The sequence below is a fragment of the Microbulbifer mixtoriginis (SeqCode) genome (assembly GCF_052466765.1).
Genome location: NZ_CP174289.1, coordinates 2,060,344 through 2,118,014 on the forward strand (window position 1 = coordinate 2,060,344; position 57,671 = coordinate 2,118,014).

Annotated in this window: 53 protein-coding genes (2 of these 53 only partly in view); 24 read left to right on the plus strand and 29 right to left on the minus strand. The window is 52.8% G+C overall.

All coding sequences use genetic code 11. The features are described from left to right. The 5 genes from alaE to ppc all read left to right on the plus strand — a co-directional run. Positions 1–274, plus strand: the 3' portion of a protein-coding gene (gene alaE, locus ACJJIV_RS09170; protein WP_252084304.1) for an L-alanine exporter AlaE. 221 nt of this gene lie to the left of the window's left edge; 274 of the gene's 495 nt are visible here — the last part of the coding sequence; its start codon lies beyond the left edge, outside the window; the stop codon is at positions 272–274. 39 nt (positions 275–313) lie between these two features. Next, entirely contained in the window at positions 314–1,015 is a 702-nt protein-coding gene (locus tag ACJJIV_RS09175) for an aspartate/glutamate racemase family protein (RefSeq protein WP_444883594.1), read from the plus strand. A gap of 385 nt (positions 1,016–1,400) precedes the next feature. After that, complete coding sequence (locus tag ACJJIV_RS09180; RefSeq protein WP_444891487.1) at positions 1,401–2,774, plus strand: ATP-binding response regulator; 1,374 nt, start codon at positions 1,401–1,403, stop codon at positions 2,772–2,774. A 128-nt stretch (positions 2,775–2,902) separates the two neighbouring features. Continuing rightward, positions 2,903–3,265: a DUF4870 family protein gene (locus ACJJIV_RS09185; protein ID WP_252084301.1), complete on the plus strand. Its 363-nt coding sequence runs from the start codon at positions 2,903–2,905 to the stop codon at positions 3,263–3,265. Between the two features lie 395 nt (positions 3,266–3,660). After that, positions 3,661–6,324 carry a phosphoenolpyruvate carboxylase gene (ppc, locus tag ACJJIV_RS09190; protein ID WP_444891488.1) on the plus strand — a complete coding sequence of 888 codons (2,664 nt, stop codon included), beginning with the start codon at positions 3,661–3,663 and terminating at the stop codon, positions 6,322–6,324. A gap of 182 nt (positions 6,325–6,506) precedes the next feature. On the opposite strand, the gene ACJJIV_RS09195 is transcribed toward ppc, so the two are convergent. Beyond that, positions 6,507–6,653 carry a hypothetical protein gene (locus tag ACJJIV_RS09195; RefSeq protein WP_444891489.1) on the minus strand — a complete coding sequence of 49 codons (147 nt, stop codon included), beginning with the start codon at positions 6,651–6,653 and terminating at the stop codon, positions 6,507–6,509. Between the two features lie 66 nt (positions 6,654–6,719). Between ACJJIV_RS09195 and ACJJIV_RS09200 the strand changes: the two genes are divergently transcribed. Further along, complete coding sequence (locus ACJJIV_RS09200) at positions 6,720–7,928, plus strand: nitroreductase family protein (protein ID WP_444891490.1); 1,209 nt, start codon at positions 6,720–6,722, stop codon at positions 7,926–7,928. A gap of 152 nt (positions 7,929–8,080) precedes the next feature. Here the strand turns inward: ACJJIV_RS09200 and ACJJIV_RS09205 are convergent, their stop codons facing one another. Then, entirely contained in the window at positions 8,081–9,328 is a 1,248-nt protein-coding gene (locus ACJJIV_RS09205; protein WP_444891491.1) for a DUF945 family protein, read from the minus strand. Positions 9,329–10,070: 742 nt separating this feature from the next. On the opposite strand from ACJJIV_RS09205, the gene ACJJIV_RS09210 reads away from it, so the two are divergent. The 3 genes from ACJJIV_RS09210 to ACJJIV_RS09220 all read left to right on the plus strand — a co-directional run bounded on the left by ACJJIV_RS09210 (position 10,071) and on the right by ACJJIV_RS09220 (position 11,844). Next, on the plus strand, positions 10,071–10,490 hold the full coding sequence (locus ACJJIV_RS09210; protein WP_444891492.1) for a hypothetical protein: 420 nt from the start codon (positions 10,071–10,073) through the stop codon (positions 10,488–10,490). Positions 10,491–10,582: 92 nt separating this feature from the next. Then, positions 10,583–11,110 carry a GNAT family N-acetyltransferase gene (locus ACJJIV_RS09215; RefSeq protein ID WP_444891493.1) on the plus strand — a complete coding sequence of 176 codons (528 nt, stop codon included), beginning with the start codon at positions 10,583–10,585 and terminating at the stop codon, positions 11,108–11,110. A 137-nt stretch (positions 11,111–11,247) separates the two neighbouring features. Next, positions 11,248–11,844 carry a DUF1287 domain-containing protein gene (locus ACJJIV_RS09220; protein WP_444883586.1) on the plus strand — a complete coding sequence of 199 codons (597 nt, stop codon included), beginning with the start codon at positions 11,248–11,250 and terminating at the stop codon, positions 11,842–11,844. 27 nt (positions 11,845–11,871) lie between these two features. Here ACJJIV_RS09220 and ACJJIV_RS09225 read toward each other — a convergent pair whose 3' ends face one another. From ACJJIV_RS09225 to ACJJIV_RS09235, 3 genes are all read right to left on the minus strand, one after another. After that, the gene (locus tag ACJJIV_RS09225) at positions 11,872–12,726 is read right to left on the minus strand and encodes an AraC family transcriptional regulator (RefSeq protein WP_444891494.1); all 855 of its coding nucleotides are present in this window, start codon (positions 12,724–12,726) and stop codon (positions 11,872–11,874) included. 80 nt (positions 12,727–12,806) lie between these two features. Next, on the minus strand, positions 12,807–13,109 hold the full coding sequence (locus ACJJIV_RS09230) for a DUF1330 domain-containing protein (RefSeq protein ID WP_282934534.1): 303 nt from the start codon (positions 13,107–13,109) through the stop codon (positions 12,807–12,809). A 58-nt stretch (positions 13,110–13,167) separates the two neighbouring features. Next, positions 13,168–13,599, minus strand: coding sequence for a DUF4345 domain-containing protein (locus ACJJIV_RS09235; RefSeq protein WP_444891495.1), 432 nt, complete (start codon positions 13,597–13,599; stop codon positions 13,168–13,170). A 209-nt stretch (positions 13,600–13,808) separates the two neighbouring features. On the opposite strand from ACJJIV_RS09235, the gene ACJJIV_RS09240 reads away from it, so the two are divergent. From ACJJIV_RS09240 to ACJJIV_RS09250, 3 genes are all read left to right on the plus strand, one after another. Then, positions 13,809–14,726: an SDR family NAD(P)-dependent oxidoreductase gene (locus tag ACJJIV_RS09240; RefSeq protein ID WP_444891496.1), complete on the plus strand. Its 918-nt coding sequence runs from the start codon at positions 13,809–13,811 to the stop codon at positions 14,724–14,726. A gap of 115 nt (positions 14,727–14,841) precedes the next feature. Further along, positions 14,842–16,749 (plus strand): multicopper oxidase family protein, encoded by a 1,908-nt coding sequence (locus ACJJIV_RS09245; protein ID WP_444891497.1) that lies wholly within the window; start codon positions 14,842–14,844, stop codon positions 16,747–16,749. A 436-nt stretch (positions 16,750–17,185) separates the two neighbouring features. Then, a complete protein-coding gene (locus ACJJIV_RS09250; RefSeq protein ID WP_444891498.1) occupies positions 17,186–17,554 on the plus strand; it encodes a hypothetical protein in 369 nt (122 codons plus the stop codon). A 50-nt stretch (positions 17,555–17,604) separates the two neighbouring features. Here ACJJIV_RS09250 and ACJJIV_RS09255 read toward each other — a convergent pair whose 3' ends face one another. The 7 genes from ACJJIV_RS09255 to ACJJIV_RS09285 all read right to left on the minus strand — a co-directional run bounded on the left by ACJJIV_RS09255 (position 17,605) and on the right by ACJJIV_RS09285 (position 26,035). Continuing rightward, the gene (locus tag ACJJIV_RS09255) at positions 17,605–18,504 is read right to left on the minus strand and encodes a hydroxymethylglutaryl-CoA lyase (RefSeq protein ID WP_444891499.1); all 900 of its coding nucleotides are present in this window, start codon (positions 18,502–18,504) and stop codon (positions 17,605–17,607) included. Beyond that, on the minus strand, positions 18,504–20,504 hold the full coding sequence (locus ACJJIV_RS09260) for an acetyl/propionyl/methylcrotonyl-CoA carboxylase subunit alpha (RefSeq protein ID WP_444891500.1): 2,001 nt from the start codon (positions 20,502–20,504) through the stop codon (positions 18,504–18,506). Before ACJJIV_RS09260 ends, ACJJIV_RS09255 begins: the two co-directional genes overlap by 1 nt. 4 nt (positions 20,505–20,508) lie before the next feature. Then, positions 20,509–21,306: an enoyl-CoA hydratase/isomerase family protein gene (locus ACJJIV_RS09265; protein ID WP_282953633.1), complete on the minus strand. Its 798-nt coding sequence runs from the start codon at positions 21,304–21,306 to the stop codon at positions 20,509–20,511. 71 nt (positions 21,307–21,377) lie between these two features. Beyond that, positions 21,378–22,985, minus strand: a complete 1,608-nt coding sequence (locus tag ACJJIV_RS09270) for a carboxyl transferase domain-containing protein (RefSeq protein ID WP_444891501.1) — start codon at positions 22,983–22,985, stop codon at positions 21,378–21,380. A 118-nt stretch (positions 22,986–23,103) separates the two neighbouring features. Continuing rightward, positions 23,104–24,273, minus strand: a complete 1,170-nt coding sequence (locus ACJJIV_RS09275) for an isovaleryl-CoA dehydrogenase (RefSeq protein WP_444891502.1) — start codon at positions 24,271–24,273, stop codon at positions 23,104–23,106. A gap of 134 nt (positions 24,274–24,407) precedes the next feature. Continuing rightward, positions 24,408–24,824 carry a MerR family transcriptional regulator gene (locus ACJJIV_RS09280; RefSeq protein ID WP_444887854.1) on the minus strand — a complete coding sequence of 139 codons (417 nt, stop codon included), beginning with the start codon at positions 24,822–24,824 and terminating at the stop codon, positions 24,408–24,410. A gap of 128 nt (positions 24,825–24,952) precedes the next feature. Next, positions 24,953–26,035: a hypothetical protein gene (locus tag ACJJIV_RS09285; protein WP_444891503.1), complete on the minus strand. Its 1,083-nt coding sequence runs from the start codon at positions 26,033–26,035 to the stop codon at positions 24,953–24,955. Between the two features lie 239 nt (positions 26,036–26,274). On the opposite strand from ACJJIV_RS09285, the gene serB reads away from it, so the two are divergent. Beyond that, a complete protein-coding gene (serB, locus tag ACJJIV_RS09290) occupies positions 26,275–27,429 on the plus strand; it encodes a phosphoserine phosphatase SerB (RefSeq protein ID WP_444891504.1) in 1,155 nt (384 codons plus the stop codon). A gap of 509 nt (positions 27,430–27,938) precedes the next feature. Here the strand turns inward: serB and ACJJIV_RS09295 are convergent. Then, positions 27,939–29,882: a M1 family metallopeptidase gene (locus ACJJIV_RS09295; protein ID WP_444891505.1), complete on the minus strand. Its 1,944-nt coding sequence runs from the start codon at positions 29,880–29,882 to the stop codon at positions 27,939–27,941. Between the two features lie 17 nt (positions 29,883–29,899). Then, positions 29,900–30,049 (minus strand): hypothetical protein, encoded by a 150-nt coding sequence (locus ACJJIV_RS09300; protein WP_444887850.1) that lies wholly within the window; start codon positions 30,047–30,049, stop codon positions 29,900–29,902. 143 nt (positions 30,050–30,192) lie between these two features. Between ACJJIV_RS09300 and ACJJIV_RS09305 the strand changes: the two genes are divergently transcribed. Continuing rightward, positions 30,193–31,854: an alkaline phosphatase D family protein gene (locus ACJJIV_RS09305; RefSeq protein ID WP_444891506.1), complete on the plus strand. Its 1,662-nt coding sequence runs from the start codon at positions 30,193–30,195 to the stop codon at positions 31,852–31,854. Positions 31,855–31,920: 66 nt separating this feature from the next. On the opposite strand, the gene ACJJIV_RS09310 is transcribed toward ACJJIV_RS09305, so the two are convergent. Both ACJJIV_RS09310 and epmB read right to left on the minus strand, forming a co-directional pair. Then, positions 31,921–34,008, minus strand: a complete 2,088-nt coding sequence (locus ACJJIV_RS09310; protein ID WP_444891507.1) for an EAL domain-containing protein — start codon at positions 34,006–34,008, stop codon at positions 31,921–31,923. A gap of 311 nt (positions 34,009–34,319) precedes the next feature. After that, the gene (gene epmB, locus ACJJIV_RS09315; protein WP_444891709.1) at positions 34,320–35,342 is read right to left on the minus strand and encodes an EF-P beta-lysylation protein EpmB; all 1,023 of its coding nucleotides are present in this window, start codon (positions 35,340–35,342) and stop codon (positions 34,320–34,322) included. Between the two features lie 722 nt (positions 35,343–36,064). Between epmB and ACJJIV_RS09320 the strand changes: the two genes are divergently transcribed. From ACJJIV_RS09320 to epmA, 4 genes are all read left to right on the plus strand, one after another. Continuing rightward, positions 36,065–36,775 carry an iron-containing redox enzyme family protein gene (locus tag ACJJIV_RS09320; RefSeq protein WP_444891508.1) on the plus strand — a complete coding sequence of 237 codons (711 nt, stop codon included), beginning with the start codon at positions 36,065–36,067 and terminating at the stop codon, positions 36,773–36,775. 173 nt (positions 36,776–36,948) lie between these two features. Next, positions 36,949–37,743 carry an aldolase gene (locus ACJJIV_RS09325; protein WP_444891509.1) on the plus strand — a complete coding sequence of 265 codons (795 nt, stop codon included), beginning with the start codon at positions 36,949–36,951 and terminating at the stop codon, positions 37,741–37,743. 332 nt (positions 37,744–38,075) lie between these two features. Continuing rightward, positions 38,076–38,648 (plus strand): elongation factor P, encoded by a 573-nt coding sequence (efp, locus tag ACJJIV_RS09330; protein WP_252084272.1) that lies wholly within the window; start codon positions 38,076–38,078, stop codon positions 38,646–38,648. A 52-nt stretch (positions 38,649–38,700) separates the two neighbouring features. Beyond that, complete coding sequence (gene epmA / locus ACJJIV_RS09335) at positions 38,701–39,654, plus strand: EF-P lysine aminoacylase EpmA (protein ID WP_444891510.1); 954 nt, start codon at positions 38,701–38,703, stop codon at positions 39,652–39,654. A 41-nt stretch (positions 39,655–39,695) separates the two neighbouring features. On the opposite strand, the gene ACJJIV_RS09340 is transcribed toward epmA, so the two are convergent. The 11 genes from ACJJIV_RS09340 to ACJJIV_RS09390 form a co-directional block, all read right to left on the minus strand. Next, positions 39,696–40,490 (minus strand): GNAT family N-acetyltransferase, encoded by a 795-nt coding sequence (locus ACJJIV_RS09340; protein ID WP_444891511.1) that lies wholly within the window; start codon positions 40,488–40,490, stop codon positions 39,696–39,698. A gap of 73 nt (positions 40,491–40,563) precedes the next feature. Beyond that, complete coding sequence (cysE, locus tag ACJJIV_RS09345; RefSeq protein WP_252084269.1) at positions 40,564–41,391, minus strand: serine O-acetyltransferase; 828 nt, start codon at positions 41,389–41,391, stop codon at positions 40,564–40,566. A gap of 1 nt (position 41,392) precedes the next feature. Beyond that, positions 41,393–42,379, minus strand: a complete 987-nt coding sequence (locus ACJJIV_RS09350; protein WP_252084268.1) for an SrkA family protein kinase — start codon at positions 42,377–42,379, stop codon at positions 41,393–41,395. A 160-nt stretch (positions 42,380–42,539) separates the two neighbouring features. Then, a complete protein-coding gene (locus ACJJIV_RS09355) occupies positions 42,540–43,022 on the minus strand; it encodes an ankyrin repeat domain-containing protein (protein ID WP_444883560.1) in 483 nt (160 codons plus the stop codon). A 55-nt stretch (positions 43,023–43,077) separates the two neighbouring features. Next, positions 43,078–44,577: a catalase gene (locus ACJJIV_RS09360; RefSeq protein ID WP_444891512.1), complete on the minus strand. Its 1,500-nt coding sequence runs from the start codon at positions 44,575–44,577 to the stop codon at positions 43,078–43,080. 134 nt (positions 44,578–44,711) lie between these two features. After that, entirely contained in the window at positions 44,712–45,110 is a 399-nt protein-coding gene (locus tag ACJJIV_RS09365) for a DUF6632 domain-containing protein (protein WP_252084265.1), read from the minus strand. A gap of 39 nt (positions 45,111–45,149) precedes the next feature. Next, positions 45,150–45,527, minus strand: a complete 378-nt coding sequence (locus tag ACJJIV_RS09370) for a VOC family protein (protein ID WP_252084264.1) — start codon at positions 45,525–45,527, stop codon at positions 45,150–45,152. 193 nt (positions 45,528–45,720) lie between these two features. Next, on the minus strand, positions 45,721–46,137 hold the full coding sequence (locus ACJJIV_RS09375; protein WP_252084263.1) for a RipA family octameric membrane protein: 417 nt from the start codon (positions 46,135–46,137) through the stop codon (positions 45,721–45,723). 143 nt (positions 46,138–46,280) lie between these two features. Then, complete coding sequence (gene acs / locus ACJJIV_RS09380) at positions 46,281–48,218, minus strand: acetate--CoA ligase (RefSeq protein WP_444891513.1); 1,938 nt, start codon at positions 48,216–48,218, stop codon at positions 46,281–46,283. A gap of 260 nt (positions 48,219–48,478) precedes the next feature. Then, positions 48,479–48,844 carry a cupin domain-containing protein gene (locus tag ACJJIV_RS09385; protein ID WP_252084261.1) on the minus strand — a complete coding sequence of 122 codons (366 nt, stop codon included), beginning with the start codon at positions 48,842–48,844 and terminating at the stop codon, positions 48,479–48,481. 45 nt (positions 48,845–48,889) lie between these two features. After that, positions 48,890–49,384: a 2-thiouracil desulfurase family protein gene (locus ACJJIV_RS09390; protein WP_444891514.1), complete on the minus strand. Its 495-nt coding sequence runs from the start codon at positions 49,382–49,384 to the stop codon at positions 48,890–48,892. Positions 49,385–49,557: 173 nt separating this feature from the next. Between ACJJIV_RS09390 and ACJJIV_RS09395 the strand changes: the two genes are divergently transcribed. After that, on the plus strand, positions 49,558–50,475 hold the full coding sequence (locus ACJJIV_RS09395; protein WP_444891515.1) for a polysaccharide deacetylase family protein: 918 nt from the start codon (positions 49,558–49,560) through the stop codon (positions 50,473–50,475). Positions 50,476–50,519: 44 nt separating this feature from the next. Here ACJJIV_RS09395 and panD read toward each other — a convergent pair whose 3' ends face one another. Beyond that, positions 50,520–50,906, minus strand: a complete 387-nt coding sequence (gene panD, locus ACJJIV_RS09400) for an aspartate 1-decarboxylase (RefSeq protein ID WP_252084259.1) — start codon at positions 50,904–50,906, stop codon at positions 50,520–50,522. A gap of 13 nt (positions 50,907–50,919) precedes the next feature. Continuing rightward, the gene (gene panC, locus ACJJIV_RS09405) at positions 50,920–51,768 is read right to left on the minus strand and encodes a pantoate--beta-alanine ligase (RefSeq protein ID WP_444891516.1); all 849 of its coding nucleotides are present in this window, start codon (positions 51,766–51,768) and stop codon (positions 50,920–50,922) included. 306 nt (positions 51,769–52,074) lie between these two features. On the opposite strand from panC, the gene ACJJIV_RS09410 reads away from it, so the two are divergent. The 5 genes from ACJJIV_RS09410 to speB form a co-directional block, all read left to right on the plus strand. Then, positions 52,075–52,773 carry a DUF6515 family protein gene (locus tag ACJJIV_RS09410; protein ID WP_444891517.1) on the plus strand — a complete coding sequence of 233 codons (699 nt, stop codon included), beginning with the start codon at positions 52,075–52,077 and terminating at the stop codon, positions 52,771–52,773. 232 nt (positions 52,774–53,005) lie between these two features. Then, entirely contained in the window at positions 53,006–54,928 is a 1,923-nt protein-coding gene (gene speA / locus ACJJIV_RS09415; RefSeq protein ID WP_444891518.1) for a biosynthetic arginine decarboxylase, read from the plus strand. Positions 54,929–54,998: 70 nt separating this feature from the next. Further along, positions 54,999–56,192 (plus strand): saccharopine dehydrogenase family protein, encoded by a 1,194-nt coding sequence (locus ACJJIV_RS09420; RefSeq protein WP_444887836.1) that lies wholly within the window; start codon positions 54,999–55,001, stop codon positions 56,190–56,192. A 72-nt stretch (positions 56,193–56,264) separates the two neighbouring features. Next, complete coding sequence (gene nspC / locus ACJJIV_RS09425) at positions 56,265–57,458, plus strand: carboxynorspermidine decarboxylase (protein ID WP_444891519.1); 1,194 nt, start codon at positions 56,265–56,267, stop codon at positions 57,456–57,458. 61 nt (positions 57,459–57,519) lie between these two features. Further along, positions 57,520–57,671, plus strand: partial view of an agmatinase gene (gene speB / locus ACJJIV_RS09430; RefSeq protein ID WP_444891520.1) — the 5' end (the start) only. It continues 721 nt past the right edge of the window; the window shows 152 of its 873 coding nt (coding positions 1–152); it begins with the start codon at positions 57,520–57,522; its stop codon lies off the right edge, out of view.

Genomic DNA, 57,671 nt, shown 5'->3' on the forward strand with positions numbered 1-57,671 from the left:
CATGTACCGCAGCTGGATTGTGAACCGCTTTGGTGGCGGCGGTTTTGTAAATGCTTACCTGGTAGACACCTTTGTCTTCCTCAGCTTCCAGTTTCCCCTATATATGGCCAATATGCGCCTAGGCGGTGCCAGCTGGGACGAAATTGCCACAGCCAGTATCACTTTTATGCTGATCGCAGGCGCCTTGGGGCGGCCTTATGGAATTTATCTCGACTGGGTGCGCCGAGTGTGGATTAATACGCTGGTTCCCCTGCTGGGCAGACGCGCCATCTAAGGGGCACCAATACTCGATTGAGCATTACGAGAGAGGAGCATGACTGTGTTGACCGATAACGCCATTGAAAAAAGTTCTATGACCATTGGCGTGGTCGCCGGCACCCCCACAGACACCCGCTTTGGCCTGGATTTCCTCGCCGCGCGTCAGCTGCGTGGCGTCGGTATGTCTCTGTCAACATCGCCCCAGGCACAGACGCAACTGCAAGCGCTAGAGCGCGGCGCTCTCACCCAGCAGCTGATCGAAGCGATTGAACAGCTGCATCAGGCCGGCGCCGAAGCCGCCATGATCTACTGCAATTCCCTTTCCGGTGCGGTGGATATGGAAGCGGTCAAAGCCACCTCGCCAATTGAGGTGGTTTCTCCCCTTGAGGTATACGCCGAACTCACCCAGCGCTATCGCAACTTTGGCCTGCTCGCCGCCAACTGCCAAAGTTGCGCCAATATTGAGCGTGAAATTCTCGAGCGCAACACAACCGCCAAGGTGATCGGTATCGGCAACCTGCAGATCGTCGAAGATATTGAGGATGGCCTCGCCGCCGAGATGATCGTGCGTCAGCACGCTTTGGATGATCTGGTCGCGGCTCTGGTGAAAAGCGGCGTACAGATACTGATTCTGGGCTGCACACATTTCGATTATTTTTATCAGGAATTGCTCGCCCATTGCGATGGAATTCGCCTGTTTCTACCTTCTGAGCGCATGTTGCAGTTATTGCAGGAACGCCTACCTCAGGCCGCTTGAATCAACCCTGATATTTTTAATTTTTTGCGTATTTTATCGAGGAACGCTGCGCCACCGATCTCGGTAAAATACGCCAACCCAGTGCAAAACCTCCCGCTATATAAGCCTATGTAATAGCGTGCAATTCTTCAGCATCAAGCCCCCCCAAAAAAACCACCCTCTGTTTTTGGCGCAATAACTCTTGGCTAATGGCGATAGCGTTCATGCCTCTGACCGGATTATCCACCCGTTAGCCTGCCAGTCCTTTAAAAATATCTCTTGTACGCCGTGCCATATTGCAGTATCAAACGCTCTGATCTTTTCGGGAGTATCGATCAAAACCTACCGCGAAAATCACACTGCGGACTGCAGGATTTAGTCCGCCCTAACACAAGTGGTTATAAGGATGATAAAAGCCATTTCTTCTGGGGGATTGCCCTCTCGTCGTGTTTTTTTTCACGCTCTGCTAGCCGGAGCACTACTGTGCGGCTCAGTATTTATCTCCACCACCGCACAAGCCATTGAATTAAATGCTCTGCAGCAACAAATTCCTATTTACTGGTTGATCGCGGCGCTGATTTTAACTGTGCTAATTTGTGCTTTTACACTCAATAGACAACTGAGTCTGCGCAAATTGCGTAAAGAGAGTGCAGAGCGTGTCGATAATATCAGCGCCGAAAACAGTAATTTGTTTCAGCAGGTGCATAGCCGCAACAGTGAATTTCTCGCCCTAGAGAAGCAACTCGAAGAAACTCGTGAAAGCCTCGAATTACTGCGCCAGGAAAAATCCGATCTGCTCACAATAGTACGCCACCAGTTGCATCACCCCCTGGATACATTGATGGGCACCCTCAACCTGATTGGACGCAGTGAGGACAACAATATCAAAGCGCTGGTTGAAATCGGCAAGCGACAGTTAAACGCCGCTCTCAAATCTCTGGACGATTTACGTCAGATCGGCAAGGTAGAAACTGTAGAGCTGAAACTTCCCAAGGAAGTGCTCGGCAATACTGGCAGCGGCCTCGCCACCCTGTTGGTGGAAAATAATAAACACGAATCCCTGCAAGCGCCGCTGGAAGCCATGGGCCACCATGTACAAAGAGAGTGTAACGGTATCGACGGCAGCAGCGCCGCCCTCCAAAAAAACTTTGACTTAATCCTGACCGACACCCATCTACCACTGATGGATGGCGTGGAGGCAGTACGAGAAATTCGCCGCGAGCGGGGCAACGATTTACCCATTTTCGCCCTGCTGCAATCTGCCAAAACCGGCGATAAAGAGCGCTATCAGGCCCGAGGTTTTACCGGCGTACTTACCCACCCAATTGCCGATCGCCAGCTAATGCAACTGATGCAATGGGCTTCACGGCGCACGCAGGGGACGTCACCACAACAAAAAAACCGCCCCACCCAGCTGCTCAACACCAGTGCTCTTTTACGCCAGCAGGATACTCTCGATCACCTGACCTTCGCCGAGCTACTCAGTGACCGCAGCGCCACCCTACCCAAACGAATCACTGCGCTCACCAGCGCCCTCACCGGCCGCCACTGGTTGGATGCAGAAAAACAGGCGCAGGATGTCGCCCGGGCAGCGGCAGAGGTGGGGCTCGATAGCGTAGCCAGTCGTCTGCGCAGTCTCGCCGCCAACCTCTCCATCGACAGCGAACGCGAACACTGCCGTCAGCAGCGTACAGAATTACTGCAACTGATGCGGGAATCGGTGCGACAGCTGAAGGCATGGCGCGAGCGCAATGTGCACACCGAGTGGGCACTAAAATAACATGGGACGTCACGACACCCTGGGCTCTTCACCGACTGTCGTGTAAAAATACCATTCCAACGCAGTCAAGTTGAATTGCGCATTGGGGACCACACTATATTTTTCAGAGTCCACAAGAGAATAAAGTTATGTCAGAGCAGTACCCCACACGCTCCCAGGAGGCCCGCGAACAGAGTGGTCGAGATCTGGCCATCATGGTCTACCTGATCCAGGCCATCAGCCTATTTACCGCGGTTCCGTTTTTTGTTGGCGTACTGATTAACTATTTCAAGCGCAGCGATGTACGCGGCACCCTGGCGGAGTCCCATTTCCGCTGGCAGATCCGCACTTTCTGGTTCTGGTTGCTGTGGACTGTGGTTGGTTCTTTGACCTTTTGGGTTTTCGGTCTCGGCTATGTGATTCTCGCCGTAAACTGGATTTGGGTTATCTACCGGGTTATTCGCGGCTGGCTGCGCCTAGTCGATCGCCGCCCCGCCTATGACTACTATTAAAATCCGGCCCGCGTGAAAATCTCGCGCGGGCGCTTCTACCCTACGCAAATAGGGGATATTTAAAAATCCCCTATAAATTTTACGCCTTCCTAACCAATTTACTCTTCGCTTTTTCCAATTTAATTCCCCTCCTGATGACCTCCCGCCTAAAAAAATCTGGTCGAGAGCTCTCTCTAATAGCCGATAAAATACCTGGCATGATATTTATACCTGCTGGATTATAAATTTTCTAAAAACCAACCTTTATCGTAAGATTTTTCCTTTATTTATCATTATTTAAGTAAATTTATTACTGAAAAAATCTTTTATTTTGGCAGCACATCTTCCTTACGAAAAAATTATGCGAAGATAAAGCCCGGTACTTTCACCGGATATCGTTAGGGAGATAAAGGCTTGTGAGTCAGGATCAAAACACCCCGTTGCGGGAGGACGTCCGCCTACTCGGCGAGGAGCTCGGTTCCGTATTGCGCGAGCAAGCCGGTGATTCGCTATTTAATACTGTGGAAACTATCCGCCAGGCCGCAGTGGAAAGCCGCAGTAGCGGAGAGATGCAAGTGGATCGCTTACACCAGCTGCTGGACCCTCTCGACGACGACACATTGTTGGAAGTGGCGCGCGCCTTTAGCCAGTTTTTGAATCTCGCCAATATTGCCGAGCAGCGCCATCGCGAACGCCTGCACCGGCAGCACCAGCGTTTTTCTGGCGACCCTGATACAGACCGCGGCCTGCGCCAGGTATTGGCGGAACTAAAGAATACCAATCGCTCAACCGACGATATACACACCGCACTCAGGGATCTCTCCGTGGAGCTGGTCCTCACCGCCCATCCCACCGAGGTCACCCGTCGCACTCTGATCCGCAAGTACGACCACGTCGCCGATCTCCTCGCCGCACTGGACCGACCAGACCTTACCCAGGAAGAGAGCCGCGAGCTGAGACGTCATCTGCACGAGCAAATACTCTCTGCCTGGAGCACCGATGAAATTCGCCGTGAGAGGCCCACGCCGGTAGACGAAGCCAAGTGGGGCTTCGCCACCATTGAACAGTCCCTATGGCAGGCAGTACCCCAGACTATGCGCGCCATTGAGGAGGAACTAGCCCTAGCGGGATTACCGCCACTGCCGGATAACTGGGTGCCCATACGCTTCGCCTCCTGGATGGGTGGCGACCGCGACGGCAACCCCAATGTCACCGCAGCGGTAACCCGCAAGGTATTACTGCTGGCGCGCTGGATGGCCGCCGACCTTCTCTTGCGCGATGTGGAAAACCTCCTGGCCGATCTATCTATGCACAAGGCCAGCGAGGAATTACTGGCACAAACAGGCCCAAGCCATGAGCCCTACCGGCTCATACTCCGCCGGGTGCGTTACCGCTTGCGCAATACTCGCGCGCAACTGGAGGCCCGCATTAACGAGCAGCAGGAACCAGCGGGTGCAGTATTTCACAGCGGTCAACAACTGCTCACTGAGCTGAACCTGATCGACCGCTCTCTGCGCGCGGTGGGGCTCTCGGCCATCGCCGATGGCCAGCTCAAAGACACCCTGCGCCGGCTCAATTGCTTCGGTATCACCCTGTTGCGCCTGGATATTCGTCAGGAATCCACCCGCCATATGGATGCCATCGACGCTATCACACGCTACCTGGGGCTCGGGAATTACGCCACCTGGGATGAGCAGAGCAAACTGGACTTCCTCCTGGCGGAGCTGGATAACCGCCGGCCATTAATCGATGAGGATTTCTACCATACGGATTTCTGTGATGGGGATGTGCGAGAGGTATTAGAAACCTGTAAGGTGGTTGCTGAGCAGGGCCACGAGGGGTTTGGTGCCTATGTGATTTCCATGGCGAAAAAGCCCTCCGATGTGTTGGCGGTCATGTTGCTGCAGAAAATTGCCGGGGTAACTCAACCTATGCGCGTGGTGCCATTGTTTGAAACCTTGGACGACCTCAATAATGCTGCCGACACCATGAGTACCCTGCTCAATATTCCCCAGTACAAACAGCGCGTGCTGGAGGGCCAGGAAGTAATGATCGGCTACTCAGACTCGGCCAAGGATGCCGGCTTCCTCGGCGCGGCCTGGGCACAGTTCAGTACTCAGGAGGCGCTCACCCAAATCTTCCGCAATCACGGCATTCCCCTAACCCTGTTCCACGGCCGTGGCGGCTCTATTTCCCGCGGCGGCTCTCCAACGCGCATGGCACTGTTGTCGCAACCACCGGGCTCCGTGGCTGGGCGTATTCGCGTTACCGAGCAGGGAGAGATGATCCGCTTCAAATACGGCCGCCCCTCCGTTGCCGCCTACAATCTGGAGCAGTATGTGGCCGCCACACTGGAGGCTACCCTGATGCCACCGGCCCAGCCTCGTCCCGAGTGGCGCAATCAGATGGAACGCCTCACGGAAGTCTCGGTGCAGAGTTACCGCGAAGTGGTGCGTGACGATCCGGCTCTGGTGGCCTACCTGCGCACCGTCACCCCGGAGACGGAACTCCGCCGTCTGGCTCTCGGTAGTCGACCCGCGAAGCGCAAGCCCGGTGGCGGCGTAGAAACACTACGCGCCATTCCCTGGGTGTTCGCCTGGACCCAGATGCGCCTGATGCTACCCGCTTGGCTCGGCACCGGCACCGCACTCGAACAAGCCCTAAAACAGGCAGACGAAGCCGACACCCTGGGAGAAATGAGTCGTGAGTGGCCCTTCTTCCAGGGCGTGGTGGATATGCTGGAGATGGTTTTGGCGAAATCTGATACCCGTGTCGCTTCCTGGTATGAGGAACGCCTCACCGACAACGAGGAGCTGATAGAGCTGGGGGAAAGCCTGCGCGAACGCCTGGCTCATACAGTGAGTGCTTTGCAGCAACTCACCGGTCGCGAAAGCCTGTTGGACAATAACCCAGTGATGCGTTGGTCCATCCGCGTGCGCGATCCCTATACCGATCCACTGCACTTACTTCAGGCCGAATTAATGGCGCGTCTGCGCGAGCGGGAGAATGACGCCGTATTGGAGAGTGCCCTAATGGTCACGATCGCCGGTATCGCCGCAGGCATGCGCAATACCGGATAACCGTTGGCGGGCAGAGTCCCCTACTCTGCTCGCCTATACCCTCGCCCCCATACAATCGATAAGTGTCCATTTACTCTTCTGCTAGAACCCGTAGATCGGTATTCAGATCTCCCGAAATACAGAATAACTCCAACGGGGTATCAGCCAGCTGATGATCTATCGCCCATGTGAATAAACCAGTTTTACCGCCAAAACTGCCGGAACAGCATCGCCCTATTAACACCTGCGATACTGGCCATGTCCCTAGTTGTACAGCACCCATAACCATGAGCCATCCATTCGCTGACAACTACTTTAAACAGCTTGGCTTCATCAATGGTGCACCGCATAGAATCTCCTTTTCGATATAAACTGGCGCATAATGCAAGTGGTCATTTGCATTACAGGAGATGCCAATGAGCGACCCTGAAACCACGGCTAGAACCCGCAAGTCAAAAGTCATTTACGCCAGCTTTGGACCCAACGAGCGGGCCATGGTCGACAAAGTGCATCCCCTTTGGCTTCGCCGCCTGTTTATTCGCCTTTTGGGTATAAAGTTGCAACTTCAATTTACTGGTTGGCTGCAGTACCTAATGCCTGTCCCAATCACTCTGGGCCTCTTCCTGTTGGTGGGATTCATATATCTAGTAGGTTTAACTGGGCTGACCAATGTGTTGATCTGGCTACCCGTGATACTAGCGGCCATTATTCTTTTTGATATTGTGACTTGCCGCTTTTGTATCCGTTTGCCGGAACCGCTACCCAAAACCCGCAGCCGAGAAGATATTTTCGAGCTGATCCGTGACCGTAGATCGTGCCGTGCCTATCAAACCCGTCCCTTAATCCCCATCCATGAGCAAGCACTAAAAGCTCGTATTGCAATTCACCTACAGCAACCACGTCTCGGCAATGCACCGATACGCCTGGAGTGGGTCAAAGCACCCATCACTGTTTGGCCGGTGGTCAATGCCAGATATTTCCTCGTTGCAATAGCCCCAGCGGAATACAATCGAACGGCCATTCTTGATATCGGCAGAACCCTGCAAAAGATTGTTTTAGACGCTACGCGAATGGGTTTAGGGACTTGTTGGATTGGTCCCGGAGCAGATCACCGCAGTGTCAAAACCCACCTCCGCGAGCGCTTTGATAAGAAAAAGGATTCTATTATTTGTCTCTGCGCTGTGGGTTACGAAAGCTGGTACGCACCATTGTTTATCCGTTTTTTTAATACTCAGTTTCATAAGCGTCTGCCGCTGTCCGACCTGTTTTTCGTAGATAACGCCATGAAAGAAGCATTAAAAATAGATAAATCGCCCTGGAAGGCGTTTAATCGATGTTTTGAAAGTTGCCGGTGGGCACCGTCTTCCTATAACGGTCAAACCACACGCTGTATTGCCCACAAGAAAGGCTTTCAAGTGCGCCTTGATTTTTATGCGACAACATCTTCTAGATACTATGCCGCAGTGGCTACTGGCATCTGGTGTGCTAACTGGGAGGTGGGGTGTGAAGCTTTAGGAATACAAGGAGAGTTTCTAAAGTTGCCCCCACAGGAAAGAAAAAACCTGCCGGACGATGTGCTGCCACCTCACTATGATATTAGCTGGATCAGTGCCCCTTTAATCTAATAGCAAGAGGATTTTTGCATTGTCCGGTCGATATAAATTAGGACGCAATGAGTCCCCAAGATACCGACTTGTTAAAAAATGGATTTACCGGAAAGAGAAAGGAACGATCACATCACTCCTTTCTCCAATCTAACCGTTAAACCAATCAGATTTTAAAATTGTCCGGTCAGTGCCATTAGGAACAAATCTGGTGGCAACTGCTGGCCATTCACTTCCAGGCGCCCGCGATTCACCTCCAGGTGCATCTGCAGTTCATCGTTTTGCTCAATCAGCAAACCGTATTGTCGCAACATCATTGCCTGGCCTACCAGCGGCGACTGCAGCAACGCCGATTCAGCCGCGCTCAGGGTCATGCTGCCCACCAGAGGATTCAGCCATTGATTTAAAGCGCTGCCGTTGCGATGGCGCGGAGGGCGCTTCATTCCTTTCCAGTCAATATCCGCATCCACCAGAACCGGACCATTGCGAGATTCCACTACCAGCTGTTGTTGCAGGCGCAGGGGTGGACGCATATCACTCGCCCAATTGCGCTCCGCCACCGGCAGTAGTACACGTAAATAGTGGCCCAGATCGGCAGCCTTGATCTTAGGCAGGGTCATCTGCTGGCGTACAGAAGTAATAGGAGTGGCAGACTGCACACTGGGTAGCTGCAGATCACTCACCACTTTGAGGGTCTGCGCAGCGAGCATTTCTATATCCAGTTCCAGGCTAATATCCCGCAGTTCCGCCGGCCCCGAATCACGCTCGGCGCGCAACAGTGACAGATAAAGCTGTGCCTTACCGCCACGGCGGGGCTCTAACTGAAACTCTCCTTTAAGCGGTTCGGTAAATAATACTTCCACGCCATCGCGCATCTGGGTCAGGCTACCCAGATCGATTAGCCCATCCAACACCGCGCCGCTGTAATCTGTCGACACTGCAATCTCACCACCTGTAAATGCCAGCTGGCCAAAATCACCTGAACTTTTAAAGGGTTCCAGGCGCAGGGTATTGAGTACCCGGTTATCCGCTAAAACCAGGGTTTCCAAAACCAGGGGGCTGTTCTGCAAGCGACCATAGATTCCCTCAAGCTGAGCGCGTAGCTGCGGGTTTAATTGCTCTAGATCTAGGCGGGTCTCGCTATAGATAACCCCCAGACGGGGCCCACCAGAAGTTAACAGCAATGGGCCATGATGAATTTCAGTGTGCAGCTCAGTGGTGCCATTCTGTAGCGCCACCTCAGTATTGGTTTCAGCTCCAAACCAACCGCGTTGATAGCCGGTAGTGCTTCCCCCCTGCATCCTGCTCAGCTGCTGCTTCCAGACCTCCTCCACCTTGGGACCAATGAATCCTGGCGCCGCCAGGGCTGAAATTACCAGTAGAGCCAGTAGGATTAACAGAAGCCAACGCAAGAGTTTCATAAGAGTCGATCTAACAGCAGGATTTGCGCTGATGGTAGCAGATTATGGAGTTATTAGTGCGACAGCAGTAACAGGGCTGAACCTCTTTGCCTATTCCATAGCCCCAATGGGCGATTCCCTTTAGCAGGGGCCACGTTAAACAACCAGACATAACGAATTGCCAGGCTTGATATAAAATAACCCCTGAGCCTGTGAGTTAATGATAATACGGCACGAGTGTTCGCTATAAAAAATTAAAAGCTAAAAATATTTTCCCCTTTTATAAGTGCAATAACTCCCACAGATTCCAATAGCTAACTAACCCTCTATAACCCCAATATCTAGAGTACTTTGGCGCAGTCCTGCCGTATAATGGTATTCAAAGTTGTACCAATCAGAGAGATCTAATTTTGAAACCCGAGGTAACGTTACTAACCGTTAACGCTATAATCATCTGCGCCGCCTATCTCTATATCTACCCAAGGCATGCAGGCGCTGACCTTAACAAGATCATAATTAATGACCTCCTGGCAACTGGTATCGCACTACTGATCGCCGGCGCTCTCTTTTGGGAGTCCGGATACAATTTTAATATGCTGCTATTTACTGCTAACTGGTTTGGCTTTTCTCTAATCAGCTTTTTACTAATTGAATTACCGTTCTTTAAATGGTACTGGGATAAATACAGCGTTAGCTTGAGATAAGCTCTTTTGGCAGCATAGCCAAGAAATGAGAAGATAAAGAAAAATATAGAGTACAGGGAATGAGCAACAAAAAATTTTTATTAAGGGCGTTACAAATCTCTAGCATCTTTCTTTTAATCTTTTTAATGGCAATTCACTTACCCGAGGATCATCTCATTTGGAGATTGTTTCCTTTTATAACGGCTCTCATTGCCATAAATTACAACCGCAAAAAGTTTCAGCAACCAATAATAGAAGATCCAGTTTCCCATGTAAGGTTTGATGGAGAGTTTATCTTGATTGGTGATCACTCAATCAAGAGATCAGAGATAAGGAAAGTTGCTATCGACTCGGTTAAGGATCGCGGCTACTTTTCTCTCCCTTACAATCAGATATCTCCGGGAGAAATTCCAGAGTTTATCTTTCCCTCCAGCAAATTCACCTCTTTTCGTGCACATCTGCAGAAAGAATTTGATACAAACGTGGAATTTATTACTTAAAAACCCTTGAGAAAACCGTTCCAAACTAACTGAAAAATTTCATCAATTAATCGCCATTACTATCCTTATTGATCAGGAAGTAGATAAACACTATGAAAATACGTAAAGCCTCAAAGCATGATGTACCCACCATCGCTAACATACATAGTGTCAGCTGGCAGGAGAATTATCGTAGCGTGCTTAGCAAACAGTACCTTGAAGATAAGGTTCCAATGGAAAGAATACGACTCTGGAAAGATCGCTTTGAGCACCCTAAATCCAATCAGCAGGTGTTTTTAGCTGAAGTAGAGGGCAATATCGCCGGCTTTATCTGTCTATACATGGATAATCACCCTGACTGGGGTACACACCTGGACAACTTGCATGTACGCAAAGGCTACCACTCAATGGGAGTTGGCAAAGCGCTCTTTATAGAGGGCGCGCGCAAGGCTTATCAGCAGGCTCCACAAAGAGGCATGTGCCTTTTAGTCAACCAGGATAATATTAAAGCGCAATCCTTCTACCAAAAACTGGGCGGGAGACAAGTACAGGAAAGTATTTGGCATGCTCCCGATGGAAGTAAAGTACCAACTTATTGGTATATCTGGGAGCAACTAAACGAATTGGTCGATTTAGACTAATAAAGAACTCAATCTATACATCATTGAATGCACATCCTCTGACCAATGCACAATAGATAGTATGGAAGAGATTTTTATCTATATTCTTTTTAGCAAAGTGAATCCACAGAACAAGCAAAAAATAGAAGGATAATAAGGTGAAAAGGTTGATCTTCTTTATTGGTATTATTTCATCCAGTAGCTATGCACAAAATATGACTTTGGCCGAAGCTGCTCTGGAGCGAACCTATCATAAAGTACGCTACGATCCTGCTTATGTGTCTATTCCCTATCCAAATGGAGATGTGCCGGCTGATACCGGTGTTTGTACCGACGTAGTGATTCGATCATATAGGAAGCTGGGGATCGATTTGCAAAAAGAAGTTCACGAGGATATATCGGGTCATTTTCAAGCCTACCCATCTAAACGCATTTGGGGACTTTCCAGGCCAGATAAAAATATTGATCACCGGCGAGTACCCAATCTACAGGCTTTTTTTACTCGCAAAGGGCAATCACTCTCAATAAGTGACAAGGCAGAGGATTATCTACCGGGGGATATCGTTACCTGGATGCTGCCCGGTAATTTACCACATATCGGTATTGTGACTGCGAAACGCTCTCTAAAGACCAACCGGTACTTGGTCGCACACAATATCGGGGCTGGACCCGTGCTGGAAGACATGCTGTTTTCCTTTAAAATTACCGGGCATTACCGATACAACGCCGGTCAGGCAACCGAAAAGATTGAGTAGCGAAAAAACTACGCTATTGCCAAGCGATTACGGCCTTTCTTTGACCGGGATATGGAGAAACATTTCCGCTGCCGGGCTGGTAACCTGATATCTGGGTGGGTACAGCTCAAAGTCTGGCCTCTCAATATAGTCGTAATTGGACTTTGGCAACCAGCTTCCCCAAATATACTTCAATGTCTGTTCCAGGGTGGTAATAGATCCGCGGTGAACAAATTTTGCATATAGCTGCTCCGGTAGTTCCCGCGCCACCATTCCCTCGGGTACCTGAGTCAGGTCGGCAACCGGCGCGCAGCAGACATACTTAAACTGAATTTCATCACCCGCTTCCTCATAACATTCATAGATACCAAAAGATTCATCGCTGATACGATTGGGGATTTTATCCCTGTAGGGCCGAAATGCAGACCAGAGCTTTGGCAAGCTGAGATTTTCATGGTCGTATTCCTGCGCTACCCCCACCAATTGCATCGCTGGCCGCGAAATAATTTGTGGCTCCATGGACAACTCATTTTGCAAGAAGTGCAGCATATGAGGGCTAAATTGATCCTTATACAACAAACGAAAAGGATCCTGCTGCTTTCGATACTGTGCCGGGGTTACGTTAAATAAAGCTTTAAACGCGCGAGTAAACGCTTCTTGGGAGTCAAATTGGCACTCCATGGCAAGCTCAAGAATACCAATATCTTCACTCAACAACCTCTTTGCGGCGACGGTCAATCGGCGCTTACGCAAATACTCTTTCGGTGAGTCCCCCACTAATGCCTTAAAAATACGGCTGAAGTGGTAGGTGGAGTAATGAGAGGCAGCAGCAATTTCGTGAACAGAAATTTTGTCATATAGATGCTGCTCTACGAAGTTGATACTTTTAAAAAATCGCTGCATGAGAGGCTCCTTTACTGCCAGTCTACGTTGGGACGGTGAAATTTTCGAACAATACCTTCCCGGTTTAATATGCCTTTAAATTAAATTCGCTCACTAGTGATAAAAAAGCGTAAATGGGCAAATGCTTTGTCCCTCAAAGGAATAATCGCCTGGTAGGCTGGATCATTAAAGAATGCATAGATCGCCTCCCGATCCGGAAAAGATACCACAACAAATGCCCTTGGTGACCGACCCCCGTCCAGGGCCTCTTCCACATCATAAGAAGCAATAGGCACCCCCCCATACTGTTGCATTAATTGCGGTGCCAGACCTATATACTGCTGAAGAGCCTGCAATTCCTGTAAGTTTGGTGAAGACTCTATATGTAAAAATACTGGTAACAAAGTAATAACCTCTTAAGTGTAAATAAATTTTAGTTGCTTAACTAAGAGCTTCTAATGACTAACTTTGAGAGGCCACTCGCCTATGCCAAAAAACCAGAAGTGGAACTATCGCAAGCTCAATAATCGTAGGGGGTAAGACCTGATCATCCACCAATCCAAATTCCAGAATATTGCTTAAGCGGCCCAGACCGCCAATAAAGAGGGATAAAGCCACGAAGTAAAACAATGCTTTATGTTTTTCGATATTTCTCAGGAAATACAGTAGAACCAACCCCTGGGCAAAGAAAACACCAAAGGCAAATCGATATTGATTATCCCCAAATCCTCTCAAGGGGCTATCCGGGCCAAAAATCATAGCACCACCACTCAGAGCAGCACTGCCATTCAGCCCTCCAAATGTACTGATACCACCGGGTACAAAACAGATCACCGCCAGCGCTACCACTAACAATTGGAAAATTTTTCTTTCTATAGAACTCGCCTGATTCATAGTGTCACCTTAGTTTGCCGTATTTGGAGTGATGACCTAATCATATTGGCCAGTAAGGCCCTATTTTTGATATTTCTTGCGGTCTTGGTATCCCACTAAGACAGCAAGAAATGTCAAAAGACGAGGCGCTTAACCGCTTATCTTTCTCTCCAACAGCCGGGTATATCCATATCCGGGCACCAGTTCCCAATATCCACAGAGACAGAAAGATGATTAAGAGTGTTTTGATTACCGGAGCGAATGCAGGCTTAGGCAGGGAATGCGCCAAGCAACTGGCGGAATACCAGCAGATTAACAAGATCTATCTCGGCTGCCGCAATCTGCACAAAGCCAAGGAAGCCCAAGCCGATCTGGTGTCGGTAACAGGCAGGAATATCTTCGAAGTATTGCTGATCGATGTCGCGGATCAACAATCTGTGAAAGAGGCAGTTAAGCACCTGGACTCCCCAGTTGATGCGCTGGTTATGAATGCTGGCGGTACCGGGGGGAAAGAGTTTTACAACAAGACCCCCGAAGGAGTCACACAAATTTTCGCCGTCAACCTGCTTGGGCATGCTCTACTGACTAACGAGTTACTGAAAGCCAATAAATTAACCCAGACTGCTATCTATGCCGGCTCCGAGGCCGCTCGCGGCGTAAAAGAGATGGGTATGAAGCGACCAGACCTGAAAAGCGCCTCTGTGGAGGAATTTATGCAGATCTGTGAAGGAAAGCTCTATGCCAGTACCAAAGACGCTACGGTACCCTATGGTCCGATAAAGTATATGGGCGCCCTATGGATGTCTTCCATGGCGCGGGAATTCCCCCATATCCGCTTCGTAACCATGAGTCCCGGGGCTACGGTAGGCACAGAGGGCTTCAATACACTGTCGTTATTCAAGCAATATATGATGAAGGGCATGATGCAGATTATGCTGCTACTTAGCAAAGTCCACAAAGTAGAAATAGGCGCCAAGCGCTATATCGATGCCCTGCTGGATACAACATCCTTCCGCACAGGTGTTTTTTACGGCAGTGAACGCGGATTGACTGGACCTCTTGGTGAACAGCGGAAGCTTTTCCCGGACCTGGACAATCCTACCTATCAGGACAATGCCAAAACGGCGATCAATCGCTTTATCTACTGAAGGGTCGCATCAGGTAAGGGCCCTGCGCGCCTTTGCCTGAAGTCCAAGTTAACTCCACCGAAACCACCTGCTTACCTATACTTGATTGTTAAATACTCACTGCTAAGAACAGCCAATGTTTCGGGTAATCTTTTCCCTGCTGCTGTTAACCCCCCTTGCCCTGACTGCTGCTGAAGATGTGGCTAAAGCAACTCCCCTGCGGCTGCTGGATCCAGCAACTGTGGATAAGTTTGTCAATGAACTGCCAATACCCATAGAAATCCGCCCCCAGGGCTCAGCCCCGATTAAGCTACCCGCCCGCCCCACTCAAATTTGGATGGGGCTACGGGATAAGAAAGGTAAACGTTTAATGACAAAGGCCTGGGGTTTTGAATATGCAGGTCGCATCCACTCTCCTGGCCCTACTATTCGCGCCCGAGAAGGCCAACTGGTATTTGTACACTGGGCCAATGAGCTACCGGGTCCGCATCTATTTCCTGTGGATCGATCCATTCACCTCGCCGACGTAAAAGATCCAAAAGCTGTACCTATGGTTATCCACCTTCACGGCGGGCATACAGAGTGGAAAAGTGACGGCAACCCCCTCGCTTGGTACACCCGCAATTATCGTGAGACGGGACCCTTATTTGAGAAAAGGATTTACGAATACGACAACTCCCAGGATGCCGCCACTATCTGGTATCACGATCACACCCTGGGCATGACGCGCCTTAATGTTTACGCAGGTCTATTCGGTTTTTACCTGGTAGGCGATGACAATGAAGACCGCCTGATACAGGAGAAGCTGCTCCCTGCAGAAGAGCGCACTTTTGTAGCCGCTATTACAGACAGCTTGTTTAGCTCCGATGGGCAGCTGTATTTTCCTGGCTGGAGGGACCAGCCTCCATCACCGGTTTCCCATGAGGTGGTTAAGGCCAATTGGCCCAATCCGTCCCATCTCGACGAATTTTTTGGCAATTTTATTCTGGTAAACGGTATGACCTGGCCCAAAGTCAGTGTCACTCCACACGTCTATCGATTGCGATTACTCAACGCATCCGATACCCGCACACTGATACTCAGGATCGACGAAAATACACCCTTTGTACAAGTCGGCGGTGACGGCGGATTTCTCGATTACCCTGTAAAATTGAACGAGTTGATATTGGCACCCGCAGAGCGAGCAGATGTTTTAGTAGATTTCAGCGGTTATGAAGGACGTGAACTAACACTGCGAAACTTTGGACCGGATGTCCCTTTTAAAGGCTTTGTAGAGGCCAATGACCCAAAGAGTTCGATTCCACTTGTCTACAACCCGGGAGGTAAACGCGTATTAAGCGATGGACGCGGCGGCATCACACCAGCTACCGATCCAAATACTACAGGCCAGATCCTACAATTTCATATTGCTTCTACACCGATACCCCCCCCTTCTAATAAACAGAAATCAAAGATCAAAAATACCATTGGAAATTTAAAACTCAGCCTAAGTACTCCCTTGCGCACCCCACTTAATAGGCTTAACCAAGCCAGTCGTACACGACAACTTGCCACCTACCGGTTGGATGATCCCTATGGCCGCAATCTGCTCATGTTAGGTCCAGTAAAGGAGGGCTCCCTATTTTTTGAAGACCCTACTACAGAAATAATCCAACACAACGCCGTTGAGATCTGGGAAATATACAACCCTACAGTATCGGCTCATCCAATCCATATTCATCTGGTGGAATTCCAGGTACTGGATCGCCAGCCTTTTAAAGGAAAACTTATTGCCAAGCAGCAGAAATTTATGCATACAGATGAGATATTTCAGGGTGCACGACTGGAAATAGAATCTCTACAGGGAAAACCCCTTCCACCACAACCAGAAGAAAGCGGCCCCAAAGATACAGTCATCGCGCTTCCCGGCCAAGTGACCAGGGTAATTGCGCACTTTGACCGCGAAGGCCTTTATGTATGGCACTGCCATCTGCTCTCCCATGAGGATTACGATATGATGAGGCCGTTTAGGGTTTTAGCGCCCAAATCTAAAAATAATTACTAAATTGGTAACCTTTAACCTTATACCCAAATCGGAATATTGAATCGCTATAATTATTCAACAACTCAAATTCAAAAAGACAACAAGAAGAAAATACAGCAATTTCTATCTATCAGCTTAAAACAACCAACTAACAAAAACTTACTGAAATAGAAATAAAAAAGCTTACCACCTGCGACAATTAACCCATATTGAAAACCAAAAAATCCAGGTTAAAAATTATTATTCACGCCTACTCTTTCCTTTTTTAGGCGCAGCACGGGAACTTCTAACAATAACTATCACTTGCAAATATGGCGGTTAACTCCAATTAAACGAGGGGTACGAAATAACATTAAGTCGATTTCAATTCTTCTTAATTAACCATAAAATGGTCGAACTAAAAAATTGACAGATGATTTTCATTATACTTTAAGTGGTAAAAGTTTTTAATTATATTATGAAAATGAAAAATTTATTCTCCGGACTGCTACTCACGCTACTATCCAGCACCAGTTTTGCATCAAGTACCATTGAGCCTAATAAAACTATCGAAGGCATTACTACCTATAAATACTATGCAGTAATTAAATTCTCACCAAATGCTAGCGGCGACGAATTAGGGGAAGACTGCTCCTCTGGGTCAAGTAACCATGTAGTCATAGAGTTCGATCACAATGATGGAACAGACAATAATGACACTAAAGAGCAATTTTCATCACTTCTGGCTGCATATTTTGCTAAATCTAATACCGTAGGTTTTGGAGTAGGGGGTTGCAGGGAGGGTAACGGAAATAACCACCCTCTGATTTATCGGGTAGATATCTGATCTTCAAGTTTGTAGTTTCAGGGCGGTGTTCTAACCGCCCCAGAAATTCCTCAACAGGGCGCCAAAGCCTTAGCCACACGGGAGTTAGTCTCCCGCCCCAGCTGTTCAGAAATAAAATTCCCTGCCTCTGCCAGCAACTGTAAATCCACACCAGTTTCAATACCCATGCCATTGAGCATATAAAGTACATCCTCACTGGCAACATTACCGGAAGCGCCACGGGCATAGGGGCAACCGCCCAGGCCGGCTACGGCGGAATCTACTACTGCGACCCCCATTTGTAAGGCTGCGTAGATATTGGCCAGTGCCTGGCCGTAGGTATCGTGGAAATGTACTGCAAGTTTTTCCACAGGTACACGGGCCATCACCTGCTCCAGCATACGCTTGGCGGCTTCCGGGGTGCCGACACCGATGGTGTCGCCTAGGGAAATTTCGTAGCAACCCATTTCCAATAGAGCGGCACTAACCTCTGCCACTTTGGCCGGGTCAATATCGCCTTCATAGGGGCAACCAAGTACGCAGGATACGTAACCGCGCACGGGTATTCCGTCTTGCTTCGCTTTTTCCACCAGCGGGCGGAAGCGCTCCAGGCTCTCTGCAATACTGCAATTAATGTTTTTCTGGGTGAAGGCTTCTGAGGCCGCGCCGAATACGGCGACCTCATCCGCTTTGGCTTCCACTGCGCGCTCATAGCCTTTTAAATTTGGCGTGAGCGCACTGTAGATAACACCGTCTTTGCGCTGAATACCCGCCAGCACTTCCTCGCTGGCGGCCATTTGCGGTACCCACTTGGGGCTGACAAAGCTGCCGGCTTCAATAACCGACAGCCCACTGGCACTGAGCTTGTCCACCAGAGCGATACGGGTTTCCACAGAGATAGGCTGCTTTTCATTTTGCAGCCCATCGCGGGGCCCCACTTCGACGATTTTGACCTGTTTTGGCAAAGTCATTATTGCTCCTCCCCGGCAAAATCCACCAGCAGACTACCGCCATCCACTAATTCACCTTCGGCACAGAAGAACTGCTGCACGGTGCCGGCGGCTGGAGCCCGCAGGGTGTGTTCCATTTTCATGGCTTCCATTACCAGTAGCGGCTGGTCTTTTTCCACCGTCGAACCAGGCTCAACCAGCAACGAAATTATGGTGCCGTTCATGGGGGCATCGAGGCCGTGAGCTTGGTCATTGCTCTCACCGATATCCGGTGGCAACAGCTTAAATTCCACCTGAGTGCCATCAATAAATACAGCGCCACCATCGCGGGTATCCACGGCGGAGAAACTCATGCGGCGGCCATCCACCAGCATCAAGTCGCGTCCCGGCAGCAGGCGAATGTCACCGCTATTTTGTTCTTCAGGCAAGGCATCGCAAGTCCAGCGCAGGCTATCGCCCTCCGCAACAAAGCGAATTTGAGCGTGCTGACCACGGTAGTCCACCGTCTGGGTGCGACTGCCAGCCAGAGCATTGCGCCAGTTATCGCCATTATGCCAGGGAGAGAAAGGATCCCGCTGCGGTGCGCTGTTGCGCAGATCGCGCTCTTCACGCTGCTGCAAATAACCGGCAATAGCAGCGCATTTCAGCGGCGTCAGTGTCTGCTCCTGGTGCAGTACTTCCGCTTCGTAATCCTCGATAAAGTGGGTCGAAATACAACCGCTGGCAAATGCCTGGTGATTGATCACTCTGCGCAGGAATTCGATATTGTGGCGCACACCGGCAATCTGATAATCACGCAATGCGCGATCCAGTTTGGCCAGGGCTTCTTTGCGGGTGCGGCCGTGGCAGATCAATTTGGCGATCATCGGGTCGTAATGCACACTGATTTCATCGCCGGTCTGCACGCCGGTGTCCACCCGCACGCCCTCGCCTTCCGCCGGGGGCTGGTGGCACACCAACACGCCAGTTGCCGGCAGGAAATCATTATCCGGGTCTTCGGCGTAGATGCGCACTTCCATGGCGTGGCCATTGATCTGCAGCTCATCCTGGCTCATGGGCAGGGTATCGCCAGCGGCAACTGACAGCTGCCAGGCCACCAGGTCCTGGGCAGTGATCATTTCCGTAACCGGGTGCTCCACCTGCAGGCGGGTATTCATTTCCATAAAGTAGAAGGCACCGCTGGCATCCAGCAGGAATTCCACCGTGCCGGCACCCACGTAACCAATCGCGTGGGCCGCACGCAGAGCCGCTTCACCCATGCGGGCGCGCAGCTCCGGAGTCATGCCCGGTGCGGGAGCTTCCTCCACTACTTTTTGGTGGCGGCGCTGCACCGAGCAATCCCGCTCAAACAGATAGACACCGTTGCCCTGCTGATCGCAGAACACCTGAATTTCCACATGGCGGGGACTCACCACATAGCGCTCCAGCAGCATGATGTCGTCGCCAAAGGCATTCATGGCCTCACGCTTGGCAGCGCCCAGTGCTTCGTGGAATTCACCGGCACTGTCGACACGGCGCATGCCCTTACCACCACCGCCGGCAGCGGCTTTCAGCAATACCGGGTAACCGATGCGGTTGGCGTGACCTTCCAGCAGCTCTTCATTTTGGTTGGTGCCGTGGTAACCGGGCACCAGGGGCACATTGGCCTCTTCCATAATACGTTTGGCGGCGGACTTGGAGCCCATCGCCTCAATCGCGCCGGTGGGCGGGCCGACAAAAATAATGCCGGCGCTATCGCAGGCGCGGCAAAACTCGGCATTTTCCGACAGGAAGCCGTAACCCGGATGGATGGCATCCGCGCCTGTCTGCTTCGCAGCACCCAATACCTTGTCAATATCCAGGTAGGAATCCCTGGCCGGCGCCGGACCCAGGTGTACCGCTTCGTCCGCCATCTGCACATGCAGGGCGTCGGCATCCGCATCGGAATAGACGGCAACGGTGGCCACCCCCAGGCGGCGGGCGGTCTTTATAATACGGCAGGCGATTTCGCCGCGATTAGCTATTAACAGTTTGCGAATCATAAAATTATCCTTCGCCACCATTCATCCACTTGGGTGCGCGCTTTTCCAAAAACGCACTCAACCCTTCCTGTCCTTCCGGCGATACACGCACGGCAGCGATCAGCGCGCTGGTCTGGCCCTGCAATTCATCGTTGATAACCCGGTTGGACATGGACATGGCCAGTTGCTTGGCCATGGCGACCGCTTTGGGGCCATTGTCGGCGATGGCATTCACTAATTTCTGCACATGCAGGTCCAGGTCGCCCTCGGCGCAGACTTCGGATACCAAGCCCATTTGTTCCGCGCGCTCGGCGGAGAAGCGCTCCGCCGTAACAAAGTAACGGCGCGCGTGGCGGGTGCCGATCGCATTGATGACATAGGGGCTGATGGTGGCGGGCAGCAGCCCGATTTTGACTTCAGACAAACAGAAGCTGGCGCGCTCAGAGGCCACGGCCATATCGCAGCAGCTCACCAGGCCCACAGCACCGCCAAATGCAGCGCCCTGTACCCGCGCGATAGTAGGCGCAGGGAAGGTATCAAGCTTGTACAGCATGGCGGCAAGCGCGGCCGCGTCGCGGCGGTTTTCCTCTTCTGAATAAGTCGCCATGCGCTTCATCCAGTTGAGGTCAGCTCCGGCAGAAAAGCTCTTGCCATTGGAAGCCAGTACCAACACACGAACAGCAGGATTTTGCGCCAGAGTGTCAAAGGTGGTGGCCAGCTCGTGAATCAGTTCATCGTCAAAAGCGTTGTGGATTTCCGGCCGATTCAGGGTGACCGTGGCCACGCCCTCGCTATCCACTTCGCACAGCAATTTATCGCTCATTGTAATTCCTCGATTGGGGCGTTTCTCTCTAGCGGCACCGGGGTAGCCCGCGGCACCGCAACCACAGTTCCTTACATACGGAACACGCCGAACTTGGTCTCTTCCGGCTCTTTGTGGCTGGCCGCCGCCAGGCACAGGCCTAGCACGCGGCGGGTATCCGCCGGGTCGATAACGCCGTCATCCCACAAACGTGCAGAAGCGTAGTAGGGGTGCCCCTGATGTTCGTAGTTATCCACAATCGGCTGCTTAAACTGCTGCTCTTCCTCTTCGCTCCAGGATTCACCTCGCGCCGCCATCTGGTCGCGCTTCACCTGGGCCAATACGCCAGCGGCTTGTTCTCCCCCCATAACCGAGATGCGCGCATTGGGCCACATAAACAGGAAGTTGGGATCGTAGGCGCGGCCACACATCCCATAGTTACCGGCGCCGAAAGAGCCGCCGATGAGGATGGTAATTTTGGGCACCTTGGCGGTAGCGACAGCGGTCACCATCTTGGCGCCGTGTTTGGCGATGCCGCCCGCCTCGTACTGTTTGCCCACCATAAAGCCGGTGATATTTTGCAGGAAAACCAACGGAATCTTGCGCTGCGCACACAGCTCTATAAAGTGCGCGCCCTTCTGCGCACTCTCCGCAAACAGGATGCCGTTATTGGCAACAATTCCCACCGGGTAGCCCTGGATACGGGCAAAACCGGTTACCAGAGTGGTGCCGTACAACGCTTTAAATTCATCGAACTCGGAGCCGTCCACAACTCGCGCGATAATCTCGCGCACGTCAAACGGCTGGCGCGAATCTTTAGGCACCACACCGTAAATATCTTCCGGTGGATAAATCGGCTCCACCGGCTTTTGGATATCCAGGCCGGGGCTTTTGATACGGTTCAGGCGCGCTACAGAGCGACGCGCTAACTGCAAAGCATGTACGTCGTTATTGGCGTAGTGATCGGAAACCCCGGAAGTGCGACAGTGCACCTCGGCACCGCCGAGTTCCTCCGCGGAAACTTCTTCACCGGTGGCCGCTTTCACCAGGGGCGGGCCTGCCAGGAAGATGGTGGCCTGCTCTTTCACCATAATGGATTCGTCTGCCATGGCCGGCACATAGGCTCCACCGGCGGTGCAGCTCCCCATCACCACCGCGATCTGCGGAATATTCTGTGCAGAGAGATTGGCTTGGTTAAAGAAGATGCGACCGAAATGCTCGCGGTCTGGGAAAACGTCGTCCTGGCGCGGCAGATTGGCACCACCGGAATCCACCAGGTAAATGCACGGCAGATTGTTCTGCTCGGCGATGGTCTGCGCGCGCAGGTGTTTTTTTACTGTGAGAGGGTAATAGGTTCCACCTTTTACAGTGGCATCGTTAGCCACTATCACACAGGGCTGACCGGAGACGGTGCCGATGCCGGTAATAATACCCGCGGCCGGAACATCCTCACCGTAAACCTCGTGAGCGGCCAGCTGGGAAAATTCCATAAAAGGGCTACCCGGATCGAGCAGCGCATCGATACGGTCCCGTGGCAATAATTTTCCTCGCGCCAGGTGTTTTTCCCTTGCGCGCTCGCCGCCGCCCTGGGCGATGGCTTCCACTTTCTCGCGCAGGTCTGCCACCAGCGCCTGCATCTGCTCGCGGTTTTCGCCAAAGGCGGCATCGCGCGTATTTATTTTGCTCTGCAACTGATTCATAAAGTCCGATTCACTTTCCCGGAGAAAAGACCTCCACAGGGCGCAGCTTATTGCCGCAGTGCCCGGCTGGAGACAGCTGCCGCCGGCAGGCGCCGGCGGCGAGAAGAAATGCCCAGCCTTAGCGGGTCTCTTTAAACAGCTCGCGACCAATCAGCATACGACGCACTTCAGAAGTGCCCGCGCCGATTTCGTAGAGCTTGGCATCGCGCAGCAGGCGACCGGTGGCGTACTCGTTGATGTAGCCATTGCCGCCCAGAGTCTGGATAGCCTGCAGGGCCATCTGGGTTGCGCGCTCTGCAGTAAACAGGATTACTGCGGCGGCATCCTTGCGCGAGTCCTCACCGCGATCACAGGCACGCGCCACGGCGTAGAGGTAAGCACGGCTGGCATTCAGGTCGGCATACATATCGGCGATCTTGCCCTGCATCAGCTGGAATTCGCCGATGGCCTTGCCGAACTGCTTGCGCTCGTGGATATAGGGAACCACCACATCCAGGCAGGCCTGCATAATACCGACAGGGCCACCGGAGAGAATGGTGCGCTCGTAGTCGAGACCGCTCATCAAAACGCGTACGCCGCCGTTCAATTCACCGAGAATATTTTCTTCCGGCACTTCACAGTCTTCGAACACCAGCTCACAGGTGTTGGAACCGCGCATACCCAGCTTGTCGAGTTTCTGCGCCTGTGAGAAGCCGGCAAAACTGCGCTCAACGATAAATGCGGTAATACCGCCGGAGCTGATACCCGGCTCGGTGCGCGCGTAGATCACATAGGTGTCGGCATCGGGTCCATTGGTGATCCACATTTTATTGCCGTTCAAAACAAAGTGATCACCGCGCTTTTCCGCGCGCAGTTGCAGGCTCACTACGTCGGAACCGGAGTTGGGTTCACTCATAGCCAAGGCGCCTACATGTTCACCGGAACACAGCTTGGGCAGGTACTTGAGCTTCTGCTCGCGGGTACCATTTTTGCGAATCTGGTTTACACAGAGGTTGGAGTGGGCACCGTAGGACAAGCCCACAGAAGCGGAGGCGCGGGAAATTTCTTCCATGGCCACAGCGTGTGCCAGGTACCCCATATTGGAACCGCCGAATTCCTCTTCCACGGTCATACCCAGAAGGCCCAGCTCACCGAATTTTTTCCACATGTCCGCGGGGAACAGGTTGTCTTCATCGATCTGCGCCGCGCGCGGGGCCAGCTCCGCCTGGCAGAACTTGTAGACCATGTCGCGGAGCATATCGATGTCTTCACCGAGGCCGAAATTCAGGGTTGGATAGGAGGTATTCATAATGGCTCCAATAATTATTAGAAAAGTCTTTTAAACTGGCGGCACCTGCAACCACTCGATACATCGGGTGACACGCTAAACTTCTGCGGGTCACAGGCTTTCGCAGGCGCCTGTCGAAATTTTTAACCGGTGAACTAGGGGCTTTCCTCGTTGCGGCTCTTTACCAAAGCCGCTTGTGCACGGGCTTCGGCTTCACCAAGTTCCCCCATCAGGCTCTCAATATCCCGCAGCTGCTGCTGCAACTGTGCCCGCTTCTGCGCTATACGCTCCAGCAGGCGCTGTAACTGCTCTACATTGCCATGAGCGGGGTCGTACATATCGATAATCTCGCGGCTCTCATCGAGGGAAAAACCCAGGCGCTTGCCGCGTAAAATCAGCTTTAAGCGCACCCGTTCTTCGGGGCTGTAGACACGGGTCTGACCATGCCGCTCCGGTTTGAGCAGGCCCTTATCCTCATAGAAACGGATGGCGCGGGTGGTTATCTCAAACTCCCGCGCCAGCTCCGAAATACTGTAACTCTGGGGCTCTACGATGCTGGCTTTGGCTTTCATAAGTACTTCCTCGAGACGCAACAGAGCCTAACAAGAGTTTACGTTGACGTAAACGTAAAGCAAACGCCAAAAATAACTGCGAGGGGCTATTCAGTCATTAACCCATCGCAGTAATCGGAAGGGAGGGATCAGACGCCCAACAGCTGTTGCAACTGATTGTCGAGCAGCTTTTGATAGGAGGATGTAAGGCCTGTGATTTCCAAAGCCCAGCCAGCACCGTGGTGCTCAATACGCCCAGCCAGAGAGCTATCCTCCAGCAACTCAGGATGTAAAAACAAACCACGCGATTGGTTTAGTAGCTGTTCAGCAGAAAAATCTGGCGTGCTTGGCTCACAAGGCGCCACCGCCAGGGCCAACTTCAAACCGGTAGCGCGGCTGACACTCTGCATCTCCCGCAGCAACACGCCACAGCAGACCGCACGAAACGCCGAATCGGCGCCGGAAAACCCCAAACCAACTTGTGGCCCTGCACAACTCAATGGATGGGCACCGTAGATCCGACGCAGCAACTGCATACGCCCATCCAATTCCCGCTGAATTCCTTCGAGCGCACTGCGACTCAATTGGTTGGTCAATTGAGCCCAATTCAATGGCCGCAGGTACAGGCCTATAGAGTCTTGCTTTTGCTTGGGAAGATCCGCAGAGGAAAGAGGCTCTTCCGCTGGCAAACTGCGCTGCGCGGAAAAACCCCCTGTCATCAGTGCCGCCACTGCACTAAATGGCAGGGCAAATACCAGCGTCAGCAATAAGCTGGCCCAGGGAAAGCTGACGTCCGCACCAGGAATCAGGGCTACGGTAACATTGCCGGCGATACTGTCATGCAGCACTACTGGCACACTGATGGTCTCGCCACTCTTCAGATCACCAACTTCCGCCAGGCTATTGGATTCCACATCCTCAACAGCAACACCGCTGATAGCGGGCAATTCCAGCAGCTGCCTGGCCAACAGCTGCATACTGATACGATCATCGGCAACAATACGCTCCAGGCTCTGCCCGGCGAGAAAACTGGCCGCAACCTGCGCAGAGACCCGGTCTCTCTCCACCGCATCGGCATGGCGCTGCGCATAGTAATGACCGAGAGCCACGCTGCAGAACAGCGCCAGTATCAGCCAGATCATCGCAGCCAGCAGACGCTGGCGGGTACGTTTAGATAAACGCGCAAACTGCTCTGGCAACCTGCGCAGAAGGGAAATCATCGATACAGACATAAATACGGCTTTAATACCTTGCCTTGTTTTTTATTACCTTGCGTTTTTGGAACTCTCCACGGCCAAGGGCCCTGGCGCAATTTTATCCTCACAAAGCGCGAATAATACGCAGTGTAATTTCCTGTGCCGTTGGTCGATCCCGCAACAAAATAGTTCCATACGGGATTTTTTAATTTGTAATAAATAAGCGGGCCCAACCTGCGGCGCTGATTTTAACGAAGATTCCCGCTAGAGCTATAATGCGTCGCTTATTGAATAAATTGGGGACCTTCGCTATGGGCGTCGAGACTAAAGCACAAGAATTTCATCTGCCCCTGGCGCAAATTACCCAGTCACGCTTCGACTGTTCTGTGCGCTACCTCACCTATAGCGGCGGCCATGCACTGCTGGGGTTGGAATACGACAATACAGCCCCCTTTTCGGACGCCGCCAGTTGCCAATTGAATTTACCCAGCGCGATACCATCAGACGTGCAATCGCCCTGGTGCCTGACCTTCCTAAGCCCAGCTGCCACCCTGTCACAACTGCAGCGCCTGCTGGATTTTTGTGCTGAACAACACTGGCATATCGATGTCATCGACACCCTAGCCCACCGGCACGAGTGCACGGTCATCCGCTTTCAGTTCAGCGCTGAACTGGAGTTTTCCCCGGCACGTTTTGCCTGCCTACAACTGGCCGAAGCAATCGGAGCCGATCTGGTCTTGCAGGCGGGCATCAGTCAGAGGGTACCGGCACTGGCTGGCTTCGATATGGATTCCACTCTGATCGATGCAGAGGTGATCGACGAGCTAGCCAAGATTACCGGAATCGGCGACCAGGTGGCGGCCATCACTGCGGCCGCCATGCGCGGTGAATTGGATTTTCGCGATAGTTTCAAAAAACGTATGGCGTTGCTAAAAGGTTTTTCCGAACAGCGCCTGGCAGAAATCGCCACGCAACTGCCACTAAAAGATGGAGCCCAAAACCTGTTGCACTGCCTGCGCAAACTCGGCTGCAAAACGGTCATTTTGTCCGGCGGTTTTACCTACTTCGCCAATTTCCTACAAAGGGAACGCCTGGCTATTGACCTGATATACGCCAATGAATTGGAGTTTGCCGAGGGCGCGCTCACCGGTGAAGTGATAGAGCCTATCGTGGACGGAATGCGCAAGCGGTTATTGCTGGGGGAAACTGCAAAAGAGATGGGAGTGCCGCTGGAAAAAGTGGTTGCCGTTGGGGATGGGGCAAACGATATCCCCATGTTGAACCTGGGTGCCCTGGGTATCGCCATACACCCGAAACCCAAAGTCCGCAGGGAGGCGCCGCAAGCTATCACTCTATTTGGACTAGATGCGGCGCTTTACCTGTTCGGTCTCAACGACCAGCAAATTGCCGAATTGGGACAGCCTTCTTAAAGGTGTCCCAAAAAAGGTTTATATCACCGCGTGTGGGAAGGGGAATGAGCGCGGCTTAGTGTTATCCGAGCAGGCACTGGGTTCATACTCGCAGCCTGCTGCCAAAAGGCTGAGAAAAGCCAATATTAAAATCCGCCTGTACATAGGTACCTCCCTTTGCCTAAATGGATTTTTATTCGAGCAGCAGGGTACGCAATGGGTTCCGTTTTGAACAGCAGTTTAATGATTTTTATGCCAGAAAATTGACGTAAAATTCTTTCTTTTGTACCAGTTTGTTCAGCTTTGCTACACAACCGATTACACAGGCCTATTTTAGCATTGCGCGCCAGCCAAACCCAATCCGAAACCAGCTTTAGCAGATTCATTGAGTTAATCTTGGCAAGAGGAAAAACGGGCAAATAAAGCTAGTGAAAGCTCGTAGATGGCCAGTGTTGCGCTGGCAACAACCAGAATGGAGAGCGGCGATTCTGGTGCACAGCACCAAAATCGCACAAGTGTCGAAGGCCGAGCTAGCCTTCTTTTTTACCGTAGATTACCAGGCTGTTCACTTTTACCGTCAGCGGGTGATACCCCACCTTGGCGCGTTCAAAAATACGCGCTGCCACATCCTGTTTGCCGGTTTCAACCATATTGCGGTATAGCGGGCGCAGGAACTTGTTGCGGCCGATGCTGGTAAGGAAGTTTTCCAGGCGATTGAATGCCGGCTCGTAGTCGTTGCGCACGGCAATCATCAGCCAGCTAAAGGCCACTTCGTTATTGCGGGATTGGGTCAGGCCAAAGGCGCTGTCCAGTTCCTTCAATTGCGTTTCAGTCAACTTTTCCGGCATACCGTCGAGGAAATACTTCCACTGGTGGAAGGTCCAGCCCTTGGTGTCGATATCCTTCGCTGCCAATTTGCCGTCCAACCACTGTTGACGCACTGGGTCCAACTTACTGAAGGCATCGGACTGCGGGTGCGGCGCACCTTCAGGAATACCCGGCTCGAAAATCCACTGGTGAATGCGCTCTCGATCCAACTTATCGGCGTGCTCAACCAACAAGGTCTTGTCGAGGTACTTAACGAAATCCTCGGTGGTAATACTCTGGAAGGAGAAGTGGTTGAAGTACTCCATCAGGAAGCGGTCGAACGCTTCGCGGCCCACTTTCTGCTCCAGCTCATACAGGAACAGGGAACCTTTCTCGTAAGGAATATTGGAGAAGACTTCATCGGGATCACGGCCGCGCAGGTCGATCGCCATAATCTCATCGCGGGGCTCTTTATCAGCCAGGTCCGCCTGCAGGTCTTCATAGCCCAGGGCCATTTCCATCTGATAGCGCTCATCACCGTAGACGAACTGCATGATGCGGTTGGTCAGGTAGGTGGTGAAGCCTTCATTCAGCCACAAGTCGCGCCAGCTGGCATTGGTCACCAGGTTGCCGGACCAAGAGTGGGCCAATTCGTGGGCAATCAGGGCTACCAAGCTCTTATCGCCGGCGATCACCGTCGGAGTGATAAAGCTCAGGCGCGGGTTTTCCATACCGCCGAAGGGGAAGCTGGGCGGCAGAATCAGCAAGTCGTAGCGGTCCCAGTGGTAGGGGCCATACGCCTTTTCGGTCACTTCTAGCATGGATTCGGTATCGGCAAACTCCGCCGCTGCAGATTCCAGCATGGAGGGCTCGGCGTAGACACCGGTGCGCTCACCCATGGGCTTGAACTGCAGATCGCCTACTGCCAGGGCAATCAGGTAAGAGGGTATGCGCTGGGGCATTTCAAATTCGTAAACGCCATCTTTGGCCGCCTGTGGATCGTTGTTCGCACTCATTACTGCGCGCAGTTCTTTCGGGGTGCGAACGGTAGCGTTGTAGGTGATACGAACTTTCGGGGAATCCTGTAGCGGGATAAAGCTGCGCGCGTGAATCGCCTGGGCCTGGGTAAACAGGAACGGATGCTTTTTACCCGCGGTCTGCTGCGGTTCCAGCCACTGAACGCCAGAGGCGCCCGGCGCTGTGCGGTAGCGGATAGTAATGCTGTCGGCATCTTCCGGCAGCTCGATATTCAGCGGAGTGCCCAGGTGGCTGTCTTTCTCACCCATGGAGAACTTCACCGGCGCGCCGTTAGCCGATACAGAAACCACTTCCAGCTCGCGGGTATCGAGCACCATCGGCAGGTTCTTGTCGTTGAGGCGCTTGAAGTCCAGCTTGGCTTCGCCCTCGAGTACCTTGCGGGAGAAGTCGACAGTCAGGTCCAGATCCAGGTGCTGCACCTGATAGTCATTGCTATTGGCGAAGGAGTGATAATCCACACCGGATTGCGGCGCCTTTTCTGCAACGCTTTTCTTCTCGATCACCGCAGCCGCTTTTACCGACGTATCGGCGCTGTCAGCTTCGACCTTGGTCGGTTCATTCTTGGAACAACCTGAGGCTACGGCGAGGCCGCCGACGATCAGGCTGGTGCATAGTAAACGGGGCAACATGGGTCTACTCCCTGGGTTCAGCTTTTCAATTTGCGCCACAGGATACCCGAGAGTAAGCGCTTGCGGAACGACAGCGGGAAAGACCATTGCTGGATACCGGTCACAATGAAGGTGTACAGAGTCTCGCCAGCGGCGATCGTGCTCTCAGGGGCAATAAAAATAGACATATGTCTCAACTTATCGGTTGGCGGACGAATTTGCCGACTAATCCGCACCTACAACACAAAAATCCCCCCATCAATTAACAAAGCCTTCACTTTCCCTATTCAGACTGCGGGCCCTCTAAAACAAGCACATAAAGGAGAGTCCCATGTCACTATCCCGGAGGCGGTTTTTACAATTTTCCGGCGCCGGCCTGGCATCGCTGCCACTGCTGAAAGCCTATGGTGCTGGCCTGCAGCCATTCCAGCACGGCGTAGCCAGCGGAGATCCCCTAGCGGATCGCGTTATTCTCTGGACCAGGATCACCCCCTCCGATGATCCCGCCTTCCAGTCCATGGTGCCCTATAGCTGGCAGATCGCACTGGACCCGGAAATGGCCATGGTGGTTAACAGCGGCAGTGGTCTCACCGGCCCAGAAGTGGATTACACCATCAAGGTGGACGCATCAGGACTACAGGCAGGCACTAGTTACTACTACCGTTTCTACTCCAACGGTATCGATTCACCGATCGGCCGCACCCGCACCCTGCCCACCGGTCATGTGGAGCGCCTGCGCTTCGCCGTTACCAGCTGCTCCAATTACCCGATGGGCTACTTCAATGTGTATCGCGAGATCGCCCTGCGCGCCGATCTGGATGTGGTACTGCACCTGGGAGACTACATCTATGAATATGGTCCCGGTGGTTTTGGCACCGGTAGCGGCCTCGGACGCGAGCCAATTCCCGCCAAGGAAATGGTGGATATTCAGGACTATCGCCAGCGCTACGCACAATATCGCTCAGACCCCGATCTACAGGAAGTCCACCGCCAGCACCCGTTTATTTGCGTATGGGACGACCACGAAACCACCAACAATGCCTGGGCCGGTGGTGCGGAGAACCACAACCCCCAAGACGGCGAAGGCGAATGGGCGGTGCGCCGCTCTGTGGCAAACCAGGCCTACTTTGAATGGATGCCAATCCGCGATAACGGCATCCTCGATTTATTTGGTGACAAGGCCATTTACCGCAGCTTCCGCTTTGGCAACCTGATGGATTTGATGATGCTGGATACGCGAATTGCCGCGCGTGACGAGCAGGCCAATTGGTTCGACCAGAAGACCGCCGATAATCCCGATCGCAGTATCCTCGGCGCACAACAGGAGCAATGGTTGCACAGCGGCCTGACGCAATCCCAAGCGGACGGTGTGCGCTGGCGGGTACTGGGGCAGCAAGTGATGATGGCGCAACTGACTCTGGCCAAAGATCTGTCGATCAATATGGACCAATGGGATGGTTACACCGCCTCCCGCGAGCGCCTGTTCAATCACATCAGCAACCACAATATCGACAATTTTGTCGTGCTCACCGGAGATATCCACAGCTCCTGGGCCTGGGACCTGGCCAGCAATCCATTCAATATTCTCGAGTACGGTCGCCTAACCGGCCGCGGTGCCCTGGGCGGCGAGTTTGTCACCCCGGGAGTGACCTCCAGCTTCCTGGACAAGTCCCATTTAACTGATGTAGCCGCCATCGCCATGGATGGACTGATTCCTCATCTGAAGTGGGTTGACGTAACCCAGCGCGGCTACCTGCTGATGGATGTATCCCACTCTCGCACCAAAGCCCACTGGTACCATGTGGATACTGTCACCAGTAAGAGTTACAACGCCAACCTGGCGCGAATCTATAAGCAAAAGGCCGGCGCCAACCACATACAAAGAGCCTGGAGTGAGAGTAATGCTCCCGCTGAAGTGCCTGCACCGGCTCCAGGCTATGCCACTCTGGCGCGCAACGCCATTGCCGCCCTGCGCAGCCGCTATCAGGTTTAAGCGGCATAAAAAAACCGCGCGGCCCACCGAGCCGCGCGGGTTTTCTCTCGCCAATTAAGAGCCGGATCAATCCAGGCTAAAGTCGAAATTCATCTCATCTGCCGGAGCCTGCACATAGTAACCCTGGATATAGTCAGTGCCGGTTTGCCAAAGAGTGGGCAACATGCTGGCCTGCTCGATATGGGGCACGATCACCTTGGTATTCGCCTCACCCAGGCGCTGTACCAACCCTGCAAGGGTATCACTGCTCTCGCCCTCGTCCTGCACTTCGCGCACAAATGACGGGTCGATCTTGGCGATATCCACCTTCACATGCTCCAGCGCCTTAAACGGGTTCAGGCCGGTACCGAAGTGACAGACTGAAACACGACAACCGATCTGCTGTACCTGGGTAGTGAAGTCCCGCGCAGCGTGTAAATTGCTGGTGATATCCTCCTGGCGCAACTGAAAAACCACCGAGGCGGGTATCAACTTGGCGGCCTTGAAGGCCACCCCCAGCCAGGCCGGCAGGCTGTTGTCGAGTAGTGAAGCGGTAGTGAGGTGCAACAACAGCGACACCTCCTTGCCCTCGGCTCTGGCGGCGGCCGCGGCCTTGATCGCGGTAAGGATCACCCAGCGATCCATCTTTGCCGACAGCCCCGCATCACCCAGTTCCTGCAGAAAAGCCAGCGGCGCCAGTTCCTCTTTTTCATCAAGCATACGTACTAATACCTCGTACATCTGCTCGCCGGTGCCCTGCAGACTCAGGATTGGCTGGTACAGTAGCTTGAGGTTGCCCGCTTCCAGCGCCTGCACCACTCGGGCACGGTGATAGGTACCGGCATCGGCACTGTTTTCGGTATCCGGCTCATAAAGGGCAAAAGCACCGCCCTGAGCGTCTTCGCCGAGGGCCTGTTTATGGGCCGTTTGTGCCTGCTCCAGCACTTGCTGGGAGCCACTGGAAGCCTCGCTCAGTAATGAAATCCCAATCGAGGCGGTCACCTGCTGGGTCTTGCCGGCGGCATCGAAAATGGTGTCAGCAATTCGCTTGAGTATATCTTTAGCGCGCAGCTCGATACTATCCGGCGTGGTATCGGAGCTCAGCAGGCAAAAACTGTCATCACTGTAACGTGCCAGGGTGTCACCGCTGCGCTGGCAGCCCTGTAATAATTCTGCCATGGCTTTCTGCAGTGCGTCGGCACCAGCCACACCCACAACTTTTTGCACCTCCTCAGCAAAGCGATCCACCTGAATAAACATTAAGCCACCGGTGCGATGTGAATCCGCCGAAGCCTTGATGGTGGAGTCCAGTAGCTGCAAAAAATGCTGGCGGTTATATAGGCCAGTGAGAGGGTCCCGATTTTTAATATCGCTGAGCTGAGCTTCCAGCTGTTCAGTATCGCCGCGACGACTGGCAATGCGCACTTGCAAACAGCGCTCATCCTCGTAAGTCGTACTGAGTACCTCTGCACGGGTGGGCAGCGGATCGCCGCTCATAGTTCTGGCAGTAAACTGCCACTCCTTGGCCTCAACTTCATTGTTGTCGATAGCGCAGCGCTTGAGAAATTCCCGTGCGCCTTCCTGCTCATTTTCCGCCAACATATCGATCAGCGGTTGGTATTCGATATCCTCACCAGTTTCATAGCCGAAACGCTCGGCAAAGGAATCGTTGGCATATACCAGTAGGCCGTCGGAGACATAGGCTATGGCATCTTTGGAGCTGTCGAGTAATTCTTTAGCCCGCTTGAGTGTGGCGTGATAGCGACGGTCGTGTAGCCGCGCCTGGCGGCGGTTTTCGAGAGCCGACATCTCGCGCTGGATCACCAACAATAGGTGTTGATCTTCATCCACCGTCACCACGTCCCTGGCGCCCAGTTTCAGCCCTTCAACCACCGGCTGAGAGCCACTGCGCTCACTCAGCAGAATCACCGGAATATCTTTTTGCAGTTTACTGATAGTGCGTAGAGTTACTGCAGGAGGAACCTGAGTACTACCTTCTGAGGCGATCACTAGGTCCCAGGTTTTATCTTGCAGCAAGCGGGTAAAAACCGCTTCATTAGCGACATGCTGGGCACGATTGGGCCTGCCTGCATTGTGCAACATGCTCACCAGGCGCTGTGCCTCTGAAGGCATATCGTGAATCAGAAGGAGTCGGATAGTGTCGTTGCTATTCATTATTTGCTCTATTTATTCAGGGCAGCGCACCGCAACCCCATGCGGTAGTTTAGGGGGCCCCAGTGGTGGCATACAAGAGCACATCTGGGTGGTACGCGTGATTCAAGTCACACTATTCTTCCTGCCAAAAACACGCCCGAAAGTATTTTTTTGCGAATAAGTAATCACTGAGCAGGCCGGCAGCTGCTTTTCTGGCCCGCGGGCTGTGCGGCGCAATTAATCGGCAGCCACTATATAGATAGGCTCTGCCGTGTATTTAGCACAGATCAATTTGACGCCATTTTTCTATCCTCTGCCCCTCAGGATTTTTATTAATCGACTTTAGAAGGTTTGACGCAAGCCTCTATTGGCGACTTGGAAGCGACACCCGGCACTTCTCGCACCAGCTTCGGCACCAAATAACCCGGTAGGCGCCGGCGTAATTGCTCAACGATTTCCACTGCCACGCTATCACTCACTTCGAAGTGGGCCGCACCATTGACCCTGTCCAACTGATGCAGGTAATAGGGCAACACACCCGCATCAAACAGGGTTTCGCTGAGGGCCTCCAGGGCTTCGCAGCTATCATTGATGCCGCGCAGCAACACCGCTTGATTTAGCAGGATCACTCCCGCTTCGCGTAGTCTGAGCAGGGCCCCACGCACCTCAGCATCAATTTCGTTAGCGTGATTACAGTGCAAAACCAGCACTGGCTTCAGGCGCGACTGGCTGAACCAGGACAGCATCTCATCAGTAATGCGGCTAGGCGCCACAATGGGTACACGACTGTGCACGCGCAATTTATTTAGATGGGGGATCTGTGCCAGCTCACCGGCGAGCCAACCGAGTTGGCGATCATTCATTACCAGTGGATCACCACCGCTCAAAATCACCTCGCGCAACTCTGTGTGTGCGCGCACATAATCAAGCGCTGCAGACCACTGTTTGCGATTCAAATGGTTATCGCCATAGGGAAATTCCCGGCGAAAGCAGTAACGACAATTTACCGCGCACTGTCCCGCCGCAATAAACAGCAGGCGACCGTGATATTTATGTACCACCCCCGGCAGTGGATTCGCCTCAGCTTCTTTTAGCGGGTCTGCACTATAACCCGCTACTACTTCCAACTCTGCAGCGCCGGGCAAAACCTGCAACAACAGCGGATCATTTGGGTCGGCAGGGCGTATACGGCGGAGAAACGGGCGCGGTACCCGCAAGGCAAACTTTTCATTGGCCCGTTGCGCCCAAGGCAGCTGCGCCGGGTCGAGCTGCAGCAACCGGATCAACTCTTCGGGATCAGTGATCAGGTCTGAAAGTTCATCCTGCCAGCGGCGGGCTTCGGAGATGTCGATCATTTCGCTGTCGACGGCTGGGGATTTCACCATAGGAATACGCACGGAAGGGAGCAACACTAAAGAAGCCATTGTACCAGAAGCTGCTCCCAGCACAGACGCTCCAGGTATTCGGCCTACCAAGCCTGATAGCGGTACCCAAAAGGCGGAAAACTGTCGATCAAAGTTACCGAGCCAAAACCAATAAAACCACACAGTCACAATGGTTTTAAAGCCAATTAATATCGGGTTCAGTCAGGCCCACACCCCGACTTTCCGTAACAAGGAGTATAAACCAAGCCTGTGCCAAATATTTTTTCTCTCACAATTATTCAACTTTGTCACATAAACAACGAAAAAAAATCGACAAAAAAATAAACGCCACACTGACCTTGAGATTAGAAAATCTCAATATCGCCCTTTCAACATAGGCGCACAGCCTGCGCTGCAAGCGAAGTAACGACTTCAATACCACCAAAGTAAAAAATCACTCCGAATCAATAAAAGTTGTTACTAACAAAAAAATAACTACCAGCATAAAAATATTACTACTCATACAAATTTCCTTAGGAAAATCTTCACAATTCCCCCATTCACAACAGGGTTAATACGGTGTTAATTTAACCAAAGACAAAGCGATAACAACCTTGTCTTTCTTGAATTCAGTGCACTCGAATTTCAATAAAAAAATAAACCGGACATCTTCCTCGTCCAATAAAAATGGAATTACATAAAGGAATAATTCGATGGAAATGCAGCTTGAATTACTTGAGGCAAATAAAGATTTACTGATTGAGCAAACTCGTGCTCACCCATTCCTCAAGCGCTGCCGCGATGGCTCTATAACCATGGAAGAGCTGAAAATTTTCCTGGTCCAACAGGGAATTTACAGCAGCTACTTCGTGCGTTACCTGTGTGCGATGATGGCCAACCTCCCCAGTAATCAAGAAGTACATGAGCTGGCTGAAAACCTGATGGAAGAACTGGGTTTGGAACCCGACAGCCCCAAGCCCCACGCTGAGATTTACCGCGAGACTCTCGAGCATTTTGGTCTGAGCTTGGAAAATGCAGAAATTCTGCCGGGCACCCAGCACCTGATCGACACTATGTTCCAACACTGCCGCGACCTGCGTGCCAGCTCGGGACTGGGCGCACTATGCCTGGGCGCAGAGGCACTGGTACCGGACCTTTATAGCGATATCATCGCCGGCTTCCGCGCCCGCGGCGTGGCAGACGAACAGTTAACTTTCTTTCTGCTGCATATCGAATGCGACGACGGCCATGCTGAAACCATCCGCGATATTATGGTCGATATCGGCAGTAAAGATGCCTCCCAGCTTGATGTCATGCTCGATGCGGGACGCCGTCTGGTGCAGGCCCGCCAACAGTTCTTCGATTCTATCGAAACGGCCTACCGCACCTCGAAACAGAGTCAGCCCCAAGCGATCCCCGCCTAAGCCGTGTTTGCCCGGCCATTTATTGTGGCTGGGCACAATACAGGGATGTATTTACCACAGTGAAATCACTGTGCTTGCTGCAAAAAATTAAAAAGATTGAACGGCACTTTCCCAGAGTTCCACCGCGCACGGCAACCGGTGAACATTCTGTGCCGTAAATATTGGAGTTAAAAATGGCTGAAACACTATCAATGAATAAAAACGAGCTGATTGAGCGCGCCAGCGAATCCATGAAGCAGCATCTGGGCGTGCCCGATTGGACTCTGCGTGAAAAACTTGCGCTCACCTGCCGTATTCTTTTTGCCCACGGACACGACTCCGGTCTGGCCGGACAGATCACTGCCCGAGCAGAAACACCAGGAAATTATTACACCCAGCGCCTGGGCCTGGGCTTTGATGAAATTACCGCGTCCAATTTGCTGGAAGTGAACGAAGATCTCGAAGTCCTTTCCGGCGACGGCATGGCCAACCCTGCCAACCGCTTCCATACTTGGATTTACCGTGCACGTCCGGATGTTAAGTGCATAGTGCACAGCCATCCAATTCATATCTCTGCACTGTCCATGCTGGAGCGCCCACTGAAAATTTCCCACATGGACGCCTGCATGCTGTACGACGACATCGCCTTCCTCAAGGAGTGGCCAGGCGTGCCGGTGGGCAACAGCGAGGGCGAGTTGATTGCTGAAGCGATCGGTGACAAGCGCGCTATTCTGCTCGCTCACCACGGCCTGATCATTGCCTGCCGCTCCGTCGAGGAAGCCTGCTCCATGGCCCTCCAGTGCGAGCGCGCCGCCCAGTTGCAAATGCTGGCGGAGTCCTCTGGCACCATTCAGGATATAAAACCGGAACTCGGCCGCGAAGCCCACGACTGGATCCTGCAGGAAAAACGCAGTCAGGCTACCTTCGCTTACTATGCCAGACGCCTGCTGCGGGATATCGACAAAAGCAACGATAATCCGCTTGGCTAATACACAGCCACCGCTACTTTTTTCAGTCCGCGGGCCCAAACCTGCGGGCTCGCAAGCAGCTCCAGCCAAGATCTGTACAAGCGGCCATAACAACTCTTCAAATCGCCGCACGGAGTCGTTCAAGCCGCCGCCCTCCTGTATAATCTCGCCCCAACATTTCAGGGCCGCAGGTAAAGTCTCTGCGCCGCGGCCTAACGAGTCGCCTGCAGCTACCATTTTTGGCGGGAGCGCACGGGATTCCCAGGGCTGGAGCGGGCCGCGGCCGGGCTTTTGTGAGGGGAAAACTCGTTAAAAATCATAGAGATACATGACTTATAAGGGCTCTAATTGCTATGGCTAATTACTCTACCAACGAATTCAAGGGCGGCCTCAAGGTAATGCTCGACGGCGATCCCTGCTCGATTGTAGAAAACGAGTTCGTCAAACCTGGCAAGGGCCAGGCATTCAACCGCGTTAAACTGCGCAACCTGAAAACCGGCCGAGTTTGGGAGCGCACCTTCCGCTCCGGCGAAAGCTTGGAAGGCGCAGATGTTATGGACCGCGAGATGGAATACCTCTACAACGATGGAGAGTTCTTCCACTTTATGGAGCCCGAAACCTTCGAACAGCACCAGGCCAGCACCGACGCAGTGGGCGACGCATCCAAATGGCTGAAAGAGCAGGATATCTGCACTGTAACCCTGTACAACGGTTCTCCGCTGGCAGTCACTCCGCCCAACCACGTCATTCTGGAAATCACTGACACCGATCCCGGCCTGCGCGGCGATACCGCCCAGGGCGGCACCAAGCCGGCTACCCTGGCTACCGGCGCTGTGGTTAAAGTGCCGTTGTTCCTGGAAATCGGCGAGACCATCAAAGTAGATACCCGCACCGGTGAATACCTGGGCCGCGCCAAAGAAGATTAATTTCCCACCTCTCGCGGGCGGCCACCGGCCGTCCGCCGCCTGAGCCAATCCCATGACCTCTAACCTCTGGCATCCTAGCGCCACCATTGAAGCTCTGCGCCATCGCGCCGCGTTAATGGCTGAAATTCGTCAATTTTTTACTGTGCGCAAGGTGCTGGAAACCGAAGTGCCAGTGCTTTCACGCCGCGCTACCAGCGACCCGCATATCGATTCCATTCCCACCCAATGCGGTGGTGACAACGCCTACCTGGCCACCAGTCCAGAGTTTGGGCTGAAGCGCTTGCTGGCCGCCGGTTTCGGCGACTGCTACTACCTGGGCAAGGCGTTTCGCCAAGGTGAAGCAGGCAGCCGCCACAACCCGGAATTCACCATGTTGGAATGGTATCGCTGCGGCTGGGATGATCGACGCCTGATGGACGAAGTGGCCGATCTACTGAGCGAAGTACTAGAAATCCAACAAGTGCAGTTACTCAGCTATCGGGAGTTGTTCCAGCGCGAATTACAGCTGGACCCCCATAACGCCAGCGATAGTGACTTACACCGCTGTGTCGAGAAGGAGATGGACCTGGCCTTCAGCCCCGCTGATCGCAGCGAATGTCTGGACTTGCTGATGAGCCATCGCCTGGAGCCCACCATGGGTGAGGGTATTACGCTGCTGTACGACTTCCCCGCAGACCAAGCGGCGCTTGCCAAGGTGCTTCCCGACGAAAGTGGCACCCCAGTGGCAAGGCGCTTCGAAGCCTATGTGGGCGGATTGGAGCTAGCCAACGGTTATTGGGAATTGACCGATAGTGCGGAACAGCTGCGTCGTTTCCAAGCGGACCATGCCAATCGCCAAAAGCACGGCCTCAATCTCTATCCCTATGAGGAGCGATTAGTGGAGGCATTGCGGGCGGGGATGCCGGAGTGTGCCGGTGTGGCACTTGGTGTGGATCGTTTATTGATGTTGGCCGGTGGTTACAAAACCATCGAAGAGGTGATCGCCTTTCCTATTGAACGCGCTTGACCCTCGTTAGACTCTATAGAACAACAAACTGATCAGCCCCCTCAAGGCGTGTAAACATAGCGCGCCACCTCGCCCACAGCAAAAAAGCCGCAATCCAATGGCAACTGCTGACGTTCCGCAGGTACCAGCGCCACTAGACTGCGGTGATGACTGCTCTGAGCCTGCACCAGCAGATAGTGAAACAGAGCCCGACCAATCCCCTGCCCTCGGTAGTCTTGCAGAGTCACCAGATCGTAGAGTCCCAGAGCATCGGCGGAGGCAAACAGGCAGCCCGCCGCCACCGGAGTATCCTGCAACCGTGCCAAAAAGAACCTGAGCCGCGCTCGGCGCTGTTCGGGAATCTCCGCCAGTGCCGTGTAAAATTTTTTTAGCTCCGCGGCTTCCAGGGCACTGCCGCACCCCGCCGCCTGTACTTCTGCATATTCGGGCAGAGCCTCTTTTTTTACCGGGGACAACACCAACCCATCCACTTTCTGTGCGGCCCCCTGCACTGCCAGGCGTTCAATCTCTGCGGCCATCGCCACCTGCGATTGCTTGCGCTGTAATCCCAGCTGCGCCAGAGCCTCGTCATCGAGCGGCTTGGAGGCGCTGTGCCACAAGGTAAATGCGCTGTGGCGCTCGGCAAAATAGTCCAGCGCGAAGCGCTGCAGTATGCGTGGCTGCATCACTGTATTGGAAACCGCCTGGTTAAGACGGCCCGATAAAAGACCAGTATCACTGCGCACAATACCGGTGATCTCTTTGGTGTGATTGGGATTGAGCAGAGCCGCACAATAACTGGCGTGAGCCTCTAGATTGCGGCAGACAAGGTTTTTGGCGCTGAGACTGTATTTCATGGGTACAAGGATAGTTCCGTTTATCCAACTCCCTAAAGAACGAAAAACCCCACACAAGGTGGGGTCGCGATCACTACTTTTCCACTTGCGAAAGCGCGCACTGATCCATAGACATTGCCGGCTGGGCACAAGTCGCCGGCCCCACCACTTTGGCCGGCACACCGGCCACCAGGGTTTTTGCCGGTACCGGCTTTAAGACCACACTGCCAGAGGCCACCTGGGCGCATTCGCCCACTTCGATATTGCCCAGTACCTTGCTGCCGGCGCCAATCAGAACCCCACAGCGAATCTTGGGATGGCGGTCGCCACTCTCCTTGCCGGTCCCCCCCAGGGTTACCGACTGCATGATAGAAACATTGTCCTCCACTATCGCAGTCTCACCAATCACAATACCGGTAGCGTGGTCCAACAGGATACCCTCCCCCACTTTTGCCGCAGGGTGAATATCCACACTGAACACCACCGAGACCCGGTGTTGTAAAAACATGGCCAGCGAACGCCGCTGCTGCCTCCACAACCAGTGCGCCACCCGGTGCACCTGCAGGGCGTGAAACCCTTTGAAGTAGAGGAAGGGCTCGTGCATGGAATTGCATGCGGAGTCCCGTAGGTAAGTGGCATTCAGATCCGCGCGCGCCGCACGACCTATTTCCGGGTCGGCCGCCAGGGCTTCATCGATCACCTCGCGGATCAGCAGTGCCGGCGCCACGGCATTGTCCAACTTGTTAGCCAGGTGAAAGCTGAGGGCCGCCTCCAAGGAGCTGTGATTGAGAATAGTGGCGTGCAGAAAACTGGCCAGGATCGGTTCGCGTTCGACCTGCTGTGCCACTTCGATGCGAATTCGCTCCCATAGTAAATCCGAGTTTGTCTCGGTGCATGAGGCATTCACAGTGGACTCTTCCATATCAAACCGCTCCCAGTGTCAGAGGTGGCTCCAGTAGTGCCGATTGCTGCTCGCGCAGTGCCAGTATATGTTCCGCCCAATAACGAGGCGTGTTAAACCAGGGAAATGCCTGAGGAAAAGCCGGATCCTGCCAGCGGCGCGCCAGCCAGGCAGCGTGGTGCATCTGGCGCAAACAGCGCAATGGTTCCACCAGCTGCAACTGCTGAGGATCAAAACTATAGAAGGTTTCATAACCTTCGAGTACCGCATCAAGGTAGGCGGTTTGCTCGGCGCGATTGCCAGAGATCAGCATCCAGATATCCTGGATGGCCGGGCCCATCAGGCAGTCATCCAGATCCACAAACCAGGGCGTCTCATCGCGCCACAGGAAGTTACCACTGTGACAGTCACCGTGCAGACGCAGTAAGTCCCAGTCACGCTCAAACAACGGGGCGACCTGTTCAATAATATGCCCGGTTACCGAGGCGTAGGCCTCACGGTTTTCCCGCGGTAAAAAATCACCATCCAGGATAAATTCTCGGCTATCAATGGCAAAGTGCTTTAGAGTCAAAGTCGGGCGATGAATAAAGGGCTTAGCGCCACCCACTGCGTGGATACGCCCGAGCATAGTGCCCACCTGCTCCAGATGATCGAAATTATCCAGCTCCAGCTGGCGCCCCCCGCGGCGGGGAAACAAGGCAAAGCGAAAGCCTGCCGACTCCAGCAGGGTATGCCCATCAAACTGCATCGGCGCCACCACCGGAATCTCCGCTTCGGCCAATTCCAGAGTGAAACGATGCTCTTCCTGAATCTGCTCATCACTCCAGCGGCCGGGGCGGTAAAATTTGGCGATCAATGGTTCCGCGCCCTCAATGCCCACTTGGTAGACCCGGTTTTCATAACTGTTTAAGGGGAAAATGCGCGCATCGGAAATCAGCCCGGTGCTCTCGACACAGTCAATCACCACGTCCGGCGTAAGGGCTTCATAGGGATGGTGGCTCTGGGTCATAGCGGGTACCAACTGAGAATCGGTTGGCTATGCTAACGCGCTCGCGGGGGCCGGGACAAACACAGAATAGCCCCGCAGCTTTAGCGACACCCAAAGAGGCTGCAGAAGGGGAAGTGGCGTGCAATAGCACTAACCAGAACCACTCCCTGAATTGCAGTGACTAACCGCCACTTGACCGCTGTTGCTGCAATAGCTGAACCATTTGGTCACGACCAAAGACCTCGGCAAAATCCTCTGCCGAATGGCCGGCCCTATTGACCTGTTGCGAATCACAGTCCTGCTTTAACAAGGTTCTTGCCAAGGCAAACTCACCACGAAAAATTGCCGCCATCAACGCGGTATTGCCGCGACGATCCTGTGCACAGGCGTCCGCACCCCTTTGCAACAAATAATCCACAGCTTCCCTGCGGCCGTTATAGGTGGCAATCATCAGTGCCGTATAGCCTTTTGAATTGCGGGTATTTAGGGGAAATCCGGCTTGCGAGAATTCACGCAGCACCTCGGTATCACCAATCCTGGCAGCGGCAAAAAAATACTGGGAGAGTTCGGTAAAGTCAGAGTCATTTTTTTCCGGTTCCACTGCCTGAGCCATTAGAGTTAGCCCCTGGGCGAGAAAGACGATTGCAAATAGAATTGATCTCATGAGTTCACCTAAACATTTTGGTGGGCGGCAACTGCCGCCCACCAATGGGTCAATATTACTGGGCCAGTTTTTTCACTCGGCTCAGGTTGCCACCAACCGCTTTGGTCAGGCGCTGACCATAGTCTTTATCGGCGTGGAAGAAATAGCTCAGCATAATGTGTTTGGTGTTGTCATCGCGCACCTTACCCAGATCACCAGCTAGGTTTTCGATCAGGTTCTGACGCTCTTTCAAACTCAAGCTGCGATAGAAAACACCGGCCTGGGCAAATGGCAGTTTCTTCTCAATCGCCTTTTGCTGGGTACTGCCAGTGAGCAGCTTATTGCTGTACAGGCCTTTGGGATCTTCGCTGCGGGCATCAATACGGCTCGGCTGATAGTTCACATCGGAAGTCTGCTGCCCGTAATTTGCGGCTCCATCTTGGTTCCAGTTATTCACTACTGCGCGGGGACGATTGATCGGCAGCTGCTGATGATTCGCTCCCAAGCGATACATTTGAGTATCGGAGTAGGAGAAAACACGGCCCTGCAGCAGACGGTCTTCAGACGGTTCAATGCCGGGCACAATATTGGCTGGCGCAAATGCGGCTTGCTCAGTTTCCTGGAAAAAATTAGTGGGCACACGGTTGAGCGTCATGGTGCCGACTTTGGTTTCCTCCACATCCAGCCACATTTTAGTCGCGTCGAGTGGGTTGTAATTAAAGCCATCAAGCTGAGAAGGTTTCAGTACCTTGATATACAAATCCCACTGGGGGTAGTCTCCTTTCTCAATGGCCGCGTACATATCTCGCGTCGCATGACTGAAATCTTTCGACTGGATTTCCGCCGCTTCCTCCGCACTTAGGTTTTTAATACCCTGGCGGGTTTTCCAGTGGAATTTCACATAATGTACTTCGCCCTTATCATTGATAAGTTTATAGGCGTGCACACCCCAACCATCCATTTGACGCAAGTTTGCCGGGGTGCCGTAGTCAGAATAAACCCAACTGAGCATATGGGTGGCTTCTGGTACATGGCTAAAGAAATCGAAAAAGCGATTTGGATCCTGCTGATTAGTTACCGGAGAGGGTTTCAGGGAATGCACCATATCCGGAAATTTAATCGCATCGCGAATAAAAAATACCGGCAGATTATTGCCTACGAGATCCCAGTTGCCCTCATCGGTATAAAACTTGGTGGCGAAGCCACGGGGATCGCGCAGAGTTTCCGGCGAGCCTTTGGAATGAATTACGGTTGAGAAGCGCACGAAGACTGGTGTCTTACTACCGGGCTCAAATACCACCGCTCGGGTCAGGTCACCAATATCCTTTGTAGCGACAAATTCACCGTGTACTCCTGTGCCGCGCGCATGTACAACCCGCTCTGGAATACGCTCACGGGCAAAGCGTTGTAATTTCTGGATCAGGTTCACATCCTGCAGTAAATTTCCACCATTTTCTCCCGCAGTTTGTGAGTTCTGATTGTCACCTATCGGTGCGCCATTATCGCGAGTTAATGTCTCAGCATTGGCACCGCCTATCAGGCCGATAGTTAATGCAAATAAAGGAAGATATTTCATCGGCAAGTCCGTCCCTAAAATTGTTTCTATTACAGGGACAGAGCTTATAAGCGAGTATATTTAGTGGGAAATTAGACCTTATTATCGTTCTTATAGTTGGGATTAATAAGCTGCACTGACTATAAAATTCCCCCTCAAGTTTTATCACTTTTTTTAAAGTGACGCTTTGGCATCAGATACCAAAGCACAATTGCCACCAAAAAAAGCGCAGGAATATCTCCCAACAAATTCGCTCGCTCAGTGCGATCGTACAATGCCTGAAACAGCATAATGGTGGCATGCACCAAGCTGGACCAAACGGTAAACCAAATTAAGCTGGCATTGGCTGCGGGATCTTTTGCCGCGCGAATAAGAAAAACACCCAAAGTTGCATAGATCCCCATAATCATCTGCTCATATTCCGGCTGTCGTGGGGTCCACCCCCACCCAGATGGCCAAACCCACATCATCATCGGATAAATAGCAAATATAAAGATCAGGCCTACGACTACCAGTGCAATAGGTAGGTACTTGGCGCGGACAGCATCATCCATAACAAAGTCTCTATTTTATTAGCTAAGCAACTACCTGAATTATTCCTGCAAATCGCCGGGCAAATGACAAACCACCTCGAGATTGTTGCCATCCGGGTCTAATACATAGGCTGCGTAGTAATCCGGGTGATACTCTTCATAGATATCCGGCACACCATTATCGGTACCACCCGCTGCCAATGCAGCTCTATAGAAATCACGCACTACCTCACGTTCCTCGGCCCGAAAGGCAATATGTAGCTGAGAGCTGCTGACTTCCTCGCTGCGAATCCAAAATTCCGGCTTATCCGCCCAGCCAAAACCAGCTGAATTATCAAACTCCATCACCAATTCATACCCCAAACACGCCAGGGCTTGGCGATAAAACTCACGGGAACGGGTAAAATCTTCAACCGGTATTCTGATGTGATCCAACATGGATTTACTTTCCCTTTCATAGGCTGGCTTCACCGCCAATCTGCAAGATAGTCCAGGGAAGGGAGTTAGACCTTGCTTGGAATGGAATCGTGACGGGCTTTACTGCGTGAAAAGAACCATTACAGCGTCGAGGCTGATGACAACCCAGCAAATTCTGTCGCCAAGTTGCCATGCCAAAATTTGAGGGGTCGGGTTAAGGAGTGATATACCAGTGATACAACCCATATGCTGCCACACCAAACCCAAAGATAAGCTGGCCGACCAAAAGTACCCGATAGGCAAAGGTGTAACGCGCAATTTCCCCACGGCGGATAGCGTCATTGGAAAAAATTCTAGCCTCTTCGGGATACTGCTGCTCGAGATTTTGCAGGGCGGGTACCGCTAACCTAAGTAGCTCGCGGCTGCGTACATCCATCAACCAAAATACCGTTACCAGGATCATCACAAAACCACCGAGCAGGGCCAATATAAGCGGGTGAAAATTTTTCTCCACCGCAGTAAAAATCCCACCCTCCACAAACATGGTCAGTACAACAAAAAAATTAAAAACCTTGAGGCGCTGGTCAGCTGCAAAGCGATAGTGCTCACAAAGGTACTTTACCTGCTCCAAACTCTTTCTCCTTGAGTCAATTTACTGGCCTTGAACCAGCGCGCGATGGCACCGATAAGAGCAAAAAAGCCGGGCGATGCCCGGCTTTTCTACAGTCCCCAACAGCCGCGCCGTCAGGGAATAGTACTTGCGCTAAATTCAGGTCAGCGATTTTCGCGATGTGCCAGTAGATCGTCAACTACTGCAGGGTCCGCCAGGGTGGAGGTATCTCCGAGGTTATCCAACTCATTACAGGCTATCTTGCGCAGAATACGCCGCATAATTTTTCCCGAGCGGGTTTTAGGCAGGCCCGGCGCCCATTGAATGACATCCGGCTTGGCAATAGGCCCTATCTCTTTGGAGCAGAGTTCAATTAACGCCTGCCACAAGGTTTCACTGGGTTCCCGCCCTGATTTCAGGGTAACAAACGCATAAATACCCTGACCCTTAATATCATGCGGATAACCCACCACTGCGGCCTCTGCGGTGTCCGGGTGCAACACCAGGGCACTCTCGATCTCAGCGGTGCCTAGGCGGTGGCCAGAAACATTCAACACATCGTCGATACGCCCGGTGATCCAGTAGTAACCATCCGCATCCCTGCGCGCACCATCGCCAGTAAAGTAATAACCGGGATAAGTAGAAAAGTAGGTATCAATCATACGTTGGCGATCGCCATATACTCCGCGAATCATCGAGGGCCAGCTTTTTTTAATCGCCAGAGCACCTTCTCCCGCACCTTCGATTTCTTTGCCGTCCCCATCCAACAACACCGGCTGCACACCAAAGAAAGGCTTTGTGGCGGAACCCGGTTTAAGCGCCATAGCACCGGGTAGCGGTGTGATCATATGAGCGCCGGTTTCCGTCTGCCACCAGGTATCCACAATAGGGCAGCGCTCATCACCGACTACCTTGTAATACCACTCCCAGGCCTCTGGGTTAATTGGCTCACCCACGGTCCCCAATAGTCGCAGGGAGCTGCGTTCTGTACTGGTGACAAACGCATCCCCCGCTCCCATTAATGCACGGATCGCCGTGGGCGCAGTGTAAAAGCTGTTGACCTGATGTTTATCCACAACCTGCCAAAAACGTGAGGCATCCGGATAGGTGGGCACGCCTTCAAACATTAACGTGGTGGCTCCGGCAGCCAGGGGACCGTAGACGATATAGCTATGGCCGGTAATCCAACCGACATCCGCGGTGCACCAGAAAACCTCACCCTCCCGGTAATCAAATACATATTTGAAAGTCATGGTGGCCATCAGCAAATAACCAGCGGTGGTATGTAGCACCCCTTTTGGTTTGCCGGTGGAACCGGAGGTATAGAGGATGAACAGCGGATCTTCAGCGCTGACGACTTCTGGTGCACAGTCGCCATCCATTTCTGCGATGGCATCCGCATACCAGATATCCCGTTTACTATCCCAGTCCACTGGGGCGCCGATATGCTTTACCACAATGGCCGTATGAACGCTGGGGCACTCAGACAGGGCCTGATCTACATTAGCTTTGAGGGGAATATGCTTACCCCCTCGAATCGCTTCATCGGCGGTAATCACCAAGCGACAATCAGAGTCGAGTATGCGATCCCTTAGCGAAACCGGCGAGAAACCGCCAAACACCACCGAATGCACCGCACCAATACGGGCACAGGCGAGCATGGCATAGGCCGCCTCGGGAATCATGGGCATATAAATGCAAACCCGATCCCCTTTCTTCACTCCACGAGATTTCAACAAGTTCGCCAGGCGGCACACATTGTCATACAGAGTGCGATAGGTAATCGCTACACTATCCGCAGGGTCGTCTCCCTCCCACAAAATGGCGGTTTGCTCACTGCGGCTAGCTAAGTGTCTGTCGATGCAATTCACCGTGACATTGAGTTGACCATCGGCAAACCAAGCCGTATGCCCTCGGTGCATATCCTCCTCCAGCACCTGGGTAAAAGATTTTTCCCACTGCAGAAAATCCTTGGCCTGCTGAGCCCAGAATGCCTCTGGATCTTGCACCGATTGTCGATACATTTTTTCGTAGTCTTCAGCGCCAATCAGAGCATTGGCGGCAAACTTGGCAGGTATGGGGCGGGTATGCACATCTGACATCATCTTCTCCCTTATTATTAGCGTGGCACCTTGGCCTAGAGAATTCTGAATTTATGGGGTCTTATTCGACTCACTTTATAGCATTGCCTGGGTGAAACAATCCCCCCACCGCTGGCAGAGTTGAAAAGTAGGAAACATTCACACGGTACAAGATAATTCGTCCATTTCTCACCCACTGGGGACGGCTAAAACAACAAGGGGCCAGAAGGTTGACTAACAACAGAAAATTATCGATTAAGCCCTGGACAATTTACCGGATATTAAATCCAGATATTATTATCCGCGGTCAGTTCACCTCCGGCATCACCAGTATTCACAACGCCTCTGGGCTCAACCAGTAAAATCTCGCACTCCTGTTCAGCCCTTGGCTTGTGCTCCACGCCTTTGGGCACCACAGCCATCTCCCCAGGACCCAAACAGATAGTATTATCGCGAAACTCAATTTCCATTTGTCCTGAGACAACGATAAAAACCTCATCCGTATCGGGATGATCATGCCAGGTAAACTCTCCTTGTATCTTTACCAGCTTGAACTGGTAATCATTCATCTCCGCGATGACCTTAGGAGACCAATGGTCCGAGAACTTTGCTAGCTTTTCTCTAAAATTAATGACTTTATAGCGCATTTCTAATCCTTTCCTCCTAAGCAAGAAAGCACTTATTAATTAAAACTATATCAAACGTGAGGTCTCAACTAAGTCTCTGAGGCTTCCAACAGTATGCTGACTAAAAACCAACTCTCCCGATTCACTTAGACGGGCAGCAACTATTCCAATCCCTTTTTTCTTCACTCCTGAAAAACTGCCATCGTAAATAAAGTTCGAACCACAGGATGGGCTGTTTTCTGTAAGCACCGCAAACTTGTTATCCTGATTTCGACACAAGCGCAGGGCTACGTCCGCTCCCCATATCAATTGATCTGTCAGATCCTTATGATCAATTCCTATAATTCTGGCCGTGCCCGCTAAAACCTCAGCACCACTACCGCCGAAAATCTCTGCCGGATCTCTGGGTATAGGCAATCCGGCTGCAACTTCCGGACACAGAGGAACGATATCCTGGGTTTCTATAAGCCAATCAAAATCGTTGTTATGGACCTCAACATCACTACCGTTATAACGCACGGCACACCCCAGGAGACAAGAACTCACTAGTATTTTGGTCATATACACCTGCGGTCAAAATGGACACAATAGAAAATAATGCTTAAAGGTCACTTAGATTACACGAGCATTAAGGTTGCCCAGCAAGTAAATTAAGATAGAAAGTCGGAAAAGTTAGACAAATAAATCCAGGTTAAGCGAACGCCCCCTAAACAAATCCATTAGAGAAATAAATCATGCTGCGCTCTATACTGATTTTGATTATCAGCCTGTTCACAATCCCTGTAGCTAATGCCAAACAATTGGCGATTACGCTTGACGATGCCCCCCGCAAAGCCGATGGCTACTTTGACGGACCAACTCGAGCAAAAACACTAATTGAGAACCTGGAAAAGCACAAAATTGGACAAGTAGCCTTCTTTGCCACCACGCAATCACTGAATCAGGAAGGCCTAGAGAGAATAGGCACATACAACAAGGCCGGGCATATTATTGGCAATCACACCCATAGCCATCCCAACTTTCTTGAGACAGAGCTATCCGTCTATCAGTCAGATTTTTTACAAGCCCATCATCTACTGCAAAAATTTGACAATTTTAAACCCTATTTCCGCTTTCCCTACCTGCGCGAGGGAGAAACTATCGAAAAACGGGATGGCATGCGAAATCTATTACAGAAAAATAATTACCAAAATGCCTATATCACCTTAAATAATTACGACTGGTATATCGAAGAGCTTTTCCAAGCGGCGGTGAAAGTCGGGAAACCGGTTGATATGGAGAGACTCTCAAAGTTTTATGTCGACGTTCTTATGGCGAGTATTAATTACTACGACGATATGGCGAGCAAATATCTCGGGCGCTCACCCAAGCACGTCCTACTGTTACATGAAATGGACATTACGGCGTTGTTTATTGGCGATTTAGCTCGTCGCCTGCAGCGGGAAGGCTGGGAAATAATTTCTTTGCAGGAGGCCTATCAAGATCCCATCGCCAAATACCAACTCGACCAACCGATTAAATACAATCCTGGCAGAGTCGGCGAAATCGCCCTTGCTAAAGGGCAAAAGAAAAATCTCTGGCATTACACCCTGAATGAGTCCTACCTGGAAAAGAGGTTCAATCAGGAAGTGTTATTGATGTCTGATCACTAAATGTCAGGGATGCTACAGGGCACAAAGCCCTGTAACGGAGAGAATCAGGCTTCAGCGAGCTGAACCGGAATGGTATTAGTGCTGCGCTCTACCTTGTTGCTTTCATCCAGGTAGACCAGCTTGGGCTTGTGGCTATCGGCCTCTGCCTCTGTCATCTGGGCATAGGAAGCGATAATAATACGATCGCCAACTTGTACACGGCGGGCAGCGGCACCATTCATGGAGATAATACCGGAGCCGCGCTCGGCCAGAATCACATAGGTGTGAAAGCGCTCACCGTTGCTCACGTTGTAAATATCGATTTTTTCGAATTCACGCAGACCGGCTAGCTCTACCAGATCTTCATCAATTGCGCAGGAGCCGTCATACCAGAGTTCGGCCTGGGTCACCGCGGCCATATGCAGTTTGCACTTCAACATTTCAATTTGCATGGTTGGATGCCCCTCAGAGTTCCAGGGATACGTTGTCGATCAGGCGCGCGGCACTGGTGTACATCGCCCCCAGAATCGTAATTTGTTTATCGTCATCAGCCGCCGGCTGTAAGTCCTTGCTGTAGCAGATGGAGAAATAGTCGACGCGGAAGCCAGTGACTTCGATACGCTGGCGCGCCTCTTTTTCCAGGTCGGCAAAATCCCGGCGCCCACCCACGATTTCATCTTTAACCCAATTCAGTGACTGGTTGAGCACCGCCACCTTGGGGCGCTCATCTGCAGTGATATAGCCATTGCGCGAGCTCAGAGCCAGACCGTCGCTCTCGCGGTGTACCGGCGCAGCAATGATTTCCACCGGAATACACAGGTCCTCGACCATACGGCGAATCACCGCCAATTGCTGGAAGTCCTTGATGCCAAATACGGCCTTGTCCGGCTGCACAATATTAAACAGCTTGGAGACTACCGTCGTCACCCCTTCGAAGTGACCGGGGCGACTCGCGCCACAAAGCACATCGGTCATGGCCGGGCAAACTACGCGGGTCTGCTGGTCCATACCGTTGGGATAAATCTCGTTCTCATCCGGGTGGAACAGGAAATCGCACTCGGCTTCGCGCAACCGGGCCATATCCCGCTCCATAGTGCGCGGATATTTGTCCCAATCCTCATTCAGGCCAAACTGCAGGCGGTTGACGAAGATCGATACCACTACTAGGTCGCAGTGCTGCTGGGCCAACTTGACCAGCTCGATATGGGCGTCATGCAGATTGCCCATGGTGGGCACGAAGCCCACGGTCTTGCCGTCTGCTCGGGCTCTGGCCAGCGCCTCGCGCAGGCTGGCTACGTGGTGGAAGACTTGCATCTCTCTACCGCTCACTATGTATCAGCGCGGCATCATACTCGCTGAGACGAGGCGTCTCAACTTAGCAAAAGTGCCGCTATCCCCAGGTTTTTCCCACGACATCTCTGATAGCTCACAGACCACTGTCTAGGTCATATCAGCCGGATTCCAAGTCACTTACAAATTATCCCACCACACCTCTCCCCCACCTCAAGTTATCGCGCAGAGTTCAGGAAGTGTTCATGCCCGCCAGGGCAAACTGCCCGCCAAGATCCACAAACGACTTTAAACGACATCAAAGAGCCATCCGTGCTCGGGAGCGCTGCCATGAGACACTTCACTACTGCCATCGCCGCCGCGGGCCTATTGCTCCTGGCAACCCCTGCCATTTCCGAAGTACATAGGGGACACCAGCGGGCAATGGACCACGATCACCACGGACAGGGAAGAGCCCATCGCGAGCAGCGTCACATGGAACGCGACAGACATCATAATCGCAAGCACGAGAGAGAACATCGTAGAGAAGAGCGCAGACAGCGCAAGGAAGCACGCAGAGAGCGTAGAGAGGAGCGCAGACATCGCCGAGAAGTCCGCCACGCTTACAAAGATGGTTACTCCGATGGTTATAGCCGCGGCCACCGCACAGGCCACCGCACAGGCCACCGGCACGAGCACCGCGCGGTGCACAGACCCCATTATAGCCGTGGCCACCATGGGCATCGTCCTCGCTGGCGCCCGGCACATTACGGCTACGGCTACAGCTGGCGCCACCTACCGCAAAATTTTGTCAGTGTCAGCATCGGCGCCACCGGCTTCTACTATAGCGAAGGTATTTTCTACCGCCCAGCCTCTCACGGCTATGTGGTAACCCGTCCGCCTCACGGCGCCATCGTGCATAGCTTACCGGCCTCAGCCCTGACAGTGGTTGTCGGTGGCTACAACTACTATGTAGCCTACGACACCTATTACCGCTGGGATGACCGACGACGCGGCTACCGCGTTGTGCCCAACCCCGGACTGTTTTAACCGCGCTATTCCATCCCCCCAAGCTTCAGCGGTCTTCGGACCGCTTTTTTATTTCGCGGCTAAATTTCCACAACAATTCCTCATCGTAAAGCGCGCTGAAGCCAGAAAAAAACCGAATAAATATTTAGTTTTTTACAGGGAAAAAAATCAACGTTTTTTTATCTATAGTTATTGCTTTCCAGCACTGCTGGGCCCAAGATTCGCGCCCGCCACAGATCAACGGAAAGGCGCCATGAAACAGCAACAAGTAAAAAACTGGACCTGCGACGATTCTGCCGAACTTTACGGCATCCGCAACTGGGGCGCCGGCTATTTCGATTTAAATGAAGACGGTGAAGTTTCGGTCCTGGTCGAGGGTCCCAACGGGGAATCCCAAAGTGTCTCTCTGATGGAGATCGCCCGCGGCGCCACCGAGCGCGGCCTGGGCATGCCCTTACTACTGCGCATTGAAAATCTGCTCGATGCACAGATCGCCCGCATTAATGAATCCTTTGCCCGCGCCATCGAAAATTGCGGCTACGGCAATGTTTTTCGCGGGGTCTTCCCGATCAAAGTCAACCAGCAATGTCAGGTGATCGAGGAGATCGCCAGCGCCGGCCGCCGTTTTAACCACGGCCTGGAGGCTGGCAGCAAGGCGGAACTGATCGCTGCACTGTCCATTCTGGACAACACCGAATCTCTGATCATCTGTAACGGCTACAAGGACGAGGAATTTATCAACCTCGGCCTGCAGGCGCAGCGCCTGGGTGTACAGATTTTCTTCGTAGTAGAAACGCCCTCGGAAGTGGAAACCATCATCCGCTGCGCAGAGCGCGAGCAGGTGCGCCCCAATATCGGCGCGCGGGTGAAACTCGCCTCCAAGGTGGGCGGCTACTGGAACGCCACCAGTGGCGACCGCAGCATTTTCGGCCTGGGCAGTAACGACCTGATTGCCATGGTCGACCAGCTGCGCAGCCACAATATGCTCGACTGCCTCAAGCTGCTGCACTACCACCTGGGCTCGCAGGTACCGAATATTCGCGATATTCGCACCGGAGTGTTGGAAGCTTGCCGCTATTACGCCGATCTGGTGGAAGAAGGCGCTCCCATGGGCTATCTGGACTTGGGCGGTGGCCTGGCGGTGGACTACGACGGCACCAAGACCAACTACACCCACTCCAAGAACTATTCCCTCGACGAGTACTGCGTGGATGTCGTGGAAGCCATTATGGGGACTCTCGACAGTGAAGGGGTTGCCCACCCGGTGATTATCACCGAGTCCGGCCGCGCTACCGTGGCCTACTCCTCTGTGCTTTTGTTCGATGTGCTCGACACCACTCGCTTCGAACCGGTGGAACTGGAGCACACCAAGATCAGCGACGGCGACCACCAGATGTTGCTCAATCTGCAGGATGCGGTGAGTAGCATCACCCCCAAAAACCTGCAGGAGAGCTACAACGACGCCCTTTATTATCGCGACGAAGTGCGCTCTTTGTACCTACACGGCCAGGTGAGCCTGCGCGAGCGCGCCAATGCGGAGAACCTGTTCCTGCAGGGTGCCCAGGAAATTCGCGCACTCCTCGACGAAGCCGAAGTAATACCCGCTGACCTGCAGGCCCTGCCAGAGGTGCTGTCGGATATCTACTACGCCAATGTGAGCGTCTTCCAGTCGATCCCGGATATGTGGGCCATCGACCAGGTATTCCCGCTACTGCCGATCCATCGCCTGGATGAGGCGCCGACCCGCTCGGGTATCATCGCCGACATCACTTGCGACTGCGACGGTAAGATCGACCGCTTTATCGGTCGCGAGAAGGAGCAGAAAACCCTGCCCCTGCACGAACTGAAAGAGGGCGAGGACTATATCCTCGGCACCTTCCTGGTGGGGGCCTACCAGGAAACTCTGGGCGATTTGCACAACCTGTTTGGCGATACCAACGTGGTGAGTGTACGTATCCAGGAGGACGGCAGTATCGACTTCAGTCATGAGATTCACGGCGACAGTATTTCCGACGTGCTGAGTTACGTAGAATATCAACCCAAAGAACTGTTCGAGCGTTTCCGCCGCCTGGCGGAGCGCGCTGTGAAACAGGGGTTGATCACCGCTGCCCAGCGCAAGCAGATTCTGCATACCTATACCGCCAGCATGAGCGGTTACACCTACTTCGAAAAGTAAGTTTAAAAAATAAGGCGGCAAGCCTTTAAGAAGATAGCGGCGGCCAACGCCGCAGACTAAGGAGATCTTTATGGCCAACGTACTGATCATCGGCGCCGGCGGCGTCGGCCAGGTAGTTGCGCATAAGTGCGCACAAGTTCCTGAAGTATTTGAAAACATCACCCTCGCCAGCCGCACCAAGAGCAAGTGCGACAAGATCGCGGAGATGTTGCCGCGGAAAATTGATACCGCCGAAGTCGATGCGGATAACGTACCCGAACTGGTCAAGCTGATCGAAAAAGTGAAGCCGGACATGATCATCAATGTGGCCCTGCCCTACCAGGACCTGCACATCATGGATGCCTGCCTGGAAACCGGCGTGCACTACCTAGACACCGCCAACTACGAGCCGCCGGAAGAGGCCAAGTTCGAGTACAAATGGCAGTGGGCCTACCAGGAGAAGTTCGAGAAAGCCGGCCTGATGGCCCTGCTGGGCAGCGGTTTTGACCCCGGCGTGACCAGCGTATTTACCGCCTACGCCAAGAAGCACCACTTCGATCGTATCCACACCCTGGATATTCTCGACTGCAACGCCGGCGACCACGGCCTGCCTTTCGCCACCAACTTCAACCCGGAAATCAATATCCGCGAGATTACCGCCAACGGCCGCTATTGGGAAAATGGCCAGTGGGTAACCACCAAGCCGATGGAAGAGAAGCGTGTCTTCAACTTCCCCGAAGGCATCGGCGACAAAGACATCTACCTGCTGTATCACGAAGAGCTGGAGTCCCTGTCCAAGCACTTCCCTGAAATCGAGCGCGCGCGCTTCTGGATGACTTTTGGTGAAAGCTACCTGAAGCATCTCGAAGTACTGCAAAACGTCGGTATGACCGGCATCGAACCGGTGCAGTTCCAAGGCCAGGAAATTGTGCCCATTCAGTTCCTCAAGGCGATGCTGCCAGACCCCGCCAGCCTGGGCCCGCTGACCAAAGGCAAGACCTGCATCGGCAACATTATCCGCGGCAGCAAAGACGGCGAAGAGAAGATCTACTACGTCTACAACACCTGCGATCACCAGGATTGCTACAAAGAGGTACAGTCCCAGGCCATCTCCTACACCACTGGAGTACCGGCAATGATCGGCGCCAAGATGATGCTGGAAGGCAAGTGGATGAAGCCCGGCGTGTGGAACATGGAGCAGATGGACCCGGACCCCTTTATGGACGACCTGAACAAGTACGGCCTGCCCTGGCAGGAAACCTGGCTGGATAAGCCCTTCCAGTAATTCCGCACTTTTCCATACCCCTCGGGATGGGCCCTGGCGCCCATCCCGCGCAGCAGGATAAAGAAGCTCCCTATGGATCTCACTCCCCGCCTAGACTACTTCGGACACTTTGACCCCTACCGCGTACCCTCTCCCTGTTTCGTGGTCGATGAAATCGCCTTGCGCGACAACCTGGCACTACTGGCCGATGTGCAGAAACGCAGTGGCGCCAAAGTATTGGCCGCATTGAAAGCGTTCTCCATGTTCAGCACCGGTCCAATTGTTGCTGAATACCTGTCGGGCACCTGTGCCAGTGGCCTGTTTGAGGCGAAACTCGGCTTTGAAGAGTACGGCGGGCGCGACCAGGGCAAGGAAGTCCATGTTTTCAGTGCCGGCTATAAAGAAGATGAACTACGCGAAATTCTGCAGTTCGCCCACCACGTAATCTTCAACTCCTTTTCCCAGTGGAAACGCTACCGGGGACTGTGCCTGGATATGCAGAAGCAGCGCCCGGAACTGCGCTTTGGCCTGCGTATTAACCCAGAGCACTCCGAAGGCCACACCGACCTCTACGACCCCTGCGCGCCCTGCTCACGGCTGGGTATCGTGCGTTCACTGTTTGACGATGAGTCGCTGGAGGGCATTAGCGGCCTGCACTTCCACACCCTGTGTGAACAAGACTTCAAACCGCTGGAGCGCACCATCGCTGCCGTGGAAGAGAAATTTGGCGACCTGATCCCGCAGATGGAGTGGATCAATTTTGGCGGTGGCCACCATATCACCCGCCGCGATTACCAGGTCGACGAGCTGGTTAGCGCCGTGCGCAATTTTTCTGAAAAATATGGTGTGCAGGTCTACCTGGAGCCCGGTGAGGCTATTTCCCTGTTCGCCGGCATCCTGGTGACAGAAGTGGTGGATACCGCCTGGAACGGCCAAAACCAGGCCATTCTCGACGCCTCCGCCACCTGCCATATGCCGGATGTTCTGGAGATGCCCTACCGTCCGGAAATCACCGGCGCCGCGCGCCCCGGCGAACTGCCCCACACCTACCGCCTGGGCGGGCAGAGCTGCCTGGCCGGCGACAGCATCGGCGAGTACAGCTTCCACAACCCGCTTAGGGTAGGAGAACGCCTGGTGTTCGAGGAAATGGCCTACTACACCATGGTGAAAACCAACACCTTCAATGGCATCCCCCTGCCCTCCATCGCCCTGTGGAACTCAGAGACCGACGACCTGAAAATCATCAAGAGCTTCGGTTACGACGACTTCAAAGAGCGCCTCTCCTGAAAGCCCCAACAAGATAGTGATGCGGCGGACAGTACAATCCCCGCCGCCAGAGGACACATAGATGCAGCCAGAAAACGATTACCCCATCTTCCTGGGCTCCGAAATCGAACAACCCAAGCCCGAGGACGCCTTCTTTCATATCATCCCCATCCCCTATGAGGAGACTGTTTCCTACGGAGGCGGCACTGGCAAGGGCCCGGCCTCCATTCTCGA

Coding starts and splice junctions, on each gene's coding strand:
- ACJJIV_RS09175 (WP_444883594.1), top strand. CDS start 314: ATGACTGTGTTGACCGATAACGCCATTGAAAAAAGTTCTATGACCATT.
- ACJJIV_RS09180 (WP_444891487.1), top strand. CDS start 1,401: ATGATAAAAGCCATTTCTTCTGGGGGATTGCCCTCTCGTCGTGTTTTT.
- ACJJIV_RS09185 (WP_252084301.1), top strand. CDS start 2,903: ATGTCAGAGCAGTACCCCACACGCTCCCAGGAGGCCCGCGAACAGAGT.
- ACJJIV_RS09195 (WP_444891489.1), bottom strand. CDS start 6,653: ATGCGGTGCACCATTGATGAAGCCAAGCTGTTTAAAGTAGTTGTCAGC.
- ACJJIV_RS09200 (WP_444891490.1), top strand. CDS start 6,720: ATGAGCGACCCTGAAACCACGGCTAGAACCCGCAAGTCAAAAGTCATT.
- ACJJIV_RS09205 (WP_444891491.1), bottom strand. CDS start 9,328: ATGAAACTCTTGCGTTGGCTTCTGTTAATCCTACTGGCTCTACTGGTA.
- ACJJIV_RS09210 (WP_444891492.1), top strand. CDS start 10,071: ATGAGCAACAAAAAATTTTTATTAAGGGCGTTACAAATCTCTAGCATC.
- ACJJIV_RS09215 (WP_444891493.1), top strand. CDS start 10,583: ATGAAAATACGTAAAGCCTCAAAGCATGATGTACCCACCATCGCTAAC.
- ACJJIV_RS09225 (WP_444891494.1), bottom strand. CDS start 12,726: ATGCAGCGATTTTTTAAAAGTATCAACTTCGTAGAGCAGCATCTATAT.
- ACJJIV_RS09235 (WP_444891495.1), bottom strand. CDS start 13,599: ATGAATCAGGCGAGTTCTATAGAAAGAAAAATTTTCCAATTGTTAGTG.
- ACJJIV_RS09240 (WP_444891496.1), top strand. CDS start 13,809: ATGATTAAGAGTGTTTTGATTACCGGAGCGAATGCAGGCTTAGGCAGG.
- ACJJIV_RS09245 (WP_444891497.1), top strand. CDS start 14,842: ATGTTTCGGGTAATCTTTTCCCTGCTGCTGTTAACCCCCCTTGCCCTG.
- ACJJIV_RS09250 (WP_444891498.1), top strand. CDS start 17,186: ATGAAAATGAAAAATTTATTCTCCGGACTGCTACTCACGCTACTATCC.
- ACJJIV_RS09255 (WP_444891499.1), bottom strand. CDS start 18,504: ATGACTTTGCCAAAACAGGTCAAAATCGTCGAAGTGGGGCCCCGCGAT.
- ACJJIV_RS09260 (WP_444891500.1), bottom strand. CDS start 20,504: ATGATTCGCAAACTGTTAATAGCTAATCGCGGCGAAATCGCCTGCCGT.
- ACJJIV_RS09265 (WP_282953633.1), bottom strand. CDS start 21,306: ATGAGCGATAAATTGCTGTGCGAAGTGGATAGCGAGGGCGTGGCCACG.
- ACJJIV_RS09270 (WP_444891501.1), bottom strand. CDS start 22,985: ATGAATCAGTTGCAGAGCAAAATAAATACGCGCGATGCCGCCTTTGGC.
- ACJJIV_RS09275 (WP_444891502.1), bottom strand. CDS start 24,273: ATGAATACCTCCTATCCAACCCTGAATTTCGGCCTCGGTGAAGACATC.
- ACJJIV_RS09280 (WP_444887854.1), bottom strand. CDS start 24,824: ATGAAAGCCAAAGCCAGCATCGTAGAGCCCCAGAGTTACAGTATTTCG.
- ACJJIV_RS09285 (WP_444891503.1), bottom strand. CDS start 26,035: ATGTCTGTATCGATGATTTCCCTTCTGCGCAGGTTGCCAGAGCAGTTT.
- serB (WP_444891504.1), top strand. CDS start 26,275: ATGCGTCGCTTATTGAATAAATTGGGGACCTTCGCTATGGGCGTCGAG.
- ACJJIV_RS09295 (WP_444891505.1), bottom strand. CDS start 29,882: ATGTTGCCCCGTTTACTATGCACCAGCCTGATCGTCGGCGGCCTCGCC.
- ACJJIV_RS09300 (WP_444887850.1), bottom strand. CDS start 30,049: ATGTCTATTTTTATTGCCCCTGAGAGCACGATCGCCGCTGGCGAGACT.
- ACJJIV_RS09305 (WP_444891506.1), top strand. CDS start 30,193: ATGTCACTATCCCGGAGGCGGTTTTTACAATTTTCCGGCGCCGGCCTG.
- ACJJIV_RS09310 (WP_444891507.1), bottom strand. CDS start 34,008: ATGAATAGCAACGACACTATCCGACTCCTTCTGATTCACGATATGCCT.
- epmB (WP_444891709.1), bottom strand. CDS start 35,342: ATGATCGACATCTCCGAAGCCCGCCGCTGGCAGGATGAACTTTCAGAC.
- ACJJIV_RS09320 (WP_444891508.1), top strand. CDS start 36,065: ATGGAAATGCAGCTTGAATTACTTGAGGCAAATAAAGATTTACTGATT.
- ACJJIV_RS09325 (WP_444891509.1), top strand. CDS start 36,949: ATGGCTGAAACACTATCAATGAATAAAAACGAGCTGATTGAGCGCGCC.
- efp (WP_252084272.1), top strand. CDS start 38,076: ATGGCTAATTACTCTACCAACGAATTCAAGGGCGGCCTCAAGGTAATG.
- epmA (WP_444891510.1), top strand. CDS start 38,701: ATGACCTCTAACCTCTGGCATCCTAGCGCCACCATTGAAGCTCTGCGC.
- ACJJIV_RS09340 (WP_444891511.1), bottom strand. CDS start 40,490: ATGAAATACAGTCTCAGCGCCAAAAACCTTGTCTGCCGCAATCTAGAG.
- cysE (WP_252084269.1), bottom strand. CDS start 41,391: ATGGAAGAGTCCACTGTGAATGCCTCATGCACCGAGACAAACTCGGAT.
- ACJJIV_RS09350 (WP_252084268.1), bottom strand. CDS start 42,379: ATGACCCAGAGCCACCATCCCTATGAAGCCCTTACGCCGGACGTGGTG.
- ACJJIV_RS09355 (WP_444883560.1), bottom strand. CDS start 43,022: ATGAGATCAATTCTATTTGCAATCGTCTTTCTCGCCCAGGGGCTAACT.
- ACJJIV_RS09360 (WP_444891512.1), bottom strand. CDS start 44,577: ATGAAATATCTTCCTTTATTTGCATTAACTATCGGCCTGATAGGCGGT.
- ACJJIV_RS09365 (WP_252084265.1), bottom strand. CDS start 45,110: ATGGATGATGCTGTCCGCGCCAAGTACCTACCTATTGCACTGGTAGTC.
- ACJJIV_RS09370 (WP_252084264.1), bottom strand. CDS start 45,527: ATGTTGGATCACATCAGAATACCGGTTGAAGATTTTACCCGTTCCCGT.
- acs (WP_444891513.1), bottom strand. CDS start 48,218: ATGTCAGATGTGCATACCCGCCCCATACCTGCCAAGTTTGCCGCCAAT.
- ACJJIV_RS09385 (WP_252084261.1), bottom strand. CDS start 48,844: ATGCGCTATAAAGTCATTAATTTTAGAGAAAAGCTAGCAAAGTTCTCG.
- ACJJIV_RS09390 (WP_444891514.1), bottom strand. CDS start 49,384: ATGACCAAAATACTAGTGAGTTCTTGTCTCCTGGGGTGTGCCGTGCGT.
- ACJJIV_RS09395 (WP_444891515.1), top strand. CDS start 49,558: ATGCTGCGCTCTATACTGATTTTGATTATCAGCCTGTTCACAATCCCT.
- panD (WP_252084259.1), bottom strand. CDS start 50,906: ATGCAAATTGAAATGTTGAAGTGCAAACTGCATATGGCCGCGGTGACC.
- panC (WP_444891516.1), bottom strand. CDS start 51,768: ATGCAAGTCTTCCACCACGTAGCCAGCCTGCGCGAGGCGCTGGCCAGA.
- ACJJIV_RS09410 (WP_444891517.1), top strand. CDS start 52,075: ATGAGACACTTCACTACTGCCATCGCCGCCGCGGGCCTATTGCTCCTG.
- speA (WP_444891518.1), top strand. CDS start 53,006: ATGAAACAGCAACAAGTAAAAAACTGGACCTGCGACGATTCTGCCGAA.
- ACJJIV_RS09420 (WP_444887836.1), top strand. CDS start 54,999: ATGGCCAACGTACTGATCATCGGCGCCGGCGGCGTCGGCCAGGTAGTT.
- nspC (WP_444891519.1), top strand. CDS start 56,265: ATGGATCTCACTCCCCGCCTAGACTACTTCGGACACTTTGACCCCTAC.